At 61.6% G+C, this 57531-nt stretch carries 57 protein-coding genes; 10 read left to right on the forward strand and 47 right to left on the reverse strand.

The genetic code is table 11. The features are described 5' to 3' along the window. Positions 1-162: 162 nt before the first annotated feature. From ASH01S_RS11895 to fakB, 11 genes are all read right to left on the reverse strand, one after another. Positions 163-651 (reverse strand): GNAT family N-acetyltransferase, encoded by a 489-nt coding sequence (locus ASH01S_RS11895; protein WP_217996322.1) that lies wholly within the window; start codon positions 649-651, stop codon positions 163-165. Between the two features lie 114 nt (positions 652-765). Next, positions 766-1921 (reverse strand): peptide chain release factor 2 gene (prfB, locus tag ASH01S_RS11900; protein WP_157067119.1). Its coding sequence is split into 2 segments (ribosomal slippage): positions 766-1842 and positions 1844-1921, totalling 1155 coding nucleotides; the frame shifts between segments, so codons are not numbered across the junction. Positions 1922-2023: 102 nt separating this feature from the next. Next, a complete protein-coding gene (gene secA, locus ASH01S_RS11905; RefSeq protein ID WP_067928468.1) occupies positions 2024-4411 on the reverse strand; it encodes a preprotein translocase subunit SecA in 2388 nt (795 codons plus the stop codon). Positions 4412-4694: 283 nt separating this feature from the next. After that, the gene (hpf, locus tag ASH01S_RS11910) at positions 4695-5240 is read right to left on the reverse strand and encodes a ribosome hibernation-promoting factor, HPF/YfiA family (protein WP_067928471.1); all 546 of its coding nucleotides are present in this window, start codon (positions 5238-5240) and stop codon (positions 4695-4697) included. A gap of 60 nt (positions 5241-5300) precedes the next feature. After that, the gene (locus ASH01S_RS11915; protein WP_067928473.1) at positions 5301-5723 is read right to left on the reverse strand and encodes a flagellar protein FlaG; all 423 of its coding nucleotides are present in this window, start codon (positions 5721-5723) and stop codon (positions 5301-5303) included. Positions 5724-5839: 116 nt separating this feature from the next. Further along, positions 5840-6292 (reverse strand): hypothetical protein, encoded by a 453-nt coding sequence (locus tag ASH01S_RS11920; protein WP_067928476.1) that lies wholly within the window; start codon positions 6290-6292, stop codon positions 5840-5842. Positions 6293-6490: 198 nt separating this feature from the next. Next, positions 6491-6829 carry a flagellar biosynthesis anti-sigma factor FlgM gene (locus ASH01S_RS11925; RefSeq protein WP_067928478.1) on the reverse strand — a complete coding sequence of 113 codons (339 nt, stop codon included), beginning with the start codon at positions 6827-6829 and terminating at the stop codon, positions 6491-6493. A 65-nt stretch (positions 6830-6894) separates the two neighbouring features. Beyond that, entirely contained in the window at positions 6895-7719 is an 825-nt protein-coding gene (locus ASH01S_RS11930) for a sigma-70 family RNA polymerase sigma factor (protein WP_067928481.1), read from the reverse strand. Between the two features lie 26 nt (positions 7720-7745). Then, positions 7746-8147: a TIGR03826 family flagellar region protein gene (locus tag ASH01S_RS11935; RefSeq protein WP_067928484.1), complete on the reverse strand. Its 402-nt coding sequence runs from the start codon at positions 8145-8147 to the stop codon at positions 7746-7748. A 189-nt stretch (positions 8148-8336) separates the two neighbouring features. After that, positions 8337-9125, reverse strand: coding sequence for a ComF family protein (locus ASH01S_RS11940; RefSeq protein ID WP_067928488.1), 789 nt, complete (start codon positions 9123-9125; stop codon positions 8337-8339). Positions 9126-9199: 74 nt separating this feature from the next. After that, complete coding sequence (fakB, locus tag ASH01S_RS11945) at positions 9200-10066, reverse strand: DegV family protein (RefSeq protein WP_067928492.1); 867 nt, start codon at positions 10064-10066, stop codon at positions 9200-9202. Between the two features lie 269 nt (positions 10067-10335). Between fakB and ASH01S_RS11950 the strand changes: the two genes are divergently transcribed. Continuing rightward, positions 10336-11658: a helix-turn-helix domain-containing protein gene (locus ASH01S_RS11950; RefSeq protein ID WP_067928495.1), complete on the forward strand. Its 1323-nt coding sequence runs from the start codon at positions 10336-10338 to the stop codon at positions 11656-11658. Here the strand turns inward: ASH01S_RS11950 and ASH01S_RS11955 are convergent. The 7 genes from ASH01S_RS11955 to ASH01S_RS11985 all read right to left on the reverse strand — a co-directional run bounded on the left by ASH01S_RS11955 (position 11624) and on the right by ASH01S_RS11985 (position 18314). Further along, positions 11624-12055, reverse strand: coding sequence for a glycosyltransferase family protein (locus ASH01S_RS11955; RefSeq protein WP_067928499.1), 432 nt, complete (start codon positions 12053-12055; stop codon positions 11624-11626). The genes ASH01S_RS11950 and ASH01S_RS11955 overlap by 35 nt on opposite strands. A 74-nt stretch (positions 12056-12129) precedes the next feature. After that, a complete protein-coding gene (locus ASH01S_RS11960; RefSeq protein ID WP_067928501.1) occupies positions 12130-12786 on the reverse strand; it encodes a response regulator in 657 nt (218 codons plus the stop codon). Then, a complete protein-coding gene (locus ASH01S_RS11965) occupies positions 12746-13942 on the reverse strand; it encodes a sensor histidine kinase (protein WP_067928503.1) in 1197 nt (398 codons plus the stop codon). The genes ASH01S_RS11960 and ASH01S_RS11965 overlap by 41 nt, the downstream gene beginning before the upstream one ends. Before the next feature lie 264 nt (positions 13943-14206). Beyond that, positions 14207-15394, reverse strand: a complete 1188-nt coding sequence (metK, locus tag ASH01S_RS11970; RefSeq protein WP_067928506.1) for a methionine adenosyltransferase — start codon at positions 15392-15394, stop codon at positions 14207-14209. A 189-nt stretch (positions 15395-15583) separates the two neighbouring features. Continuing rightward, the gene (locus ASH01S_RS11975; protein WP_067928508.1) at positions 15584-15799 is read right to left on the reverse strand and encodes an alpha/beta-type small acid-soluble spore protein; all 216 of its coding nucleotides are present in this window, start codon (positions 15797-15799) and stop codon (positions 15584-15586) included. A 122-nt stretch (positions 15800-15921) separates the two neighbouring features. Further along, positions 15922-16680: a WecB/TagA/CpsF family glycosyltransferase gene (locus ASH01S_RS11980; RefSeq protein WP_245629048.1), complete on the reverse strand. Its 759-nt coding sequence runs from the start codon at positions 16678-16680 to the stop codon at positions 15922-15924. A gap of 80 nt (positions 16681-16760) precedes the next feature. Next, positions 16761-18314, reverse strand: coding sequence for a gluzincin family metallopeptidase (locus ASH01S_RS11985; protein ID WP_157067120.1), 1554 nt, complete (start codon positions 18312-18314; stop codon positions 16761-16763). A gap of 271 nt (positions 18315-18585) precedes the next feature. Between ASH01S_RS11985 and ASH01S_RS11990 the strand changes: the two genes are divergently transcribed. Continuing rightward, positions 18586-18783, forward strand: a complete 198-nt coding sequence (locus ASH01S_RS11990; RefSeq protein WP_026962745.1) for a cold shock domain-containing protein — start codon at positions 18586-18588, stop codon at positions 18781-18783. Between the two features lie 161 nt (positions 18784-18944). Here the strand turns inward: ASH01S_RS11990 and ASH01S_RS11995 are convergent, their stop codons facing one another. The 3 genes from ASH01S_RS11995 to ASH01S_RS19515 all read right to left on the reverse strand — a co-directional run bounded on the left by ASH01S_RS11995 (position 18945) and on the right by ASH01S_RS19515 (position 23106). Next, a complete protein-coding gene (locus tag ASH01S_RS11995; protein WP_245629049.1) occupies positions 18945-20861 on the reverse strand; it encodes a S53 family peptidase in 1917 nt (638 codons plus the stop codon). A gap of 176 nt (positions 20862-21037) precedes the next feature. Then, positions 21038-22777: a phospho-sugar mutase gene (locus ASH01S_RS12000; RefSeq protein WP_067928516.1), complete on the reverse strand. Its 1740-nt coding sequence runs from the start codon at positions 22775-22777 to the stop codon at positions 21038-21040. A gap of 203 nt (positions 22778-22980) precedes the next feature. Then, positions 22981-23106 (reverse strand): hypothetical protein, encoded by a 126-nt coding sequence (locus ASH01S_RS19515; protein WP_281178220.1) that lies wholly within the window; start codon positions 23104-23106, stop codon positions 22981-22983. 55 nt (positions 23107-23161) lie between these two features. Here ASH01S_RS19515 and ASH01S_RS12005 point away from each other — a divergent pair, with 55 nt between their 5' ends. Beyond that, entirely contained in the window at positions 23162-24520 is a 1359-nt protein-coding gene (locus ASH01S_RS12005; RefSeq protein WP_067928519.1) for a helix-turn-helix domain-containing protein, read from the forward strand. On the opposite strand, the gene ASH01S_RS12010 is transcribed toward ASH01S_RS12005, so the two are convergent. The 3 genes from ASH01S_RS12010 to ASH01S_RS12020 all read right to left on the reverse strand — a co-directional run bounded on the left by ASH01S_RS12010 (position 24494) and on the right by ASH01S_RS12020 (position 27720). Then, positions 24494-25315: a carbohydrate ABC transporter permease gene (locus tag ASH01S_RS12010; RefSeq protein ID WP_067928521.1), complete on the reverse strand. Its 822-nt coding sequence runs from the start codon at positions 25313-25315 to the stop codon at positions 24494-24496. The two genes, ASH01S_RS12005 and ASH01S_RS12010, sit on opposite strands and share 27 nt — an antisense overlap. Continuing rightward, entirely contained in the window at positions 25315-26277 is a 963-nt protein-coding gene (locus ASH01S_RS12015; protein WP_067928596.1) for a carbohydrate ABC transporter permease, read from the reverse strand. The genes ASH01S_RS12010 and ASH01S_RS12015 overlap by 1 nt, the downstream gene beginning before the upstream one ends. 132 nt (positions 26278-26409) lie before the next feature. Next, a complete protein-coding gene (locus ASH01S_RS12020; protein WP_067928599.1) occupies positions 26410-27720 on the reverse strand; it encodes an ABC transporter substrate-binding protein in 1311 nt (436 codons plus the stop codon). A gap of 201 nt (positions 27721-27921) precedes the next feature. Between ASH01S_RS12020 and ASH01S_RS12025 the strand changes: the two genes are divergently transcribed. Then, positions 27922-28413 (forward strand): MogA/MoaB family molybdenum cofactor biosynthesis protein, encoded by a 492-nt coding sequence (locus ASH01S_RS12025; protein WP_067928524.1) that lies wholly within the window; start codon positions 27922-27924, stop codon positions 28411-28413. Between the two features lie 134 nt (positions 28414-28547). Here ASH01S_RS12025 and ASH01S_RS12030 read toward each other — a convergent pair whose 3' ends face one another. The 5 genes from ASH01S_RS12030 to ASH01S_RS12050 all read right to left on the reverse strand — a co-directional run bounded on the left by ASH01S_RS12030 (position 28548) and on the right by ASH01S_RS12050 (position 32890). Beyond that, positions 28548-29027: an NUDIX hydrolase gene (locus ASH01S_RS12030; protein WP_067928527.1), complete on the reverse strand. Its 480-nt coding sequence runs from the start codon at positions 29025-29027 to the stop codon at positions 28548-28550. Between the two features lie 13 nt (positions 29028-29040). Beyond that, positions 29041-29796, reverse strand: coding sequence for an alpha/beta hydrolase (locus tag ASH01S_RS12035; protein ID WP_067928529.1), 756 nt, complete (start codon positions 29794-29796; stop codon positions 29041-29043). 311 nt (positions 29797-30107) lie between these two features. Further along, positions 30108-31718 (reverse strand): APC family permease, encoded by a 1611-nt coding sequence (locus tag ASH01S_RS12040; protein ID WP_067928533.1) that lies wholly within the window; start codon positions 31716-31718, stop codon positions 30108-30110. A 241-nt stretch (positions 31719-31959) separates the two neighbouring features. Then, positions 31960-32208, reverse strand: a complete 249-nt coding sequence (locus ASH01S_RS12045; protein ID WP_067928537.1) for a YkuS family protein — start codon at positions 32206-32208, stop codon at positions 31960-31962. Between the two features lie 55 nt (positions 32209-32263). Next, positions 32264-32890 carry a biotin transporter BioY gene (locus tag ASH01S_RS12050; RefSeq protein ID WP_067928540.1) on the reverse strand — a complete coding sequence of 209 codons (627 nt, stop codon included), beginning with the start codon at positions 32888-32890 and terminating at the stop codon, positions 32264-32266. Between the two features lie 91 nt (positions 32891-32981). Between ASH01S_RS12050 and ASH01S_RS12055 the strand changes: the two genes are divergently transcribed. After that, positions 32982-33968 carry an ATP-binding cassette domain-containing protein gene (locus ASH01S_RS12055; protein WP_067928543.1) on the forward strand — a complete coding sequence of 329 codons (987 nt, stop codon included), beginning with the start codon at positions 32982-32984 and terminating at the stop codon, positions 33966-33968. Continuing rightward, positions 33938-35737 (forward strand): ATP-binding cassette domain-containing protein, encoded by a 1800-nt coding sequence (locus ASH01S_RS12060; RefSeq protein WP_067928545.1) that lies wholly within the window; start codon positions 33938-33940, stop codon positions 35735-35737. Before ASH01S_RS12055 ends, ASH01S_RS12060 begins: the two co-directional genes overlap by 31 nt. Here ASH01S_RS12060 and ASH01S_RS12065 read toward each other — a convergent pair. The 14 genes from ASH01S_RS12065 to ASH01S_RS12130 all read right to left on the reverse strand — a co-directional run bounded on the left by ASH01S_RS12065 (position 35718) and on the right by ASH01S_RS12130 (position 49378). Further along, positions 35718-35843, reverse strand: a complete 126-nt coding sequence (locus ASH01S_RS12065) for a 4a-hydroxytetrahydrobiopterin dehydratase (RefSeq protein ID WP_083517100.1) — start codon at positions 35841-35843, stop codon at positions 35718-35720. The genes ASH01S_RS12060 and ASH01S_RS12065 overlap by 20 nt on opposite strands. Positions 35844-35918: 75 nt before the next feature. After that, on the reverse strand, positions 35919-36905 hold the full coding sequence (locus ASH01S_RS12070; protein WP_067928548.1) for an NAD(P)H-quinone oxidoreductase: 987 nt from the start codon (positions 36903-36905) through the stop codon (positions 35919-35921). Positions 36906-36983: 78 nt separating this feature from the next. After that, positions 36984-38672 carry a fatty acyl-CoA synthetase gene (locus ASH01S_RS12075; protein ID WP_083517101.1) on the reverse strand — a complete coding sequence of 563 codons (1689 nt, stop codon included), beginning with the start codon at positions 38670-38672 and terminating at the stop codon, positions 36984-36986. Between the two features lie 246 nt (positions 38673-38918). After that, positions 38919-39563, reverse strand: coding sequence for an NUDIX hydrolase (locus ASH01S_RS12080; RefSeq protein ID WP_067928552.1), 645 nt, complete (start codon positions 39561-39563; stop codon positions 38919-38921). Positions 39564-39628: 65 nt separating this feature from the next. Continuing rightward, positions 39629-40363: an OmpA family protein gene (locus tag ASH01S_RS12085; RefSeq protein WP_245629050.1), complete on the reverse strand. Its 735-nt coding sequence runs from the start codon at positions 40361-40363 to the stop codon at positions 39629-39631. 31 nt (positions 40364-40394) lie between these two features. After that, positions 40395-41201, reverse strand: a complete 807-nt coding sequence (locus tag ASH01S_RS12090; protein ID WP_067928555.1) for a flagellar motor protein — start codon at positions 41199-41201, stop codon at positions 40395-40397. 141 nt (positions 41202-41342) lie between these two features. Beyond that, on the reverse strand, positions 41343-42665 hold the full coding sequence (locus ASH01S_RS12095; protein WP_157067121.1) for a PDZ domain-containing protein: 1323 nt from the start codon (positions 42663-42665) through the stop codon (positions 41343-41345). Between the two features lie 86 nt (positions 42666-42751). Continuing rightward, on the reverse strand, positions 42752-43648 hold the full coding sequence (gene ftsX, locus ASH01S_RS12100) for a permease-like cell division protein FtsX (protein ID WP_217996324.1): 897 nt from the start codon (positions 43646-43648) through the stop codon (positions 42752-42754). Beyond that, positions 43638-44324: a cell division ATP-binding protein FtsE gene (ftsE, locus tag ASH01S_RS12105; protein ID WP_067928559.1), complete on the reverse strand. Its 687-nt coding sequence runs from the start codon at positions 44322-44324 to the stop codon at positions 43638-43640. The genes ftsX and ftsE overlap by 11 nt, the downstream gene beginning before the upstream one ends. 174 nt (positions 44325-44498) lie before the next feature. Continuing rightward, positions 44499-45242, reverse strand: a complete 744-nt coding sequence (locus tag ASH01S_RS12110; protein WP_067928562.1) for a response regulator transcription factor — start codon at positions 45240-45242, stop codon at positions 44499-44501. Between the two features lie 61 nt (positions 45243-45303). Further along, positions 45304-46275, reverse strand: coding sequence for a hypothetical protein (locus ASH01S_RS12115; protein ID WP_169794232.1), 972 nt, complete (start codon positions 46273-46275; stop codon positions 45304-45306). A gap of 466 nt (positions 46276-46741) precedes the next feature. Then, positions 46742-47389 carry a sensor histidine kinase gene (locus ASH01S_RS12120; RefSeq protein WP_067928567.1) on the reverse strand — a complete coding sequence of 216 codons (648 nt, stop codon included), beginning with the start codon at positions 47387-47389 and terminating at the stop codon, positions 46742-46744. A gap of 528 nt (positions 47390-47917) precedes the next feature. Next, a complete protein-coding gene (locus ASH01S_RS12125) occupies positions 47918-48865 on the reverse strand; it encodes an SPFH domain-containing protein (protein WP_067928570.1) in 948 nt (315 codons plus the stop codon). Positions 48866-48931: 66 nt separating this feature from the next. Continuing rightward, entirely contained in the window at positions 48932-49378 is a 447-nt protein-coding gene (locus ASH01S_RS12130; RefSeq protein WP_169794233.1) for an NfeD family protein, read from the reverse strand. A 248-nt stretch (positions 49379-49626) separates the two neighbouring features. On the opposite strand from ASH01S_RS12130, the gene ASH01S_RS12135 reads away from it, so the two are divergent. Continuing rightward, complete coding sequence (locus ASH01S_RS12135; protein WP_067928574.1) at positions 49627-50775, forward strand: glycosyltransferase family 4 protein; 1149 nt, start codon at positions 49627-49629, stop codon at positions 50773-50775. A 54-nt stretch (positions 50776-50829) separates the two neighbouring features. Further along, positions 50830-51750, forward strand: coding sequence for a diacylglycerol/lipid kinase family protein (locus ASH01S_RS12140; protein WP_067928577.1), 921 nt, complete (start codon positions 50830-50832; stop codon positions 51748-51750). Between the two features lie 23 nt (positions 51751-51773). On the opposite strand, the gene ASH01S_RS12145 is transcribed toward ASH01S_RS12140, so the two are convergent. Next, the gene (locus tag ASH01S_RS12145) at positions 51774-52481 is read right to left on the reverse strand and encodes a lysophospholipid acyltransferase family protein (RefSeq protein ID WP_067928579.1); all 708 of its coding nucleotides are present in this window, start codon (positions 52479-52481) and stop codon (positions 51774-51776) included. 145 nt (positions 52482-52626) lie between these two features. Between ASH01S_RS12145 and ASH01S_RS12150 the strand changes: the two genes are divergently transcribed. After that, a complete protein-coding gene (locus ASH01S_RS12150) occupies positions 52627-53475 on the forward strand; it encodes an SDR family NAD(P)-dependent oxidoreductase (RefSeq protein ID WP_067928582.1) in 849 nt (282 codons plus the stop codon). A gap of 43 nt (positions 53476-53518) precedes the next feature. On the opposite strand, the gene ASH01S_RS12155 is transcribed toward ASH01S_RS12150, so the two are convergent. The 3 genes from ASH01S_RS12155 to menC form a co-directional block, all read right to left on the reverse strand. Beyond that, positions 53519-54601, reverse strand: a complete 1083-nt coding sequence (locus tag ASH01S_RS12155; protein ID WP_067928585.1) for a class II aldolase/adducin family protein — start codon at positions 54599-54601, stop codon at positions 53519-53521. Positions 54602-54641: 40 nt separating this feature from the next. Beyond that, positions 54642-54815: a hypothetical protein gene (locus ASH01S_RS18550; protein ID WP_157067122.1), complete on the reverse strand. Its 174-nt coding sequence runs from the start codon at positions 54813-54815 to the stop codon at positions 54642-54644. Positions 54816-54914: 99 nt separating this feature from the next. Continuing rightward, on the reverse strand, positions 54915-56063 hold the full coding sequence (gene menC, locus ASH01S_RS12160) for an o-succinylbenzoate synthase (protein ID WP_067928587.1): 1149 nt from the start codon (positions 56061-56063) through the stop codon (positions 54915-54917). A gap of 377 nt (positions 56064-56440) precedes the next feature. Between menC and bioB the strand changes: the two genes are divergently transcribed. Beyond that, complete coding sequence (gene bioB, locus ASH01S_RS12165; RefSeq protein ID WP_067928590.1) at positions 56441-57457, forward strand: biotin synthase BioB; 1017 nt, start codon at positions 56441-56443, stop codon at positions 57455-57457. Positions 57458-57531: the final 74 nt, after the last annotated feature.

The raw sequence follows: 57531 nt of genomic DNA on the forward strand, positions 1-57531 counted from the left end.
ATCTGTATATCAGGGAGGTTGCCGTCCACGCTCGCCGAAAACATCGGCCGGCTTCAAGTGAACAGCGCTCCGTCAAGGTTTTTCCATCCGTAGGCCAGCTCACGCAGACGCTGCCCGCCGAGTTCAACCTCCGCTTCCCGCACAAGCTGTCCACCGAGGCGCTCATAGAAACGCCGCGACGGGTTGTCCGCCAAAACCCAAATCAGCATCCCGCGAAAAGTGATTTTCTGCGAGATGCAGGGTAACCTGTTGAAGCAATCGCCTGCCCAGGCCATGGCACCGATGACCTTCGAGAAGATAGATGGCGTACAGCTCACCGTCATACTCCGCGTCTCCGGATCGTTCCGGGCCGCCGTCGGCAAACCCGATAATTCGCCCCTGTGCATCTTCCGCCACGAACATCGCGTAGTGACGTTCGGGGTCACACCCCATCTGCAGCCGAGCGCGCAGATTCTCCTCCCGTGCCGCGTACGATAGGCTGTCCAGATATGCGTCCGACAGGATGCCGCGGTATGCGCTGCGCCAACTGTCGACATTCACCCCGGCCACCTCCGCCGCGTCCTGGACGACAGCACGGCGAATCGTGTACCCGCCACTGCCCATAGACACGCCCCCCACGCTCGCCTCCAACAGACCCACGCTCGCTTCCAACATGCCACTCTCCGGACATCCGCAAAGCCGCAAAGCCGACCTCGGTGCAACCCATGCTGCGCCGAGGCCGGCCGCTTTCTTGTCCGGAATCCGGGCCAGAAGGCTCCTCGCTCCTTACACGTCCAAATCGCCGCCGGCTGCGGCCACCGCCTTTCCCTGCTGAAGGGCGAGCTGCCAGCGCAGATAGGCGTCGATGAACGGATCCAGCAAACCATCGACCACCGCCTCGACGTTGCCGATCTCCTGACCGGTGCGATGGTCCTTGACCAGGGAATATGGGTGGAACACGTACGAGCGGATCTGGCTGCCCCAGGCAATCTCCTTCTGCTCGCCGCGCAGCTTCGCCATCTGCTCCTCCTGCTCCTGCCGCTTCTTTTCGGCCAGGCGGGCGCGCAGCAGGTTCATCGCCCGCTCGCGGTTCTGAATCTGCGAACGCTCGCTCTGGCAGGTGACGACGATCCCGGTGGGCAGGTGGGTGATGCGCACCGCCGAGTCGGTCGTGTTGACATGCTGCCCGCCGGCCCCACTCGATCGGTACACGTCGATGCGCAGTTCCTCCGGCTTGATTTCGACGGTGTCGTCCTCGTCGATCTCCGGGATGACATCCACAGACGCGAACGACGTGTGGCGCCGCCCGGAGGCGTCGAAGGGCGAGATGCGCACCAGGCGGTGCACGCCTTTCTCCGCCTTCAAATACCCGTACGCGTTGTATCCTTTGATGAGCAGAGTGACACTCTTGATGCCCGCCTCGTCGCCGGGCAGATAGTCGAGAGTCTCTACCTTGTATCCCTTGTCCTCCGCCCAGCGCGTGTACATGCGCAGCAGCATGGCGGCCCAATCCTGGGACTCGGTGCCCCCGGCTCCGGGGTGGAGTTCGACAATGGCGTTATTGGCGTCATGCGGGCCCGAGAGCATCAGCTGCAGCTCGAACTTCTCGATGTCCTTCTCCAACGCCGCCGCGGCCGCGTTGGCCTCGGCGAACAGGTCCATGTCGTTCTCCTCGGCCGCCAGCTCAATCATCACTTCGAGGTCGTCTTTAGCCGACTCCAGCTTCCGCAGCTGCTCCACATATCCACGCAGGCTGTTGGCCTCGTTGATGACCTTTTGCGCGGCCGCCTGGTCGTCCCAGAAACCGGGATCGGCCATCTGTTCCTCCAGTTCGGCAATCCGCTGCTCCTTGGCAGCGACGTCAAAGAGACCTCCCGATTTCCGCTAATCGCTTAGCCATAGTCTGCGCTTCGCCGCGCAGTTCCCCAAACGTCTCTGCCATGAAACTTCACCTCTGCTGAAAATTCGTCGCTGTGTGAGGCTGTGCCACCCACTTCGCCCGCGGGCCGCCGCCACCCGGCAAAACCCGCGGCCGCCTCTGGCATCAGCCACCCTGCACCGGCACGCTGTCGTGAATTGACACCGGCTGCGGAGTCATTGCGATGGTGGATTTGAACACGTAGAGGATGACCTCTTCCTCGATGCTGCGAATCATGGCCTCGAACATTTCGTAGCCCTCTTTTTGGTAGATCACGAGCGGATCGGCCTGGCCGTAGGAGCGCAAGTGCACCCCTTGGCGGAACTGGTCCATCGCGTCGATGTGATCCATCCACTTCGAATCGACCGTGCGCAACACCACCACGCGCTCCAAATCGCGCAGGAACGGGCCCAACTCTTCCTCGCGGGCGTCGTAGTTTTGGTGCAGGATGTCGTACAGCTTCTCACGCAGTTCATCCCGCTCCAAGCCGCGCAGGTCCTCCGCTTTGATCTGGCCCGGGTGGAGGAAGTGGCGTTCGCCAAAAGCCAGCAGCGCGTCCAGGTCCCAGTCCTCCGGTACCTGCTCGGTCGAACAGTAGACCTCCAGCATGTGGTCAATCAGGTCCTTGCCCATGCCTTCCACCACATCGCGCAGGTTTTCCTGCTCAAGGATCTGCCGGCGCTGGCGGTAGATCACCTCGCGCTGCTTGTTCATGACATCGTCGTAGCGCAGGACGTGCTTGCGGATGTCGTAGTTGTTGGCCTCCACCTTCTTCTGCGCCCGTTCCATAGCGCCGGTCAGCATCTTATGGTCAATCGGCTGGTCCTCGTCCAAGCCCATGCGGTCCATCATGCGTTTGATGTTGTCCGATCCGAACAGCCGCAGCAGGTCATCCTCCAACGACAAGAAGAACTGGGAGGAACCCGGATCTCCTTGACGGCCGGATCGGCCACGCAGCTGGTTGTCGATGCGACGGCTTTCATGCCGCTCGGTACCTATGATATGCAGACCGCCGAGATCCGGGACGCCCTCGCCCAGCAGGATGTCGGTGCCGCGTCCGGCCATGTTGGTGGCAATCGTCACCGCGCCTGCCTGTCCTGCCAAGGCGATGATCTCCGCCTCGCGCTCGTGCTGCTTGGCGTTGAGCACCTGGTGCAAGATGCCCCGACGTTTGAGCAGGCTGGAGAGCAACTCGGACTTCTCGATGGAGGTGGTGCCGACCAGCACGGGTTGTCCCTTCTCATGGCGGCGGACAATCTCCTCGACCACCGCGTTGAACTTGCCGTGCTGCGTCTTGTAGATGACGTCCGGCAGGTCCTGGCGAATCATCGGTCGGTTGGTCGGGATGACAACGACGTCCATGCCGTAGATCTCCTGGAACTCCTTCTCCTCTGTCTTCGCGGTGCCGGTCATGCCGGACAGCTTCTGGTACATGCGGAAGTAGTTCTGGAGGGTGATGGTCGCCAGGGTCTTCGTCTCGTTCTGGACCGGCACGCCTTCCTTCGCCTCAATCGCCTGATGCAACCCCTCACTGTAGCGGCGGCCCTGCATCAAGCGGCCGGTGAACTCATCGACGATGATGACCTCATCGCCGGCCACGACGTAGTCCTTGTCGCGCTTCATCAGCCCGTGCGCCTTGAGCGCCTGCGTGATGTGGTGCATGAGCGCGACGTTGTCCGGATCGAACAAATTCTGCACCCGGAAGAAACGCTCACCCTTCTTCACGCCCGAGTCGGTGAGATTGACCGTGCGCATCTTCTCGTCGACCTCGTAGTCATCCGGGGACAGGCTGCGCACGAACAAGTCGGCCCGGAAGTAGAGGTCGGCCGATTTTTCCGCCGGCCCCGAGATGATGAGCGGCGTCCGCGCTTCGTCAATCAGGATGGAGTCGACCTCGTCGACGATGGCGTAATGCAGCGGCCGCTGCACCATTTCGTCCAGCGACATCACCATGTTGTCACGCAGGTAATCAAACCCGAACTCGTTGTTGGTGCCGTAGGTGATGTCGGCCTGGTACGCTGCCCGTTTGGCCGCGGCGTCCATGCCGGCAATGTTCAACCCGACCGACAAACCTAAAAACTGGTGCACGCGCCCCATCATCTCGCTGTCGCGGCGGGCCAGGTAGTCGTTAACGGTGACCACGTGCACGCCCTTGCCCGTGAGCGCGTTCAGATACGACGGCAGCGTCGCGACCAGTGTCTTGCCTTCACCGGTCTTCATCTCGGCGACCTTGCCGTGGTGCAGCACAATGCCACCCATCAGCTGCACGTCGAAGTGACGCTGGCCGAGCACCCGCTTGGCCGCCTCGCGCACCACAGCGAACGACTCGACGAGCAAATCGTCCAATTTGGCGCCCTGTTCCAACCGGCTGCGGAACTCGCCCGTCTTGGCCCGCAGCTCTTCGTCACTCTGCGCCTCCATCTGCGGCTCCAAATCGTTGATCCGGGCGACGACTTTGCGCATCCGGGCGATTTCGCGTTCATTGCTGTCAAACAGCTGCTTCAGGACTCCCACCCGAAGGTCACGCCCCTCTCTGTGCGTGGGCCCCCGCAGTCGCCGAATCGCGGCGGGTGCCGGAGCCCAACATCTCCTAGCATAGAATTGTACAGGGAGACGACGGGAATCACAACTCGGAGGAGTCTTTTTCCAAACGAGGAGCAGAACATCAGGTCGCGCCTGATCATGCACGCCCGCCGTGTGGGCGGGCGTGGTGGACTTTTCATATTCACATGGCCGGCGGAGCGAAGGCGGCAGGAATTGAACGCCGCCAGTTGCCAGCGTCAATCCGACGGCAAGGTCACTGGGGTTCAATCAGACCGTAGTTGCCGTCGCGCCGACGGTATATCACATTCACCTCTTCGGTGTCCGCATTCGTGAAAACGAAGAAATCGTGGCTCAGGAGTTCCATTTGCAAAACCGCTTCCTCCACGTCCATCGGCTTGATAGGAAAGCGCTTGGTCTTGACCACGCGCAGCTCCGCATCATCCGACGCACGGCGGGCGGCTTCCTGTCGGGAGGATTTGATCCGAGTGCGCAGACCCTGCTCGCGAAACCGTTGGTTCAGCTTCGCCTTGTATCGGTTGAGCTGCTGCTCCAACTTATCGACCACCAGGTCAATAGAAGCGTACATGTCGTCCGATTCCTCTTCGGCGCGGAACAGCACACCGTGCAGCTGCAGGGTCACTTCGACGCGGTGTTGGTTGCCCACCACCGACATCGTCACGTGCGCCTCTTTCTCAGGTGGAGTGTCAAAGTACTTTTCCAGGCGACCGAGCTTCTTCGCGGCATACTCCTCAAGGGCACCGGTTACTTCCATGCGGTCACCACGTACCAGTACGTTCATGTTTGACTCCTCCCTTCCTGGCCCCATTATAGCACAGGCGCGGAGTCGACACCATAATTATCAGATAGTTTCGTCAGAAACAATGCCGCCTACATCGCCCTCCAAAATCCGCCGCACGCCATCCGGCGGGATCTCCAGCAACAGTTGGCCCGTTTTGGCATCCAGCAGGTTGACGAACACCCGGTTGGCCTTGTCGTCATATTGAAACTCAACCCGCATTTGACGCGGCGCAAGCTGCTGATTCACCGCGTCGATGGCCTTCTGCAGGGTTGGGCTGTCCACTCGTCCGGGGGCGCTGCTTGGGTAGCCCGCTCCCGTTCCGGGATGAGGCGCTGCCGCCGCCCCATTCGGCGTTATCGTTGCGACCGACAGCTCCGTTTCTTGGGCATCAGGCTGGCGCTGCACTGGATTGGTGCCCCCCACCGGAGCGGCGCGTAAAAAGTCGACGGACACAGCGTGATGATTCGGATAGCGTACGTCCATAGGCCCCCTCCTTTCCAACCTGCACCAAAAGAGCACCCACAACGCGAGGGTGCACCCTTGACCCCTGTAGATTTGTGCATAGCGGGCCTGGCCAGCCTCAGGTTCAACGGCTTGTCTCACCCTTGCTGATTGACACGCAGGCCTGGCGGTAACGGCAATCCCCCGCCTCGGTATGCGGCGGTGAACCGCAGCGACCGACTCACACGCGCCAGTCTGTCCTGCAATTCGCCCTGGACCGCGTGCAACCGCTCACCCAACTCCTGACTCTGCCGCGCCGTTTCCTCCAACCGACCCGCTACGGCAACAGCCGCCTTGCGCACCCGTCCGTCCGCGTGCTGCGCCAACTCCCATACTGTGTACCTGTCCGACAGCCGCAACTCTCGCAACAAACGAAACGACTCGTCGCGGCGGCTGAGTGCGTCCAGGATTTCATCGATCCGCTCGGCAAACCGCTCTCCGTCCGCATCGGTCTCCGGCAAATCGGCCAGTACAGCCTGCCCCAGCGTGAGCATCTCATCCAAACGCCGCTGCACCTGCTGCAACAAGAACAACAGCTGCTCCGCTTCCATTCCGGCCTCGCCCCTTGTCTCCGGCCTAAACTCCTGGTCCTGCCGCGCAGTTCTGCGCGCCTCCCGTCTGCCTCAGACGCCACCCATCAAACACCCGTATTTTTTTGCTTCTCTCAACCTTACCCCATGATGAATAGTCTGAGGCCCGACGTTCATCGACCTGCGCTCAGCCGTTCTGCAGCGAACCGTTCGATGGACTCACCAGGCATTGGAGGCATCGGAAGACAGGACACCGCTCTCCAGCAGTCTGTCTGCCAGCGCCTCCAGGTCCAGCGGCTGCCCGGATTGAAATGCCTGTTTGAGTGCCGCAACCTTATGGGATCGAGCGACCCCTTCCGCTTCTTGAGCCGACGTGGCGGAGCCGGATGCCGCAAGGTCAGCAGCCGCACTTCCGGCTGTCTCTTCCGCAGCCCGGACCGCCTGCTCCGTGCGGGAATCCACCACCTCTGTCTCTCTTTGCTGTCCAGCGCTGCTGGGCCGCAGTCGCTCGGCATTAGGACCTAAACCGACCGGCCAACCGGCCTCGCCAATGCGCATGTTCTCACCACCCGCTCCTCTTCTCACTCTGTATATCGGAAACGCGGCAAAAAACTTGCAGACAGTCAAGTGTCGGATTGGCGGTTCTTCTTGGCGCGCCGGCTCGCGGCTCCTGGATTGGCCGAATCCCCGACCTGCGCTTCCGTGCGAGCAGGGGCCCCTCTTTGCTGTCCCCCAAGCAAATCGCGCAGCTTGGCCAAAGCCCGGCTGTGAATGCGCGATATCTGTGACTCACTGACGCCCACCACATCCGCCGTTTCTTTCATCGTCAACTCCTCCACGTAGTAGGCGTAGAGGACCTGCTGCTCGCGCACGTTCAACTGTCGCAGGGCGCGTATCAGCTCAGCGCGGGTCTCCTGCCAGTCCATGGTCGCCTCTGGACTCGCCTCAGCGCGCTCCTCGACCACATCGAACTGGCCCGCCTGCTCCAATTCCTCCACCGACCAGACGGCCGTCCAAGCGCAGTCGGCCAACCAGGACTGATACTCCTTCTCTGACAGCCCAAGCTGCGCCCGCACCTCCTCATCGCTCGGTGTCCGCATGAGCCTCTGGCTCAGTTCGTCCACCGCACGGTGCAGACGCACTTGCTTGTCACGCAGGCTGCGCGGCAACTGGCGATGTCGCGCCACTTCATCCAATATGCGCCCTCTGATATGGCGGCCGGCAAACACCGCGAACGGCACGCCGCGCCCTGCATCATACCTGTCTATCGCGTCGTACAAGCCGAGGATGCCAGCGTTGACCAAGTCTCCATACTCCAAGCGACCGTCCTGTCCGACGGCGGCAAGCACCCTGCGAGCGATGCGGTAGACCAAGTCCAGGTTCTGTTCGACCGTCTCCTGGCGGCGTGTCTGCTGCCACTGACGATACGCGTTGTAAGGTGTCGCCACGCTCGCACCTCCGCTCCCGCTGCGTTCTAGCGCGAATAATAACCGTGTCTGCGGGAAAGGGGCTTGTCCGTTCGAGCCTTGGCACTGTCCTTGCCTTTCTCGGCAATCCCGAGCAGGTTCGACAGTTCTTGCGTGCAGCGAGCACAAAAGCGTCCCACCTGAATGGGCGCGCCACACCGCTCACAGGTATAAGCAAAGTTCGGAAAGTCGCGGACGATCAACCGTCCGCTCTTGACCATGTCGACAATCAGGTCCAGGTCGACGTCCGTCGCTTCGCTCGTTTCGGGTATGGTGGCATAGCGGTGTTCCTTGAGGTACGCGCGCACTTTCTCGAAGGCCTCGTCCTCCTCCGCGACGCAGGCTGGGCAGATGTCGCGCGACACGCGGTTGAAGATGCGCCCGCAGCGTTTGCAATTGGCAATGGTCATGAAACGTCCCACCCTAGACCGGGCCTGCCGCGACCTGGCAGCCGTTCAGCAGCCCGAAATCCATTCATGAAACATTTCCACTTGCCACCGTCATTTTCCTGCTCCATTCGACAAAATCCGCACAGTCAGAACCAGGGCCGCGTCTCCCGAGCGGATCTCCGCAAGCGGCGCCGCACAGGCCGAGCGGACTCACTGGACGCGGGCAATCGCCACCCCGGCCACTTGCACGGCGCCAGCGGAGAACAGTGCGTCGGCGCACGCAGCCAGGGTCGATCCGGTCGTCACCACGTCATCCACCAGCAGAAACCGTTGCGCCCGTACTCCTGCCCGGAAGAATGAGTGGACCAAGGCATCGGGACGAACGGCGTAGCGGCCGGCCGTTCCGGCGCTGCGCTGGGCCGCCGATTTAGCGGTCTGTGATTGCGTGGGACCGCTCCCCTCATCGGCGCGCCTCAGCAAACCCGGCCATACGGGCAGACCTGTTTGCGAGGAAATCCGCTCCGCCAGCAGGAGCACGTGGTCGTAGCCGCGCTGCTGCCACCGATCAAGCGATGTGGGAACAGGAACCAAAAGCCACGGCTGCGCGCCGAACACCCGCGCCAACCGCTGCCAGGCCGCCTCGACAAAGACGGCGAGCCAAGGGGTTAGGGCGAGCAAGCCGTCGTATTTCCAGGCGCGGATGAACGCCGGGATGTCCTTGTCGTAGGGAAGGCCGCAGGCCAGCGGCACACGCCCCAGCCGAGTCTGCAGGCAACCCTTCCAAACCCGCGGCTGCAGGGCGGCGAGGCGCTGGAGACAAAACAGGCAGAATCGGCTGTCATCCGAACGCACCGCATCCGTGATCGCCACGCCGGGCAACGGGCGATGGCAAAGAGGGCAGATGGGCGAAGCATCCGGATACAACCACGACGCTGCTGCCTGCATCAGGAGGCGTGCCCGAAAACGAGGCGTCAGGCGGGCCGGCGCACGCTGTCGCAACCTCCCTCCTCCTCTCGCCCAGCCACACAGAAGGTGGCTCGTTGGCCAGCGCGGGAACGAGGGTTTGCCGGCGCTCATTGTCCATCCCGCCGGGATGAGAGCCGCGGGTAATAGACCAAGGCGAGCACTCCCGGGCCGGTGTGCGTGCCGATGACTGGGCCCAGTTCACTGATATCCGCCTGGACGTTGGGGTAGCGGGCGAGCAGGTCCTGTCTGAGCCTCTCCGCATCCTCCAGGCGCCGCGAGTGCACCACCCCCACCTGAAGTGGGCGTCCGTCCCTAGCGTCCTCGTCAAAGCGTGCCAACATCCGCTCCATCGCTCGGCGGTGTGTGCGGACCTTTTCAAACAGGTCGATTCGCCCGTCGTTCATCGTCAAAATCGGCTTGATCTGCAGCAGCGCGCCGAACACCGCAGACGCTCCGCCAATGCGTCCGCCCTTATGCAGGTACTCCAGTGTGTCGATGACAAAGTAGGCGTGCATCTCTTCCAACTCACGCCGCCAAAGATTCAGCACATCCTCTTTGCTGCCTCCCTGCCGTGCCAGCGCCGCCCCGTCCAATAGCGGCCCGGCGATGCCGTAACTGGAAATACGAGAGTCCACGACGGTGACGTCGCCTCCCACCTGCTTGACCGCCATTTCAGCCGACTGCACCGTACCGCTCAGACCGCCGGAGAGCAAGAGACACAGCACGCTGTCATGGTCCTTCAGGAGCCGTTCAAACACCGCTGCAAACTCCCCCGGGGTCGGTTGGGACGTGGTCGGCAGCTTGTCTGCGTGCGCCAGCCGGGCGTAAAACTGCTCTGCGGTCAGGTCCACACCTTCGCGGAACGTCTCACTGCCGAACAAGACCGACAGCGGCACCACCTCAATCCCATACTCGTTCGCCTGCTCTGGTGTCAGATAGGCCGTGCTGTCGGTGACAAATGCGATATTTCCCATACATTGGACCTCCATATCTCCCCGAGACGGATGCGCCGGGCCTGAAGCCCCGCATCAGGGATGAATTTTCCCAGTGATGTATATATATTCTTTCCGATATAGGGCTAGGATTTCTCGTCAGTATCCTGTAAAATTCCATTAGTATTCTGTCTTGTATCTTGTATTCCTGAAGCTTCTATCGATCCGCCCCCACAGCTCGCCATAAACACAGAGAGGAATACACAGAAAGACCACACCAGACATCAGGCAAAGGGTTGGTGAACTTTTCCATGAGCTCCATCGGCGCAAAGGTGCGTGAAATCCGACAACAGCGGGGGATGACGCAGGCGGAGTTGGCGAACGGCATCGTCACCTCCAGCATGATCAGCCAGATTGAATCCGATAAGGCGCGTCCATCCTATTCCCTGTTATGTCAGTTGGCCAACCGCCTGGGGACCTCGGTCGAGTACTTTTTAGGAGAACTGGGCGATCCGTACACCCCGACGGCGATGCTGCGCACCGCCGAGTACTGGCTGTTGGCCGACCAGCCGAACAAAGCCCTGGAGACGCTGCACCAACTGCCCGTACCCACTCCGCCAGGATACGAGTACCTGGAATACCACCTGCTGCTCGTCCAGGCGAAGCGTATGCTGGGCGATTACAACGAGGTTATACCGCTCCTGGAGCAACTGCGCGAATACGCCCTGCAGACGCAGGAGCAGCGAGCCTTGCTGCGCATCTACAGAGAGTCCGGGCAGGTCGAGTATGCCATGAACAACCCGGACGGAGCAATTCATGAATGGGAAAATGCGGTCATCTTAGGAGAACGCTTGGTGAATAAATCAGAATACTCGCGTACACAAGTGGAGACGGACCTGACCGAGATCTACCTGTTACTCTACCAATTGTTGACGGAGCAGGGACGCGAGACGGAAGCAGCCGCGTGGGTGGAACGGGCGCTCCACCGATCACCCCGTCTTCACCGCCTGCACACGATAGCCGCATCGCTGGCGGAAGATGCAGACCGGGCCCTCGCCCGCAACGACCCAGGTGGAGCCCGCGCGCTCATGGACAAGGCGATTGCCTTTTTAGAAGCGGCGCGGCACCTGGAAGGCCAGATGATGTTGGAATCCATCGGGGGCCAGCAGGAGCCGTGGTCTTCCCCTTGGCTGCGCGTTGGCCTCACCATGGCCAAGAACGCCGAATCCCTTGTCAGGATAGAGGAGCTCTTGATTCGACACTGGCTGGATGAAGGGCGAATTCACGTAGCGCTGGAACGCACCGAGGAGTGTCTCGCGTCCATGGTCAGACGTATGCCAGAACAGTCGCAGGCAGAGCGAAGGCCAGACCTGACTGTCCGCCTGCGCCTGCTGCGCGCGCGGGCTTGGTATGAACTCGGGGACACAGACAAGGCGCTGCGCGAGGTCATGGAGGTTGTCCAGGCGGCCGAGGCGTGTGAGGACACCGAGTGCCTGCTTGAGGCCTATGAATACCTGCTGACCTGGTTGTCGAAAACCGAGGCCGATACAGAGACGGTATTCGCGTGGAGCGAGCGCGTGGACAAGCTGATTGACAAACTTAGTGACAACAGAATCGGATCATATCCTCTGTGACGTCCCGCGGCGCCCGAGCCGCCCGCAAATCGTAGATGCAGCCGACAAATGGCTCGGTGAGGCAAGTTCGCGTCAAGATGCGGCGAACCTCGTCTTCACTCTCCGCCCGCTGCCAATGGATGCAGTCGTGCTCGCCCGCCAGACGTTCGAGGATGAGCGGAGTATCATCCACGGACGCCAAATCAATCACAAGCACCCGCCGGAGTCGCGTGGACCACGCTGTCCGCAAGGTTAGGGAGCGTAGCACGCCCTCAATGTGCGCCTCGGCATCCTGCACAATGAAGACAAAGGTCAAGGGATTGGCGGCCAAGCGGCGCTTGAGCCGCTGGCTCACCTGCCAGACGAGCATCACGGCCCCATACAGGGCGAGCCCCCAAAATACCAGGGCTTCCACCATGCCCTCACCCCCTGCAGCAGTATATGCGGGGAGGGAAAAGGAGGAACCCCCACGAAGACCGGGAACTCGGAATCTTACGACGGAATCCAGCGGCGCTTCATGGCCACTACCACGGCTTGCGTGCGGTCGGTCACGCCCAGCTTGGCCAGGATATTGGAAATATGATCTTTGACCGTCTTTTCCGTGATGCCGAGGGCTTGGGCAATCTCTTCATTGGATTTGCCCTGCCCCAACTCGCGCAGAACATCCATCTCCCGATTGGTCAGCGTCTCTTTCCATTCGTCGCTGAGCAGGGCCAAGTCGTGAAACTGCGAAATGATGGTGTGCGTTACCTGCGGATGCACCATCCCGCGACCCGCCGCGACCTCACGAATCGCGCCCACCACGTCGGTGACGGACCCGTCCTTGACCAGATACCCGGCGGCGCCAGCCTTCAACGTCTCCAACACGTAGCCTTCATCGTCGTACATGCTGAGGATGATGATCTTGAGGTCCGGATGTGCGGCCTGTAGCCGGTGTGTCGCCTCGACTCCATTGAGCACAGGCATGTTGATGTCCAACAGCAGTACATCCGGCTGCACGTGCTCCAAGCCCTCCACCGCGTCGGCGCCGTTTTTCCACGTGGCGATGACCTGAAGGTCGGATTCGTAGCTGAGTACCTCGCGCAGTGTCTCGCGAAATTGGTCGTTGTCATCCGCGATGGCCACGCGAATGGGTTGCTGTGTTTCCAACCATTCCCCCTCCTTCTGCCTGTACACGCGTGAGATCGCCGCGCCGCAGGGGCAGGTGGATGATCACTTCAGTCCCTCCGCTTTCTCGCCGCCGCACTTCCAGGCCCCCTTGCAGCAGCTGCAGGCGTTGATTGACCATCGTCAGGCCGATGCGCCCCTCATGCAGCCAACCCTGCCAATCAACCACAGCCAGACCGACGCCGTCGTCGCGCACATGCACCAACAGCGTATCCAAGCCGTAGACGACGAAGATGTCCACTTTTCGCGCGTGGGCGTGCTGTTCCACATTGTGGAGCGCTTCCTGAACGGATCGAAACACCGCCATCTTTTCAGCCGCCCCCAGAGGCACCTCGATGCCGCTGAGATGAATCTTGGCTTGGACTTGCGTCCACTCGGTCCACTGTTGGACATACCGCTTGAGCGCCGGAATCAGTCCCAGGTCGTCGATCAGCGGCGGACGCAGATCAAACGCCACCCGGCGCAGATCACGAATCACCGCGCGCAGCTGCTCCTGCACCTCCTGTTTGACTTCGCCGTCCAGGTGACCATGAGCTTCAAGCCGCATGGCGGCGCTGGCCAGCAACTGCATCGGGCCGTCGTGCAGTACCTGCGCCAGGAAGCGCCGTTCCTCCTCCTGCATCTGCAACATCTGAAAGCCCAGCAGAGTCTGCAGTTGGGCCAATTCAAGCGTACTGGAGAGACCAGCGAGGCCGTTGGCGAGATAGTCGCGGACGTGGTCGAACTTCATCAGCAGCGACTCGGCATTGTGCAGGGTCACCTGCATCGTCTTCAGCTGACGGGCCAATTCGTCGCGCCGCCAGCGCAGGTTGGCCTCTCGTTCGCGCCAGAGCCTCAGGTCGGTCTGCGCGTTTTCGGCTGCCGTGTAAGCCTCGCGCATCTTTTCCTCCGCCCCTGGCCCTTCCAGCCGGCTGATCTCGGCCAAACGTGTGCGCGCCCGGCGCGCTTGCATCTCGGCCTGTGCCACCTCGGCAATGGCCTTCATGCAGGCCTCCTTCGCCTGCTCATACTCCGACTCCAGACGTTGCAGTTCCCGGGACGTGGATTCGACAATCTGCCCGACCTGCCCGCGCCCTTCGGAAACAGCTGCCAGTGTCTTGTCAATAGCCTCCTGCAGCGCAGCGAAATTGGGATTCAACTCGCACGTCGCCCTTCCGTTCAGCGTGGTCTATCCTTGCGGACCTGTTCCACATAGGAGAATCATAGGTACGAATCGCAGTGTATTATGAATAATTCTGGATACCCTTATGATTTTCCTGCTGAACTTTGGTGAACAAAAGCAAAAGATGGATAAAAAAGAAATGGCGTCAGCCGAGTTGCCAGCCGACGCCCAAAACATGGGGTAAGGGTGATGCTATATCCTTCGCGCTGGATCCTCCGTTTGTGGGGGTGGATTGTTGCTTCAAAGCGCCCGGCGCAACGCCTCCACCTTGTCCGTCCGCTCCCAGGGCAAGTCCAAATCCGGCCGCCCAAAGTGGCCGTACGCCGCTGTCTGGCGATAAATCGGCCGCCGCAGGTCCAGGTCACGAATGATGGCAGCGGGCCGCAGGTCGAAGTGCCCGCGGATGAGTTCGACGATCTTCTCCTCCGAGATCGCGCCCGTCCCGTAGGTGTCAACCGAAATGGACACCGGTCGGGCGACACCAATTGCGTACGCCACTTGGACCTCGCACTTGCGCGCCAGCCCCGCAGCCACCACGTTCTTTGCCACGTACCGGGCGGCATAGGCGGCACTGCGGTCAACCTTGGTCGGGTCCTTGCCGGAAAACGCCCCGCCTCCATGGCGCGCGTAGCCACCGTAGGTATCGACGATAATCTTACGCCCGGTGAGGCCCGCGTCTCCCTGCGGGCCGCCGATGACAAACCGCCCGGTCGGGTTGATGAAGTATTTCGTGTTGGCATCCAACCACTGCTCCGGCACCACATGAGCAATCACGTGCTCCTGGATGTCCCGCTCGATGGTCGCCAGGTCTACCTCCTCCCCATGCTGGGTGGAGACGACAATCGTATCGACGCGCACCGGCTTGTCCCCATCGTACTCAATCGTCACCTGGGTCTTGCCGTCCGGGCGCAAGTAGGTCAACGTCCCGTCCTTGCGCACCTCACTGAGCCGGCGCGCCAGCTTGTGGCTGAGCGAGATCGGCAATGGCATCAACTCGGGCGTTTCGTCACAGGCAAAACCGAACATCAGGCCCTGGTCGCCGGCGCCGATGGCATCCAGCTCGGCGTCGGTCATGTTCTTCTCGCGCGCTTCCAGCGCCCGATTGACGCCGGCCGCGATGTCGGGCGACTGTTCGTCAATCGACGTGATGACCGCGCAGGTTTCAGCGTCGAAGCCGAACTTCGCGCGTGTATAGCCAATCTCCGCGATGGTGCGGCGGACGATTTTCGGAATATCCACATAACAAGTGGTGCTGATTTCACCGGAGACCAGCACCAAGCCGGTGGTCACCGCCGTCTCGCAGGCGACGCGCGCGTTCGGATCATCCGCGAGGATGGCGTCCAGCACCGCATCGGAGACTTGGTCACAGATTTTGTCCGGGTGGCCTTCGGTCACCGACTCAGACGTAAACAACCGACGTGCCGCCATCATTGTTCCCCCCTTTGCGGATGGTGGATCACGCCAAACAATCCGAAAAGGCTTCGGACTCTCGGAAAAAAACCGATATGGATCGCAATCCGTATCCAAAACAACGTAATGGTATTATATTTGCCTGTGTCCGTCAATCAGGAACAGGCGAGACCCTGTGGGCCTCGCCTGCTTCAACAAGGTATGCAGTTAACTTGACCTGCCGCCGGACGCCAACACCTGCTCGGCGTAGGCGACCAACCGTGCCGTGATGCGGCCGCCGACCGCGCCCGTATCCCGGCTGGCAATCTCGCCCCAATAATCTTCGCTGCCCTGGTACACAGGGATGCCCAGTTCATGGGCAATCTCGTACTTCAGATCGTCGAGCGCTTTGTGGCAGCCCGGAACCACGTGCGTCTTGCTCATCCGCCAGCACCTCCCCAGAAGCGCCAGCCTCACCGGCTGACGTACTCCTAGGGTTTGCCACCACGGCGGGGCGCACACGCTGGGAATCTTTCCTCTCCCGTCAGGCACGGGGAGCCGATCCATCACGATGCCTGACGCCGGCTCCGCACCACGCGCCAGGCGAAGCGCGGCAAAGCCAACTGGCGGCGCCAGCGTGCAGGTTGGCGCAGCAGCCGGTACAACCATTCCAAATTCATCCGCCGCATCCAGGCCGGTGCTCGCCTGATGGTACCACCCCAGACGTCGATGCTGCCGCCGACCCCGATGCCGACACAGGCGGGCAGGTCGCGCAAGTGCTCAAAGATCAACTTCTCCTGCCGCGGTTGCCCAAGCCCCACCAACCACAGGTTGGGCCTGAACCGGGCCACCTCCTCCAGCACCTTGGGCAAATCCTCGGGCGCAAAGTAGCCGTGATGCCCGGCAAACTGACACCCTGGGTAACGGCGGGCAAACTCGGCCAGGCAGGCGTTCAGCGACGCAGGCGTCGCGCCGAGCACAAACACACGCAGCGGCTGATGCCGTTCGCAAGCGGCGGCGAGCACGTCTTCAACCAATTCTACGCCGCTCACCCGCTCCACGCCGCGCAGGCCCGTCCGCCGTGCCGCCCAGACAATCCCCACTCCATCCGGCGTGACCAGGTCGGCCACATGGAGGATGCGCTGTAGGTCCACATCCGCCGCCGCCTGCATGACCAGTTCCGGACCAGCCGTGACCACCATGTGGCGACTGCCTTCCGCCATCCAGCCGAGGATTTGCTCCACCACGTGGGAACGCGGCATCAAGTCAAACCGCACACCCAACACGTGGACGTGTTCTGCCGCTCCCGTCAATGTGCCCAGCAACGCGTCATCCCTCTCCCGGAATCAGCCTGTCCGTACGGTTTCACCCCACAGTATACACCAGATCCGGCAACGCTTTGCGCTCACCCGACGGCACTGGGTCCAGCGGCCAGCAGCGGCAGGAGAGGATTCGTCTGGGTGTGCTCCGTCGCCCTATCGACGCGAACCGAAAACAGGCTTGGCTGCTCCAGGTACGTCGTGTGCCCGTCCGCCGTCGTCACCCAGGCGTCGACAAATCCGTATAACCCGTCGTGGTAGTCAAAGGCGAAGCCGCAGTTCGTCACCGTCTTGCCATGCCAGGTGTACGGTTGGTCCGGGCTGATGTTGATATACAGGGTTCGACTGTCTGGCGGCGCCGAGTCGCGGGTCTTCGTGACCGACTGAGGGGTTCCGGTTAGACGCTGACCTGCCGTGACGGTGAGATGGAGGTCCCCAAGGGTCGCGCGGAAACTCTGCCACACCTGGCTGTCGCGCGGCAAAATCCGGATATAACCGCGAAAGCCATTCGGGATCGACAGCGTGAGGTCCAGACCCGGGTCCGACTGACGCGCCGCCTGGTTCACCAGACTGCGCAGGTGCGCGTCCAGTCCGCTGCGAGTGGTGTGAAAGGCGTCGGCAAAGGCGGTGTCCGGGGCGACGCCGGCTTGAAGCCGCTGGAAGTAGGCCGACAGGCCACCCGTTCCCTGGCGGGTGAACAGATCCGCCACCGCCAGCCAGTCTTGTAATTCTAGGTCGTAGGGAGCCTGTCCACTCAACAGCGCAGATTCACTGTTGGCCAACGGCACCCATTTCCCCTGCGCGCTGGCTGCCACCACGGACTCGGCCAGCTGACGGGCGTATCCGGCGTAGGCCACCGACGACTCCAGGCGACGCTGGACAGCCATCCCGGTATACACGGCGAGACCCTCGTTCATCCAGCTGGGCACCGACCCCACATCCTGATTGAGCACGGTATGCACCAGCTCATGCCCGAGCGTGTCGCCCAGATCCGGCGTCGTCTCGTTTTGGTAGAGCGGAATGATGATGGTCGAGTCCTGAGCAAAGCCGCCCGTATCCTGACTGAGCAAGCGCGCCTGTTGCTGCGACATGCCCTCGTTCGCCAGCGCCTGCGTATAGGCGGCCTTGCTGCTGGCAAGCAGGATGTTGACGGGGGTGCGCAGGTGCAGCCCGAGCACGCCGGTCACATCGTCGAGAATGCCGCCTTTGTCTAGAAGTCGACGCACTAGGGCCACTTGGCTGGACGCGACTCCCTTATCCGCGGCCTTGACCTGAACCAACGCGGTGTCGCTGGCGCCGGTGCCGCTCCCGGCCCCCTGCGCCGGCGACGCTCCTCCCCCCGACACGGTCGAATTCGCCCCCTGGGCGGGAGTCGGTGCCGCGCTGCCCGGCCCTCCGCCGACCGTGCCTTGACCTCTTGGGGACGATCCGCCCGGCGGGGTGACGCCGCCCCCTTTGTCCGAAGCCGAGCTGCCCCCGGATCCAAACTGCGGCAGCCCGCCAGTCAGAAGCGGCCGGACGACGCGCAGGACTGTGTCCGGATGGTATTGATACCAGAGAGCGGCGCCCGATGCCGCCGCCAACAGCAAGGCAAACACCGAGACCGTCAGGTTAAACCCTCGTCCCGTCGCTTTGGCCATGACCACACCCCGCTCGCGCGCCAAAAAAATCCGCGTGTTTCTGGTCTTAGTCTGGCCGCCAGCGACAAGGGACAAACCTGATTCGCCCACGCCGCATGCAACTTTGCGGGCACGATGTGATATACTCTTATCAGAGGGTGCGTTTGACACACCTGCGTGTCGATGTTATATTTAGATCGGCACCAAATATCTTTTAGTACGATGGTACGGCGCAGGAGTACGGAGAAGTACTTGGCTCTGGTACGATGGTACTGAGTGGGAGGCATTACGTGTGCAAGGAACTGTAAAGTGGTTCAATGCGGAGAAGGGTTATGGTTTCATCCAGATGGAGGGCGGCAACGACGTGTTCGTGCACTACACCGCCATCTTGGGTGAAGGTTTCCGTACTCTTGAGGAAGGCCAGGCTGTCGAATTCGACGTCGTCGAGGGTCAGCGTGGTCCGCAGGCTGCCAACGTCCAGAAACTGTAAACTTCTCTGAGTTGTACTCACATGGAAATCGAATCGCCCCGCAGATGCGGGGCGTTTTTTGCGTTGCGGATGACGACTCTTGTCGAATCCGGGCCGATTGCCCGTAAGCCGTGGGTCCGGTCGCCCTGTACAGGCGTCCGGGCTTCATGTCGCGGCAGTCGTCAACGGCCGTGGTGGGATTCAGACACGAGACCGGTTAAGACCTTGTCCAGATTCGCGACGTTGGGCGTCCCGATGCCCGTAGCCTGATCATACCCCTGTGTGCCTTGCCAGTACCAGTTATCGCCCGCCGTGATATCGTTGAACGGACGCTGGGGCCCGTAAGCGGAACCGGAGCGGGCGATGGTGTAGAGCAGCGGGTTCCACAGACCGACTCGCCCATGCACGCTCTGGTCCAACAGCGCCGCGATGCCGTTGAATTGGGGCGCCACGAAACTGGTCCCGCCATATCCGGCTATCCAGCCTCCATCCGGGGTCGAATAGACGAGGTAGCCTGTCTCTGGGTCCGCGTTCATCGAGAGGTCCGGCAGATTGCGCCCGGCAAAGTGAGCCGGCAGGTCATAGTAATCCTGCGGCGGCGAGGTGCCGTTATCCACGACGCTCTGTCCAGCCGGCGTCCTGGCGATGCCCGCAAGACCACGCTGGTACCAGGGCAAGGACCAGTACGTGCTGACGCCGCCGCCGTCACCCACCGGGAACAAGATGGACTCGTCATACCCGAGCGGCAGCAGATAGTCCCAAGCCCAGGCGCGCTCCTGCTCAATCGTGACCGTGCCCTTGGACAGCGTCAGGGTGGCCGGCACCGTCGTGCCGCCGGCCGCGGTCACATACGGATCGGCCGCCGGGGAATCGACCGACACCACCTTCGAGAAGGCAGGGTACGGCAACACACCGTTGACATCGTACGCACCCGCATCGCCGCTGGACGCGAACAACGACTGCCCCTGGACGGCCGCTTCCATAAACACTTGGTGGAATGCCTGTAACTCGCTCGTGTAGTCGACGCCACCATTCAGTTCAGCATTGTAGAGTACTTCCGGCAGTCCCCAGCTGACGGACAGGCTGTCCGCCAGGTTGGCGGAGATGGCCTTGTAGAACGCGTCGATGAACCCGGCATCCGTGTTCGGTGCGTCGTAGACGAGGATGTCGGCGTCTGGAGCGAGTCCCCCGGCCTGCTCCACATCCAGGGTTGTCTCGCCGGATCCATCCTCGGCGCTGAGGGGCCCTCCGCCGTCCACGTGCACCTGGGTAATCCGGTTGGGTTTGTACTTGAGACCGATGGTGTCCCAATACGTGTACGCGTCGCTCGGTTCGAAATCGGCCAAAGTGACGATGCCGACCGTCTGGCCCTTGCCGGTGATGCCGTGCTGGTAGAGCGGGTTCACGTCATACAGGTTGGCGACGTCACCTACCGTATAGTCCTGTGGGACGCCGGTGGCCGTGCTGCCGCCTTTGGGCAGAACCACGCGCGCCGGCTGGCCGTCCACCTGCGCGGTCCGGGCGCTCATCGGCCGCGCTAGCGCCTGGGTGTCGAGACCGACAATGGCCAAGACGCTGTCGCTCAGCGCCTTCGGCATGCGCGGGAGGCGCGTGGGTGCGTAGAAATGGTGGCCGCGCTGTACATAATTGTGGAGTGTGGTGTCAAACACCGTGTTGAACTGCTCTGCCGTCCCTTCTACCTTCAGCAGCAGGTTGTCCGGGTACACCTCGCGCACGCGCAAACCGTTGGTCTCCAGGTAGCGAGTGATGGCTGCAATCTCCGAATCGGACGGGGCATACCGGCGTTTGAACTGCGCAACCGACAGGAAGCAGCGGTACTGCGGGCTGCCCGGGGTCGACACGTCCTGGATGTAAGCGGCCAAGGCATTCTGATTGCGCACCTTGAGTACCAGGCTTGCGGTGATCACCTGCCCTTCATCAGTCGGCCCCAAGTCCTGGGCTCCGGCCGCAGCCACGGAGGCTTCAGTGCCTGCCTTCCCAGTCGCCGCCAGCGCCGTCATCCGGTTCCCGTACGGCATCAACGCGGTGGCGATGGTCATGGCCGCCGGTGCCACCAAAAGAGCAAACCCCTTCTTCATCACCAGGGCACCCCCATCCATAAGGTAAGATCCCAACTGTATGGATTTGTAAGATAGACTCACAAACTTTATTATATCTACGGGGAAAGTCGAAAAGTAGGGAAACTTAGCGAGGAAAAAATGCCAGCCATGGGGGGCAACAGCGTGGGGGGCCCGGATGGCCCCCGCCCACTAGCTCAATCAGCCAGCGCGGTGATCTTCTCAGACAGCTGGTTGAGCCTCTGGATTTGCGTCGCACACCCTTCCTCGTTCGGGGCCTGGGCGCCCAGGTACAGCTTCAGCTTGGGCTCCGTACCGGAGGGTCGAATGGCCAACCACGATCCGCCCGCAAACGAGTACCGCAACACGTCGGAGCGGGGCAGCGTCAACGCCTCCACCCCTCCGCCGCCGTCGGCGCGGCGGCGCTCCCCGGCCTGATAGTCTTCCACCGTCTCCAACACCAACCCATCCACCTCCGGCAGCCCTTGCTCGCGCAGGCGCCGCATCACCGTCTGAATGCGCGCCAGCCCGTCAGCTCCAGGCAGGGTGACGCTGACTAGCCGTTCCTTGAAGTGGCCGACACGTCCGTACAGCGCCGCCAACGCGTCCAGCAGCGTACGCCCGTGCATCTGGTGAAACGCCGCCATCTCGGCAATCAGGAGGCAGGCCTGAACCGCGTCCTTGTCGCGGACAATCGGCGAAGCGAGGTAGCCGTAGCTTTCCTCGTAGCCGAACAAGAACGTCTTCTCGCCCGTCGCCTCATAGTGGCGGATGCGATCCCCTATATACTTGAATCCGGTCAGCGTGTCTTCTGATCTGACGCCGTACCTTCTCGCCGCGGCCGCTCCCAACCCGGAGGTGACGATGGTCTTGAACACCACGCCGTTATCGGGCAGTTGCCCACGCGCCTGTCGCTGCGACAAGACGAAATCCACCAGCAAGCCGCCCACTTGGTTGCCCGTCAAGAGATGGTAGTCGCCGTCCTGCCCGCGCACGGCGATGCCCACACGGTCAGCGTCCGGATCGGTCCCCATCACCAGGTCAGCCTGTTGGCGGCGCGCCTCGTCGATGGCTAGCTCCAGCGCCTCCGGCTCCTCCGGATTGGGTGAGCGGACGGTGGAAAACTCTCCGTCCGGCGCCTCTTGCTGGGCGACCACGAACACGTTCTTGTAGCCAGACTGGCTCAGCACCTGGCGCACCGGCAGGTTGCCCGTGCCATGCAGCGGGGTGTAGACGATGCGCAGTTGCTCGCGCGCCTGTGCAGCCACCGCCGGTTCCCGTACCGCGTCGACCACGGCCTTCGTGTACGCGTTGTCCATTTCCTCGCCAATCCAGGTCAGGAGCCCAGCCGCCTGCGCCTCGTCGGCGTCCATACGCGGAATCGAAAACAGGTCTGTGACGGCCTCAATTTCCTCCATGACCAACTTCGCCTCATCGGGCAGCAGTTGGCCGCCGTCCTCGTTGTACACCTTGTAGCCATTGTATTCCGGCGGATTGTGACTGGCGGTAATCATCACGCCGGCGGCCGTCTGCAGACGGCGCACCGCAAACGACAGCTCGGGCGTCGGGCACAGGTGCTCAAACAGGTGCGCCCGCACCCCCGAAGCCGCCAAGACACAGGCCGCCTCCAGGGCGAACTCGCGCGACATGCGGCGGCAGTCATAGCCGATGGCCACCCCGCGGGCTTTCGCGTCCTCACCTCGATTGGCCACGTACCGTGCCAGGCCCACCGTCGTCCTGCGCACCGTGTAGACGTTCATCCGGTTGGTGCCCGGCCCCAGCACCCCCCGCTGGCCACCCGTGCCAAACTCCAGATCGCGATAAAACGCGTCGTAGAGCGCGTCAGGCTGCTCAGCCAGAGCTTCCAACTGCGCCCGGAAATCCGGCGAATGGCCTTTGTAGCTGAGCCACTGTTGATATCGCGTCGTCACGTCCACGTCGCCATCCCACCTCGTTTAGGATGCGTTCATGTTATTCGCTGCGTCCACCTCAAGATCATGCCGGATTGCTGCGCCTAAGGCAACCACCGGTGGGACAAAAGTCCGATGTCCTCCATTGGCGATTGTGTTTATATGAAAGCAAGGAGAGCACACAAAAAAAGAACCACAAGCGAGACTGCTTGCGGTCCTCTGCCAGAACCTCACAGGTTGGCCGAGTGCGAGAAGGGAGTCGGCGGAACACACCCGTCGTTAGGCAGAATCACGAGCGCCGCCGCAAAGGCCGCGACCGTTGACAGAGCGGCAGCCAGACAGGCCAGTTTTTTCATTCCACTCACCCCTTTATCACCATGATTTCGGCACACCGAGAGGGGGTCTCGCGCTGTGACAGACACCCATCGCGAACTGCTCGCCTTCGTCATCGGCCATCGCATCCGCAGCCTGCGCCAGCGCCGGAGGCTTTCCCAAGCGGACCTGGCGCACGGCATCTCCAGCCAATCGCTCATCAGCCTGTGTGAAAGCGGTCGACAACTGCCCTTGCCCGACATGCTGCAATTGATTGCCGAGCGCCTTGAGGACAAGACGCTGGCCGAATACGCATCCGCGCTGGCCGCGGGCGATCTGTCGTTCAGCCGCACCATCACCGGCAACCGAGAACTGTTGCTGGAGGCCTTGACCTCGCTGCGCGGACACTGGCAGGACGTGCATGAACAAGTCGCGACGGAACTCTGTCAACACTACTATACGACTAGAGATTTCGATATAGTACACCAGATCGGCCGCATGATCTTGGATCACGCCCGGGACCCCCGCACACAGGCGGCGGCCTGCTTCTATTCTGGCAGCAGTTGCCTGTTCACGCACGATTACGAAGAGGCGGAGCGCTGGCTGGTGATGGCCGAGCAGTGCTTGGCCGACGCCGACAGTCCACTGCGGCCGAAACTCCTCTACAACCTCGGGTACACGTACACGCAGCTGGACAACCCCGTGATGGCCCTGTGGTACGCCCATCAAGCGGCGGAATCCTTTCAGGCCCAGCAGGACCTGCCCAGTTATGCCAAGGCGCTGGGGCTGTTGGGGGTGATTCAGGTGCGGGCCAAGCGTCCGGAGTACGGGGTGAAATCCCTGCGCCTGGCATACGACGTGCTGATGCGCTGGGAGAGCGAGCGGGCGGACCGAGCGCGCATCGCCTGCAGCCTGGCCGCCGCCTACCTGGAACAAGGACAGCTGCAGGAGGCGAAGACGTGGGCCGAGGAGGCGCTGGCCGGGGCGGAGGCGGCCGACGACGGCCTCTGCGCCTGCCTCGCGCTGCGCAATCTGGCGCTATGGTGCCATCGCCAAGGCGACTTCGCACAAGGGCTGGAGTTCCTCCACCGCGCCCTTTCCATCGCTCACGCACACAGCCTGCACAAGACGACAGCGGAACTGTTGCTGCTTCGCTCGGAGACGAAGTGCGACGAGGCCGAGAAGTTGGCCGACGCGCGCCAGGCGTTTGAGGCCGCTCTAGCCGCGCACGACCATGTACTGATTGCGCTGGCCGCCGAGGCGGTGGCGAATCTGTTAGAAGGCACAGGAGGCCCGGCCTCCGATGAGACGGCGTGTGAGATCCAGCAGTACCGCAAGCTGGCTCTCAGCCACTACCGCGCCTACGTGCGCGCCGTCTCCTATGATTACCCGGGGATAGACCGGGTGGCGCCGGTGCGGCCCGACCTCCCCTCAGCCTTTGACCGATCCGGCCAGTAACCCGCGCACGAAGTACTTGCCGAGGAAGATGTAGACGATGAGTGTCGGCAGGGCGGCCATGATGGCGCCCGCCATCTGTACGTTCCACTGAACAATCTGGCTGCCGGAAAGGTTTTGCAGCGCCACCATGACCGGTTGGTGCGGCGGTGTGGTCAATGTGGCCGCGAACAGGAATTCGTTCCACACCTGCGTGAACTCCCAGATGCCGATGACGACGAACGCGGGCACCGACAGAGGCAGGATGATGGAGCGGAAGAGTCCCCAGTAGCCGGTGCCGTCGATACGCCCCGCCTCCAACAAGTCATCCGGGATGCCGACATAGAAATTGCGAAAGATGAGCGTGGCTATCGGGAGCCCGTAGATCACGTGCACCAGGACCAATCCCGGCACCGAGTTGTATAGGCCAATGCTGTCCATCACCTTGAGCAGCGGGATCAACACACTCTGGTAAGGGATGAACATCCCAAACAGCAGCCACTGAAACAGGGTACGGCTGCCGGGAAACCGCCACTTGGACAGGGCATAGCCGTTGCAGGCGCCGACAATGGCGACAATGATAGTGGCAGGGATGGCCAACTCCAGGCTGGTGGCCAGCCCCGGCGACAACCTCTCAAACGCCTGCCCCCAACTGGACAAGTCGATACGGGTGGGAAGCTGCCACATGCGGGCGAGATCGACCTCGCTGTTGGGCTTCAGGCTGGTGATGAGGGCGACGTACACCGGCATCAGATAACCAGCAGCGAAGATGCACAGGACCAGGTAGAGAACCGCCCGGTTTACACGGCGCAGACTCATCAGGGCTTCTCCCCCCTCAGGCTGTAGGTCAGGTACGGGACGATGAAAATGGCCAACAGCAGCAGCATGATGATGGAGATCGCCGCGCCCTGGGCATAGTGGTTGCCCTGAAAGGTGGTCTGGAACATGTCCATGCTCGGCATGTCGGTCACAAACGCGGCGCCGGGGCCCGTCATCGCGTAGATGAGATCAAACGTCTTCATGGAAATGTGGATGAGCATGATGACCACGGTCACCGTGACCGCGTTCAGCTGGGGCAGGATGACGCGCCAGAAGGTTGTCCAGGCATTGGCGCCGTCCACCGCGGCGGCTTCCTTCAAGTCATCCGGGATGGACCGCAGCCCGGACAGGTACAACGCCATGGCAAATCCGGACATCTGCCAGACGGCGGCGATGATGACCGCGAGCAGAGCCAGCGGCAGGCCGAACTTGATGTGTCCCCAGGGAATGGAGGGGACGATGGTGATATCCACATACCATTTCGGCAGGTGCGTCAGCCCCAGCGCCTTGAGAATGAGATTAACACCGGTGGAGGGGTTGAGCAGCCACTGCCAGACGACGCCGGTGACGATGAAGGCTATCGCCATCGGGAAGATGAACAGGCTGCGAAACAGCCCTTCCAAACGGATTTTTTGATCCACCAGCACGGCGAGGAACAGCCCGATGATCATAGAGACAAGGACAAACAGGACGGTGAAGAACAACAGGTTGCGCAGGTCCGACTGGAAGCGAAAGTCTTGAAAGATGGCCCGGTAGTTGGCAAACCCGTTCCACGAGAGGTCGGGCACCAATGTGTTCCACTTGGTAAAGGATACGACGCCGGTCCAAACGATGAACCCATACACAAACACGGCGATGGCGATGATGGACGGCAGCAGGGTCAAGATGGGATAGACGCGCTCCCACGTCCACGGCTTGCGCGCCCGTCGTGGCTGCGTAATGGTCATCTCCGCGGGCTGCATGGCCACTGGTAGCTCCCCCTTCCTGGCAGAAAGCGGGCCAGGCAAACGAAAAGTCCGCCTGGCCGCCGAGCTTTTTGGATTCCAGCCGCCATCGGTCGGAGACCGTGGCAGTCCTCACGTCCGGTTGATGAGTTACACGGGCGGGTTTTGCTGAAATGCGGACTGCAGCTGCTGGATGCAAGTATCGATGTCGCCTGTGTTGACGAACTGGTTGATGGCCTTGTTGGCCGCGTCCAGGAACCCTGGCGAGGCGGCGGCACCGTGGGCGAGGCTAGGCGTCAACTGGTCTTTCTTAAAGTCGGTCATGGCCTGCTGGCTGTACACGTCGTACTTGCTCTTGTCCGCGTCGATGCGGGCTGGAATGGAGCCCTTCAGCGGGTTGAACACGTCCTGGCCCGGGACAGACCCGAGCACCTTCAGCCAATCCTTGGTGCCCTCAGGGTGTTTGACCCCCTTGGGCAGGCCGAAGCAGTCGACGATGACCATAAAGTCGTGTTCGGTACCGGGCGTGGTGGTCCAACCAAAGTCAACATTGGGCTTGAGGTGCAGGTCGCTGGTGAAGTAGCCTTTGGCCCAGTCGCCCATCACATTCATGGCCGCCGTGCCTTTGGCCACCATCTGAGAAGCGTCCTGCCAGACCTTGGCCGCGTGGTCGGAGTTCACATCGGACATCAGGGCCTTCAGCGTCTGGAGCGACTGTTTGACGCGCGGATCGTCAAACGAGATCTGACCCTGCCACAATTTGTCGTAATCCTGCGCCCCGAGTTGCCCGAGTAGAATGTCCTCCCAGAGCATCGTCGTTTCCCACTGGTCCTTGTCACCCAGGGCCAGCGGGGTGATGTTGTGCTGTTTCAGCACCTTGGCGTCCTGAATCACGTCGTTCCACGTCTTGGGCGGGGTCAGGTGATACTTGTCAAAAATTTTCTTGTTGTACCACAACACGTTGCCGCGGTGCACATCGACCGGCACGGCGTACTTGTGCCCATCGTGGCTGACCATGTCAATCAGCTGTTTGGGGAACTTGCTGTTCCAGCCTTCTTGCTGGTACAGGCTGTCGAGCGGCTCCATCTTGCCGGCGTCCACCCAAGACAGCAGCTCCTGCCCGACGTGCACCTGGAAGGTATCGGGTGGGTTGTTGTTCTGCATGCGGTTGGCCAGGACCGCCTTCGCGTTCGATCCGGCGCCGCCCGCGACGGCTGAGTTGATCACGGTGTAGCCGGGATAGTCCTTCTTGAACAGTTTGATGAGCGCTTTCAAGCCGTCCGACTCGCCAGCCCCTGTCCACCAGCTGAAGATCTCCACTTGTTTGGCACCGCCGTTGCTCACCCGGTTCGCCGTGTTGCCGGATGCGTTGCTGCTCGTGTTGTTGCTGGACGCACTGCCGCAGGCGGTGACCGCCAGCGCCACCGCGACAACAGATGAGGCGGCCAAAACGCGACGCATCTTCACGACATTACCCCCTCGTCATGGCGCTTGGTATCTGGACTGCTCGTGTTATGGATACGTGCGCTTACATTCGGAACATGAACATGGGTATTCTCTATGGTTTGTCGTTGTAATACACTATGCCTGAGCAAGCCCAGATAGAATGAGGCCGCGCGGTTCAAGCGGGCGCCCAAAGGAGAGCGGAAGGATGGGGAATACATGGACAGGTATACGGCAGCGGTGCTGACCGCCAGCGATGGGGTCGCAGCCGGGACACGCCAGGACAAAAGCGGAGACACGCTGCAGAGACTGTTGGAAGAGGCGGGGTTTACCGTCGTGGAACGGACGGCGGTTGCCGACGACCAGGCCCGTTTGGCGGCGGTTCTTGGGCGCTGGGCGGGCGATGCGCGGATTCACCTGGTGCTGACCACCGGGGGTACAGGTGCCGGGCCGCGTGACGTGACACCTGAAGCGACGCGTCAGGTCATCGACAAAGAACTGCCCGGCGTCGCCGAGGCGATGCGCAGCGAGAGCCTGCGGCACACACCGTTTGCCATGACCTCGCGCCAGGCGGCGGGGATTGCCGGAGACACGGTCATCATCAACCTGCCGGGGAGCGAGAAGGCGGTCCGGGAGTGCTTCGCCGTGATTCGGCCGGTTCTGCGCCACCTGGTGGATTTGGTCTGCGGCCATACGGCGCACGGCGCCTGAGCGGCCGCCGCAGAGCCTCGGCGGTTGTTACCCGCCACCTGGGGGCCGCCTCGCTGCCTCCCTCCCGAGGGGCATTAGGCCCGGACATTCGCTGTGAAGTCGCCCGGACAATACCAAGGCTCCACCGCTGGGGGCTATCCGTTCAGGTGCTGCCGCAGCCAGCGCGCCCGTTCCACATAGGCTCGCTGGTCTTCGTTGACCTGGCAGAACTCATCCGGGTGCATCCAACGCCGCTCGGCGATTTCGGCACTGGCGGCGAAGGGAGACTGCTTAACGAGTGACGCCAGGAGCACCACGTCGAAGGTATACACCGCAGGTTCCGCTTCGACAATCCACTCGGGCCGAATGTCGCAACACGCCTCCTCGCGCACCTCGCGGGCGGCGGTTTCGTAGACCGACTCACCCCGTTCCATCAGACCGCCAGGCAGGCGCCAGGACGGCTGACCGTATGTGTGGCGAAGCGTCAAAAGCCGATCCGCCCCATCAAACACCACGGCGGCCACGCCGATGGGATACTGCCCCTTGACCAGCCGGACCACCGGATTGGTCATCCACCGCGGCGCGTGGGCGTAGGTCTGCACCACAGCCCGCTGCCAAAACCCTGGACGAGCCATGCTCGGCCCCCTTTTATGCAAGAAACCCACGGATTGCGGCGAGCACTTCGTTCTCCCACGCGTGCCCGTCAAAGGTGTGGTTGGCGTCCGGTACGATGTGGATGGAGGCGCAATCACCGTACGCAAGATCGCGGTATTGCTCCGAAACCTGATACGGCACCGTTTCGTCCTTCTCGCCGTGAATCAGCAGCACCGGTCCTCGGTAGCGCGCGGCCCGCGGGAACACCTCCAATCCCCTCAGATCATCGGCAAACGCGCGACCGACCAAGTTGCCAGCGTGATCGAACACCTCGGCATCCGGCTGGACCGCTTGGCTCGACTCGATGGAACGGACGATGCCGGGCATGTTGCCGGCTGGCGCCATGAGAATCAGGCGCCACACGTCGTCCGGCCGGTCCCCGGCCACCAGACTGGCCACGAGGCCGCCCATGCTCAATCCGAGCAGCACCACGCGCCTGGCATCCACCTTCGGATGCTGTTTGACCCAATCGACCATCCTGTGCGCGTCCGCCATCTCGGTGGAAAGGGTCATGTCCTCGAAGTTGCCGTCGCTCTCGCCGCTGCCCATAAAGTCAAAGCGGAAACTGGCGTAGCCGATGTCCTCCAGCATGCGGGAAATCTTCAGGAACATGCGGTGCGGTTCCAACCGGTTTCCGGTAAACCCATGAAACAACAGGACCGCCGGGTATGTCTCCGCCGCTTGGTCGGGGATGTGCTCCATCCCGCGCAGGGTCGCGCCGTGACTGACCAGTTCGACAGCTCGCTGCATCGGTTCGTCTCCTTCACCTGAGTCGTGAGTCGGCCTTCACAGGCCGCGGTTGATTCGCCCTCTCTCATCATTATGCCGAAATCGGGAATGCATGCAAAAGGTGTCATGTCTCGCTTCGAACATGACACGGCGGCTCGGGGTCCTCGCACTGGCTTGGTGCCGATACACCAACGCGCGCCCGCCCCGGGGGCTTTCCATGGGGCCATATCCATGTTTTGCAGCGAGAGCGCCCGGACATCCAGGCGCTCTGCACAATCAGTCCCCTTTTTTCAGTCAAACTGCCTGGCGGCGATTTCACCGCCGTAGAGGCATTACGCCTCAGCTCTCTCCGAGACCGCTTCGGCGTCTTCAAAGCCAGCACGGTTGAGCGTCTCCGCATCTTGCAGGTATTCGTTCGCCCAGCCGCTCTTAACGCCCCAGAAGTAGAAAATGAGCGACGACGCCGCGACCACCAGCATGTCCCACCCGTACGGGATGACGTTGTGGCCACCGAATTTCGTGCTGCCGAGCGAGGACAAGAGTGCCATCCATCCCAGGTACACGAGCAGCCAGATGCCGGCCTTCAGGTGCCGGGTGAAGCCGCGGAAGCCGCCCTTTGCCTGGTAGTAGAAGTAGATGGGCAGGCCCATCAGCATGATGATGATCACCTTGCCGGTCAGCGGCCAGCGCGCCCAGTAGAGAATCAGCGACGCGAGCATGAACGCCAGCGGCGCAATCACCTGCAGCCCCTGGATGCGCGACGGACGGTGCAGGTTAGGCGCCGTGCGGCGCAGCACCATGACCGTAATCGGTCCGGTCACGTACGAGATGATTGTGGCCACCGAGATCACGTCGGCCATTGACCCCCAGCCCCGGAACAGCACCAGAAACACGTACGCCACCAGCAGATTCAGCCACATCGCCGGCCGCGGCACGCCAAAGCGCGGATGGATACGGCCGAGCACCTTCGGGAAGTAGCCGTTCTTCTCCATGCCGTAGACCATGCGCGCAGTCGAAGCGGTGTAGGTGATGCCGGTTCCAGACGGCGATACGAACGCGTCCGCAAACAGGATGATAGCCAACCAGTTCAGGTTGATGGCCAGCGCCAGATCCGCAAACGGCGAGTTCAGCACCACGTTGTTCCATCCGTGCAGCAGGCTGTGCCCCGGTACAGCGCCGATGTAGGCTATCTCAAGACCGACGTAAATCAGGCCCGCAATCAGGATAGATCCAATCACCGCGAGCGGCACGGCCCGCGCCGGGTTTTTCGCCTCACCGGCCAGGTTGATGGGGCTCTGGAAGCCGTTGAACGCAAACACCACACCCGACGTGGCGACCGCAGTCAGCACCGCCGACCAACCGAACGGGGCAAACCCGCCATGCTGGTGGAAGTTCCCGGCATGGAAACCGGCGACAATCAAGCCAATGAAGGTCAGCGTCGGCACAATGAACTTAAACACCGTAATGAACGTATTGGCGCGAGCAAACAGTTTGACCGTCCAATAGTTCAACAGGAAGTAAATGAAGACCAGCACCGCGGCAAAGAACAACCCCAAGGGCTGCAGTGTATGTCCGTTGTACAAGGACTGCGCCCACGCCCATGGCCAGGAACTCATGTACTGAACCGAGGCCTCGGCCTCAATCGGGATCACCGAGACAATCGCAATCCAGTTTGCCCATCCGGCAATGTATCCGACCAGTGAGCCATGCGAATACTGGGCATAGCGGACCATTCCACCGGCCTCTGGAAACATGGAGCCCAATTCCACGAACGTCAGACCAATGAACATAATGACGATGGCTCCGATAATCCACGCGAACACAGACGCCGGGCCGGCCACATTGGCCGCCTTCCAGGCGCCGAACAGCCAGCCGGATCCGATAATCGATCCAAGCCCCGTCATCATCAGGGCAAATGCGCCTACATTGCGTTTGTATCCCATAGACTCTTTCACCCCTTTACTGTGCATGAAACGCTTTCAACGCCATGAATCAGAGCAGAAAGGTCGCATATCCTACTATACACAATACCTCAAGCAAATTAAAAGCTTATATGACAAGAAATTATTGGATGGTATAATTTTGGAAAATAACTGATTGGACTGAGAATGCAGTCTGGGTCTGCATACGAAAAGGCGGCCGAGCGGCCGCCCTAAAAACCCTGATGTACTTGGTTGCGCACAGTCACTGCAAGTAGCCCTTGACCCGCTGGTACACCTGTTCAGGGGACAGTCCTTCTGCAGAGACAATCGGCACGTCCGCCACGATGTCCTGCATCCCCATCAGGTTGTTGTCTCCGCCAGTCACCACCATGACCGAAGCCCCGGCCGGTGTGCTCTCGGCGGCGTTCTCCAGGTCCACCACCGGGCAGCCTTGCGCCTCAAGGTACCGCTTCACGTTACCGAGGCCCTGTTCCACGGCCACCGCCTTCATATTCGTCCCCCCTCGCCAATAGCTACAGGCTCAAGGTATCCGAACCGCCGCTCGGTTATGCATCCCCCGCCTCGAGCGAGACCACCTGCGATGCCGCGCCGATGGTCAGCCGCTGCGGCGGATACACCGTGTAGACAGCCCGCGCGATGACCGCCGTGGCCGCCGCTTTCAGGGCATCGCCCGGCAGGTATGGGTAGCAGCCCGCCACCATCGCCTTGCCGAAGGTCAAGTGCAGCGTGTGCATCAGCCAAGGAATCGCGAGCACATAATCCAGCCACGATCCGCACACCTCGACGACGACAAACAGCCCGACGAGCGACACGACGCCGCGCCACGCCCCGCTGCCGCGGCCTCCGCTCTGTGCCTGTGCGAGGGCGCCAATCACGAACGCGCAGACCGGCCACATCCAGATGTATCCACCCGTCGGCCCCAGGATGACCCCCATGCCGCCTGAGTTGTGCAGCATAGGCAACCCCAGCGCTGTCAACACCAGCACCAGCAGCATGCTGAAAAACCCGTACCAGGGGCCGAGAATCGCCCCAGCCAACATGACCGCCATGTTTTCCAGCGTTATCGGCACCGGAGATCCCGGAATGTGAATGCTCGCGTAGCTCATGACGACCAACAGCGCCGCAAACAGGGCGGAAAAGACCACTCCCCGCACCGTCAGGCGAAACTGCATGCCCATCCCTCCAACCTGCTTGGTTTGTAAACTCCATGATGATATCATGTTTACAATTGGATTCTAGCACAACCATGGGAGGATGCAATGAGTGGACGCATTGGGGGCTGTCATCCAACTCGAGCAGGTGGACGTCCTGTTTCACACCGATGCGGGTCCCAAGCCGGTACTCCGCCAGATCCATTTGGCCGTCTCTCGCGGGCAATGGCTCTCGGTCGTCGGCCCAAACGGCAGCGGCAAGAGCACGCTGGCCCGCGTATTGGCTGGCCGCCTGCCGGTATCGAGGGGGCGTGCCGAATTGCTGATCGACGGGCAGCGGGTCCCGCTCAGCCGACGGGCGGAGGCGGATGCGCGGACAGAACGACGGGCGGATCGACACGCGGATACACAGCGCAGCCGCCCGCCCGCGCCGGCACCCAGCACATCCTTGGCCGCGGCCGTTCCCGGCGCTGTGGTGCAGCTGGTTGGACAGAACCCGGACGCGCAGTTGGTGGGGGAAACGGTGGCCGAGGACGTCGCCTTTGGACTGGAGAATCTCGCCCTGCCGCCGCAGGAAGTCGCCCGCCGCGCGCGCGCCGCCATTTGCCAGGTGGGGCTCTCCGGTCTCGAAGACCGGCCAATTGCCACCCTGTCGGGCGGGCAAAAGCAACTGGTGGCCGTCGCCGGCGTACTGGCTGTACAGCCGCGGGTGGTGGTGTTTGACGAAGCCACCTCCATGCTCGATCCGTCCTCCCGCCGCAACCTTCTCGCGGTCGCGCGGCGGCTGCGGCAAACGGGGATCGCCGTTGTCTGGGTTACGCAGTGGCTGGATGAGCTGGCCTACAGTGACGCGGTGCTCGCCTTGCGGGACGGTCAGGTGGTGTACCACGGCAGCCCGCAAGGATTCTTCTACAGTGATGACGCACGTGGTGGCGCATCCGCGTCGTGCTGCCGGCGCCTCGGCTTGACACCGCCCCCAGCCGTCGCGGTAGCTCTGCGGCTGCGGGCGGCCGGATGGCCCATCGGTCAGCCGCTGTGCGCGGAGGCGTTGATGCAGGAGGTGGTTGGGTGCCCATCGTCGTCCGCCAACTGGATGTGACGACACCGTCGACAAACCGGCCGCTCATCAAAGGCGTTGACCTACACATTCCAGACGGACGTGTGACGCTCCTGGTGGGCCGCAGCGGCGCCGGCAAGTCGACGCTGCTTGGCGCGCTGGCCGGGCTGACGCCCCCAACCCGCGGGGAGATCATCTGCGATGGGGAGCCGCTCTGGCGCGCTGGCCGCATCCACGCGGCGGTGCAACGGCGGCTGAGCCTCGTCCTGCAGTCTCCGGAGGAATACCTGTTTGCGCCCAGTGTGCTCGGTGAGTTTCGCTATTCCCTGAAGCCACTGCAGCTCCCGCGCGAACAGGAGCAGCGGCGGATAACGGAGGCGATGGCCCAGGTGGGGCTGGACGCGGCGCTGCTTTCTGCCTCCCCGCTCACCCTGTCCGGTGGGCAAAAGCGGCGCGTGGCGCTGGCCACCGCGATGGCCGTTCAGCCGGACTGGCTCCTGCTCGATGAGCCGACGGCCGGACTCGATCCAGCCGCCACCGCCGCCTTCTGCCGCTGGCTGCGCGATTGGGGGAAAGGGAGGACGTCGGGCGGCGTGATTGTGGCCACACACGACCTGGACGCCCTGCTGCCGCTGGCGGATGGGGTGATTGTGCTGTGTGACGGGAAGGTGCGCTTTTCCGGCGGCGCGGCGTCGCTGCTGGACCGGCCGCAGATTCTGGCGGAAGCCGGGATGGAAGGTTGCGAGCTGGTGCGGATTGCCCGCTTTGTCAAACAAGTGGCAGGAGACCTGCCGACGCCCTCGACAGCGGACAACCTGGCCGCCTCCCTGCTGCAGTGGCGAAGCAGGGCTCCGGTGGCAAGCGCGGACAGTCCCGGCCCGCAGCTTATGCCACAGGCCCTGGACTCACCCTCGGCGCGGGTGGCCCCGACAGCGCCCGCCGGTGCGCCGCCGAATGGTTCTGAGCCAAGTGAGGCGACAGCCGATGCGGCGCCGCCGGTCAATCCCGCCGCTCCGCGGGCGGCATGGCGCGGCGCCGCCCACCGCTTGGATGTGCGGGCCAAATGGGCGTGCTGCCTGATGCTCTCGGCCGCGCTGCTGATGCAGAGCCATGCCGCCGGTTACGCTTTGGCCACCCTGCTGACGGCGGGGGTGCTGCTCGTCTCCGACGTCCCGCGCCAGCAGCTGTGGCGCCTCCTGAAGCCATTGGTCGTCCTCCTGCTGGTCTCCGGGCTGCTTTCCGGCCTGCGCTGGGACAGCGTCACGGGCGACGCCTGGCCGGCCGGGGTGGCGCACTGGGGATGGCTAGGGTTTGCGCCGCAGCAGGCGCTGGCTACACTGGCGCAAACGTACCGTTTCCTGTTGCTGGCGGCGGTGGGTGTTGTACTGCCCGTCACCACGCCCGCGCTGCAGATGCGACGCGGCATCGAACGGATGCTGCGGCCACTCGCGCGCATAGGGTTCCCGAGTCAAGCGGTGTCCCTGGCCGCTTCGCTCATCCTGCGCTTCATCCCGGTCCTGTTGGACGAGTTGAACCGCTTCGCGCGGATTGCCCGCGCCCGCGGGCGCGCCCATCCCCGCCGCGGCGGCCTGCGGCTGCGCGACCTGCCGGCGGTCATCATCCCGCTGCTCCTGTCCGTCCTGCGCCTGGCCGACGAGTTCTCAGAAGCCCTGGAGATGCGCGGGTATCGCCTCGGCGAGCGGCGGACCGAAACGTCCCCCCTCGTCTGGCGCCCGACGGACACCGCCAGCGTGGTGGTGGTCGGCGCGTGCAGCCTAGTATTGATAGGCCTCAGCCTTTGGACGCCGTGAGCGCCCCGTAAATCCCGTCGACCTTCGCCGCCTCATCGAAATCGGCTGCGGTCAGACCGCCCGCGTGCCAGGAGGTGAGGCGCAAGGTGACCTTCTTATAATCCATGGCAATGAACGGATTTCCTCCTCACTCAGCAGATGGACAGCGTTTCTCCCCTTCGTAGCCAGGCCTTGTCGCCCGCTATGAATCGACCCTGAGCACAATCTTGCCCGTGTTGCGGTTTTCCTCCATATATCGGTGGGCCGCCACGACGTCTGTCCAAGGAAAAACCGTATCCACCACCGGCCGTAAACGGGCACTCGCGAAGCGTTCCTCCGCAAAGAACCAAAACGCTTGCGTTAGGCGCATTTTTTCGGCGACCGGGCGAGATCGCAAGGCGGTGCCGATGATTTGCAGCCGGCGGCCGAGCAGGTAGCCCAGGTCCACCTCATCCACCTTGACGCCGCCCATGGTGCCAATGACCACCAGACGTCCGTCCATCGCCAGAGAACGCAGATTGTCGTGGAAATACGGCGCCCCGACGAAGTCCAGGACGATGTCGACGCCCTGGCCGGCCGTCTGCTCGGCCACAAACGGCGCAAACGATCCGTCATGGTAGTTCCATCCGGCCTCCGCCCCTAGCTCCAGGCAGCGTGCAATTTTCTCCGTCGATCCGGCCGTCACCCAGGATCGGCCGCCCGCTTCGCGCACCAGCTGGATGGCGGCGGTCCCGACGCCGCTGGCGCCGGCGTGGATGAGCACCCGGTCATGCGCGGCAAACCGGGCCAGCCAGAACAGGTTGAGGTAGGCGGTCAGGAACACCTCCGGGATGGCCGCGGCCTGCTCAAAGCTCAGATTGGGCGGAATGCGCATCGCCATGCCCGCCGGAATGACGGCGTACTGTGCGTATCCGCCCCCTGGCAACAGGGCGCATACGCGGTCGCCAATCCTCCAGCCGCTTGTCCCGGCGCCCACCTCGGCCACCTCCCCAGCGATCTCGAGCCCGAGGATGTCCGAGGCTCCCGGTGGAGGCGGGTAATGACCCCGCCGTTGCAACAGATCGGCGCGGTTGAGCGCCGTCGCCCGCACTCGCACCAACAGCTCACCCGGGCCCAGCCGCGGGGCGGGCGCCTCGCCGATGAATAAGACGTCCGGATCGCCAAAGCCGGACATGAGCACCGCTTTCACGCGTATACCCTTCCTTTCTCACGCATCATCCAAGTCTATGATACCACCACGACTCGCATGCCGAACGTGGCAACGCAGTCAGACGGTGTCGGCCGGCGGTGCAGCCGTCCCCGGCTCGGACGCGGCGGACGCCGCCGTGTCGACGCCCGCCTGCAGGGCCAGGTCCCGATAGCGAACCCGCAGCTCTCGCTTCAGGATTTTCCCGCTCGGATTTTTCGGGAGCGTATCGGTGAACACCACGTATTTCGGCACTTTGAAGGGAGCCAGCCGACGGCGGCAGAACGACAACACCTCGTCCGCGTCGGCCGCAGCCCCCGAGCGCGGAACGAGCACCGCCGTGACCGCTTCCCCCCAATACGGATGCGGCACCCCTATCACCGCCGCTTCCTGGACATCGGAGTGCTGGTACAACACCTCCTCCACCTCCAGACTGCTGACGTTCTCGCCGCCGGTCTTCACCATGTCCTTCTTCCGGTCGACAACCGTGAGGAAGCCGTCCGCATCAAAGAAGCCGAGATCCCCGGTGTGGAACCAACCGTACGCGAAGGCGGCCTCCGTCCGCGGCTCATCTGCGTAGTAGCCGAGCATCACGTGTGGAGAACGGTGAACGATTTCGCCGAGTTCTCCCGGCGACAACAGGTGCCCCTCCTCATCCATGATGGCGGTCTCCATGTTGAGGCACGGGCGGCCCACGCTGCCCGGTTTGATCCGCTGTTCCTCCGGGCGCAGGACGGTCGCGAACGGAGCTACCTCGGTCTGCCCGTACGTGTTCCAGATGCGCACTTGGGGCAACTCACGGGCAGCGGACTCCATCACCTCCATCGGTGTGGCAGCCGCGCCGAAGTAGCACTTGCGCAGGGCGGTCAGGTCGGTGTGCGAGTAATCGGGATGGTTGGTCATGGCTATCCATACCGTCGGCGGGCAAAAAAACTGCGTGACCCGCGCCTCTTGGAGGGTGCGCAACAGGCGCCCCGGTTCCGGACTGTCGAGGATAACCCCGGTGGAACCGATGTAGATGGACGGACCAAGAAAAGCATGCAACTGGGCGCTGTGGAAGAACGGCATCGCGTGCACCAACACGTCATCCGGCTGAAACTCGAAGTCGACGATACAACTGACGTACTCCCAGATCAGGTTCTGGTGCGTCAACATGACGCCCTTGGGGCGGGATTCGGTGCCGCTGGTGTAGAGAATGTGCGCCACGTCCGTGTCGGCAAGCTCCACGTCCAGTTCCTCGCGCGGCTGTCCGACGGAAAGCTGAGCCAGCGTCGTCCACCCCGGTACCGTTTCGTCACTGTCGATGACAATCCGCAGGAAAGACGCTTGGGCGGCTTTCCCTGCAGAGGCATGGCGTACGCCGTCTGCCGTCGATGCTGGCGGCCACGCGGCCAGCACGTCCTCCGCCACCCGGAGACGATTGGGTGTGACGAACAGGGCCTTGGGTCGGCAATGATTGAGGATGTACAGAATGTCGGACTGTTCGAACATGAAGTTGATGGGAACGAGGATGGCGCCGGTGCGAGCCACCGCGAAGTGGACGATGACGAAGTCGAGGCAATTGGTGGCCAGAATGGCCACCCTGTCCCCTTTGCGCACCCCATGGGTCAGCAGGGCATGGGCGAGTTGGTTGGCCCGCTCGTCCAGCTCACCGTACGAGATGCATTCATTCCGCCACATGAGGGCCCGCTTGTGCGGGTGACGCATGCGGCTGCGACGCAGCGTGTCGCCCAGGGTTTGGCGGCGCCAGGGTGCACTGGCTTGGGTCATCACAGATCCCCCCTTTTCCAGACAAGCGAAATCCTACATTTTCATTTGGGAATTCTGAACTTGTTGAGCAAGCGTTGAGCAAACGCATACATGAGCCATGGACATGCCTGTTGGAGCTTCGACATTTCCTGAGAAATACCGTGCCCGCGTGTCGTCGGCTGTCTGTCGCAAGCTGTCGGCCACCCCTCGGACAAGACGCGGCCGGTCTCGTCGCGCGAGCCGCAACGAGCGGCCGGTCCAGGGACCTCACACCTCCAACAGTTGCAGGACATGCTGCAGGATCCGGGCGGTCATGCCCCAAATGACACGTCCGTCCACCTCATAAAACATCTGCGTGGCCACCATCCTGCGCCACCGATGGTCGCGGCCGCCGGAGATGAGGTGAAAAGGGAAGTCGTCAGCCGGCGCGGGCTGCAAAAACAGCTCGTAGACGCGTGGCTGCACCGCCCATAGGCGAGCGAGGGGCACGATGAATAGCTCAGCCACCTCGGAAGGGTTGGGAGCTACTCGGCTCATGTCCAGGATGCGACCCAGAAACGGATGCACCTGCAGGCCAGACCAAGTGATGAGCACATCGAGATCGGCCAAGACCTGCAGGTTATCCTGTGACGTCTGCAGTTCTTCGCACGTTTCGCGCAGCGCAGTGGCGCGCAAATCAGCGTCCGTCGGCTCGAAGTGTCCGCCCGGGAACGCGACCTCCCCCGAATGACGGCGCAGGGATGTCGATCGTTGTTCAAACAACAATCCCCACTCGCCGCCCTCCAGCTGCACGAGCGGCACCAGGACGGCCGACACCTGTGCGGCAGCGCCCTGGGTCATGATGCCAGCCCGGCGCGGCGCCAGTATGGAACGAATATGTTGAAGCCAGGAGTCACCACGTGGAATGTTCATGACTCTACGCTACGTCAGCGCGACGCCTTCGTCAATCCACGGCGATGAAAAGATCACTGTCCAGGTCAATCGTCCTCGTTCTTCAGAATGACGATGTTGACGCGCCGATTCTTCTGCCGGTTGGCGTCTGAGTTGTTGGGAGCGACTGGGTGGTAGGGCCCATACCCGGTACCGGCCAGCCGCTGCGGCTGGATGCCGTTGTCGGCGAAAAAGTGCACGACGCCGATGGCCCGCGCGGCCGACAGCTCCCAGTTGCTCGGAAACTGCGAATTATGGATGGGCCGGTTGTCGGTGTACCCTTCGACCACGATATTGTTGTCCACCTGTTTCAGAAACGGAACCAACGCCTTCAACGTACGCTTTGCGTGCGGCGTCAGTGTAGCCTTGCCGGTCGGAAACAGAACGGCGTCGGGAAAGGTCACCTGCACCCCGCGCACGGTGTTCAAAACCAGCACCATGTTTTGTAGGTGATGCGATTGAATGTAGTCGCGAATCTGCTCGTACAGCTGATTGAGGGCTTGGTCTTGCTGACTGCCCACAGACCCGTGCGAGGTTGTGGTCGCCTTGGCCGGTGCTACCAGGTGATGACCCGTGTCGGTTGGATTCGCCGACTGAATGAGCGAGCTTTTGCCCGATCCGGTCAGCATATCGTGGCTCTGGTGCAAGGCCTGCGCCAAGGATTGCTCCAATGTGTAGAACTTGACCTGGTTCACCTTCGACATGGCGTACATGATGACGAAAAAGATCATCAACAGGGTGATGAGGTCCGAGTACGTGATCAACCACCGCTCGTTGGACACGTGGCCTCCGTGCCGATGGGACGACCTTCTGCTACGCCTCGACGGTCTCGCCATCGACCTCACCCACCTTGTCCGCTCTCTTGTCTGACCTCTGGTGCGGAGACAGGAACGCTTTCAGTTTTTGCCGCAGGATATTGGGATTCTCACCCGCTTGGATGGAGAGAATGCCTTCCAGTGTCATCTCGCGCAAAAGCGCCTCTTCCGCGCTCCGCCGTCTCAGTTTGCTGGCTATCGGAAGCCAGAGGATGTTGGCACTGGCGACACCGTAGAGTGTGGCCGTAAACGCGGTGGCAATTTCCGGTCCCAGCTTGTTGACATTCTGCAAGCTGCTTAGGACGTGAACCAACCCCATCACGGTGCCGATGATGCCCATGGTTGGGGCGTACCCGCCTGCGGTTTCGAACAGACCTGCGGCAGCCGCGTGCCGTTCTTCCACATAGTCAAGCTCGGTCTCCAGCATGGACTTTACGAGCTCTGGATCCACCCCGTCGACCACCAGCTGCAGCCCACGCCGCAGGAAGTCATCATCGAAGTCTTCCAACCGCTCGTCCAACGCCAGAATCCCCTCGCGCCTGGCGATGGTGGCCAGCTCTGCCAACTCCTCAATCAACTGCAGGGGATTGGAACGGCGTTGAAAGAAGGCAATCTTCAGTTGTTTGCCCACACCCATGAATTGCCGCAGGGATACGGAGGTTAAGGTGGCCCCGATGGTGCCGCCGAAGACAATCAGGGCGGCGGGCGCCTGCGCCAATGCGGAAAGAGTGCCCCCGTCCGCGACAAACGACAAAATCAGGCTGCCAATGGCAAGAACGAGACCAAACAGCGTTGCAATATCCATCACCGATACCCCCATGTGCGCTGCAGCCCGACCTTGCCAAGCGTCCGGAAAAACATCCGCTCCTCTCTTTCTCTGTTCCAGAGCCCAAATCACGAACGCCTGTTACGGCTGCACGGACCCAACGATGCCCGTCTCGCACGTTTACGTTTGGTGAGGCGGCGCCGAGTCGACGTCCACAAATACGTTCTCGTACGAATTTCCGGACATCCGGGCTTTCAGATACAGCGTTTGAAACAGCCCGACACGGCGCCGCCGGTAACTGGGCACCCCCGGGACATCGGGGGCCAGTATCAACCCCAGTTTGGCCCTCTCCCCACTGAACACCGGTTTCCCGACCAGCCGCATCTCGCCACGCGCGTCATAGACCTGCAGCTTCGCGTAGGCCGGGTTTTGGTCGAGCGCGAAGTGCAGGTCGTAGCTGGTCTGAACCGGAACCTGATTGATGTGCGTGATGATCTCGCCCGGCTTCAGCCCCATGGTGTCGGCCAAGGAACCGGGTACCACAGCCAGCAACTTGACACCGTCCGGAACCGGGGCGTAGAGCGGATCGGCCAGAAGCTCTCGCCAGTGCACATGCCAAGTGGCAGCCTCCTGACCCAACAGAGCAATCACCACGCCAGCCCACGCCCAGGTCGGACCCAGGTGGACGACAGCCCACGCGTCAGCAGCCAACAACACGCCGCAAACCGCGTCATAGGCGGCTCGGATGCTCGCTGCCCTCTGCGGTGTGAGTGCCGCATACAGGCCGCTTTGCCCGAGCACGAGAGGTATACCGGCCAGCGTCGCCCCCGCTGCGCCCAGCCCGCCGAGTAACGGCCAAGGCCACGGTGTATGTATGAGCGGATGGCCGCCCGGAGCCACCCAGAGCACGGGTACGACGAAGGCCAGTTGGCTCGTCCACGCGCCAATCGCCCGCCCCCTTTTGCTCTGGACGAAGGCAGGCGCGACGGAGCGGTAGCGCCCGGAAAGCAACAGGCCCGCCTCCAGGAGCAAACACAGCGCAGCCGCTGCCAGCCACGAGCCAACCGGTTGGTGCGCCAAATGCAGCCACGTCCGACGCAACCACAACGGCCCGGACGGACCGGGCAGCACGAGCAACACGCGACTCAGGGCGACGAGGATGGCAATGGCGTACGCGCTGGCGCACAGGCGCAGACGGATGCAGGCGAGCAGGATGCTCAGCACCACCACCGCGCCAACGCCCCAGACGTCTAAGGTTAAGCCTAACGCGACGCTGACGGCGCTGGCAATCAGCCCGGCGATGAACGCGGATGCCCAGCGCAACCCGACAGAGCGCCAGGCACGCGTCAGGCGGAAGCCGAAAAACCCACGCTCCTGGCGACTGGTGCAATACGTCTCTGCAAACATGAGAGCCGTGCCCAGGTAGAGGAGCGGGTTTTCCAGCAACATGCGCGCCCCGTCCCACAAAGCGTTTACGATTTGCCATCCATCATAGGCACCCACAACGAAGACTCCCTTTTCCATCCGGCAAGCTGGCTTCCACGGACCCTACACATGTGATTCGATGCAACTGCCCACGCTCCTGCTTGTCATACGCGCAAGAACTTGCGGATGGACATGATGCCGCCCCAGAGGCCAATCAGGAGTCCTATGCCAAACATAATGACCGCCAGTTTTCCCAATAACGCACCCGGCTGCAGCAGGGGGAACGTCAGCGCGATGAAGCTGCCGTTCAGATGGGAGAAGATCTGACGGTAGACCACCCAGATGGCGGCAAACGGGACCACGGCCCCAATGGCGCCAATCAGCATCCCTTCCACCAGGAACGGCCAACGAATAAACCAGTTTGTAGCGCCCACCAGTTTCATGATTTCAATCTCACGGCGGCGGTTGAAGATGGCAATCTTGATGGTGTTGGAAATGAGGAACATCGCCATCAGGATGAGGGCCACCACGAACACCAGCCCGATGTTGCGCACCGTATCCATGAAACGGTAGAACTTGTCCACATACGATTTGCCGTCGAGCACCGTCTCGACGTTGCGCATGCCTTGAATCTTGTTGCTGATGGCCACCGTTTGCCGCGGGTCTTGCGCCTTGACCACCAACTTGACGGGTATGGTCTGGTTTTTCGGCAATCCATCGAGCACGTTCTTATACTGGCTGCCCAACGAGTCCTGCAGCTGCTTGAAGCCTTCCTCGTGGGTCACCAGGTGGACCGATTCCACCCCGTGAATCTGTTTGACAGCTGCGGCCGTCTGCGCCCCCTCACTGTCCGAAACCTGCGGCTTGAGAAAGACCGAAATCTCCAACTGCCCGGAGACATAGTTCGACATCTGCTGCGCGTTCATGGCCAGCACCAACGTGGATCCCAGAATCAGCAGGGTCACGGCCACAGCGCTGATGGATGCGAACGACATCCAGCCGTTGCGGATGAGACTCTTGCTGCCTTCGCGGAGGTGCCGCCCAATGCTGCTAATCCTCATATTCGTACAGTCCCTTTTGCTCGTCTCGGGCGATCCGCCCTTCTTCAATGGCAATGACACGCTTGCGCATCGTGTTGACAATGTCCCGGTTGTGCGTCGCCATCACGACGGTGGTACCTCGGTCATTAATGCGCTGAAACAGCTTCATAATGCCCCAGGAAGTGTCGGGGTCTAGATTGCCGGTCGGCTCGTCGGCGATGATGACGCTGGGGTTATTGACGAGCGCCCGCGCCACGGCCACCCGCTGCTGCTCCCCGCCAGAAAGCTGGGTGGGCAACACATCCGCCTTGTCCTCCAGCCCGACCCACGCGAGGGCTTCCGGGACGCGCCTGCGGATGTGCCGCTGCGGGGCCCCAATCACCTCCAAGGCAAACGCCACGTTCTCGTACGCGGTCAGCTTCGGCAACAACTTGAAGTCCTGAAACACCACACCAATGTGCCGCCTCAATAGAGGGATCTTCCGATGGCGCAGCCGTTCGATGTTAAACCCGTTCACAAAGATCTGCCCCTTGGTCGGCCGCTCCTCACGGTACATCAGCTTGATGAAGGTCGATTTCCCAGCGCCGCTGGGCCCGACCACATAGACAAATTCACCTTTCTTGATATTTATCGTGATGCCGCTGAGCGCCATCGTCCCATTCGGGTATTGCTTCCAGACGTCCTGCATCTCAATCACTCAGGCATCGCTCCTCGCAGAAGGGTCAGATCACTCGACGAGAATCGTGGATGATTGACAACCGGGTGCAATCCGGCTCCATTCATCGCGCGAGACCACGAGCGTTTACCCGCCGCGCCTTACCAGTTCGACACCGTGCGCCAAAAATCCTGTCGGGAATTGCTGTAAAGAAATTCAATGGAGGCGTGTGAAGCCGGAGCGGATGGACCAGAGCACCGCCTGCGTGCGGTCGTTCACACCAAGCTTGCGGATCAACGTGGACCACATGCCACGCACCGTCTTTTCCGTCACACCAAACACTTCGGCAATCGCCCGGTTGTTCAGTCCGTCGGTGGCCAGCTGCAGGAGCATCTGCTCCCGCTCATTCAAAGGTACGTCAATTTCTGCTGTGAACACGGCCTGATCCGGCCGTCGAATCTCAGCCAAGACCAACGGGGTCAGGTGAGTCTGGATGTACGCCTTCCCTTCCAGCACCGTGTTCACCGCCTGCTCCAGCACTTCGACCGGCGCCGTTTGAAACAGGTATGCGTCGGCGCCCCAGCGAAACGCCTGCACAATCACCGCCGCGTCGTCGGTCTCCGGAATCAGGTGGACGACCGCCAACTGCTGCCGCAATTGTCGAAGTTCGGCCATCAACCGCGGCGTCGTACGCGCGTTTGGCGTGATATCGGTGATGAGGATATCCATCAACTCGTCTTCCGGGCCTCGCAGCCCATGCAGGAGGTCTTCCAGGCCGTGAAACGAGTTCCCGGATTCAAAGTTCGGTCGCTGGGAAAACAGGGACCTCACGGCGACATCAAACAGCGGATGGGTCATCAAAGTGTGAACGCGCACGCGGACCTTCGAAAAAACCGGCGCAGAGGCTGTAGACCCTTGACGGGTGTGTGGGAGGGGTGGATGTCGCAGCAGGTAGTTCATGTCATCCTCCTTCAGGTTCCATCTCGCCAGTTGATTGTGAGAAAGGATGCGATACCAGCACTTATACCATCATCTGAGCGCGGAAAGATTCTACCACGCGCGGATCGTAGAGATGGTAGCGACTGGCTTCCAATTCTTGCATGGCCTCGTCATGGGATAGTCCATACAGTTCCATGAGCTCCACGTAATCCAGCGACAAGCCGAGACACTCCGCCATCAACCGGTCTTCGTCGGTCAAGCCCGAGACGTCCGCGCCTTTACGGCAGGCCGGAATCAGATAGCGATAGTTTTCGCTGTGCGGATACGCCTCAAGCAGGCGCACACCAAGCTGCCCAATCTCAGGAATGGAAGAGCGGTCGCTGAGAATCGAGACAGCTTCCTCGTCGTTCGATGTCATGACGGTCAGCCCTAGGTACACGAGCCGTCCCGCCACCTGCAACCGCCGTATATCATCCCACGCTGCGTCCGGCACGATCCGCTCGTACAACTGTGCCGCCAGGTTGGCCTCATACCGCGGCACATAGGACAGCCTCGGGAACATGGTCTCGAAGCTATCGATGAGGCTCAACTCATCCAGAAACTGGTGCCAGAGCGGCCAATCAAAGGTGTCTTCGGGAATGACGATGTCACGCTGGCTGACCCAAGAATCGAAATCGCGGACCTTGAGCCACTCATTCCAGTAACAAGCCTGGCCCAAGTAAATTTCAGCCTTCTCAACACATCTTTTGCTCAAATCGGTTTGTCCAGCATAATGTGCAAATAATCCTATGAGATACAAGCTATCGGCCAACTTGACGTTCTCATTCGCCATCGAGTTGCCCCAAACATTGCGATAAAGTTCAGACGTATAGCGAATCGCCTCCATGGGACGTTCCAGAAACAGGTGCATACGTGCGATGCCTTGATAGGGCTCCGGCAGCGGCTCTACATCAGCCGCCTTGAGATAATAGTTCAGGGACGTCGCATAATCCTCCAATGCTTCGGACGCGCACCCGGCATTGTAATATAGGAGACCCTCAACTACCTTTCTCAATCCAAGATCAGGAACCCTCGAAGCGAGGTCCAGTGCCCTGGGTATTTCAATCAGGACCTTCTCATATAACTCTGCCCTGATCAACGAGTAAATGTAAGAATTAAGTAACACTGACGACTCATACGGGATCTTTTCCGATACAAGCTGCAGAACCGAGTGACAAACCCGTAGGGCGACATCCTCGTGTCCTTCATATCCCAACGCATGAGCAAGGTTCGCCGTACTTTTTAACTTGATCCCGATGTATCCTTCGTCATCAGCGAATTGGTCGAGAAGGGAGATGGCTTCTTCATAATAGGGCCTGGCTGCATGCAGACTCTTCAGTCTTGATACAGCGGCTCCTGTAGAGTTTAGAAACGTGGCACGTGCAACAGAATTTTTCGCGTGAACAGCTTGTGTTTGGCAAATGTCTATGGCCGCGTAATAATTTCCAATGGCGAAATGCCGGTACGCAATCTCCCACCAGCTACTCATTACGATCGGCCACCTCGCAGATGACCTGCGTTCCGTGGCCGGGCTCGGACTGCACCGTCACGCGGCCACCCACTAACTCCATCCTCTCTTTCATGCCCTGCAAACCGTACGAAGTCGTTGACGTTTTGTCTGTCACGAATCCCACGCCGTCGTCTGTGACCAACGCTCTGTACAGGCCGTTTTCACGTTTCAATTCAATTTTGACTTTAGAGGCTTTAGCGTGCTTATGGATATTATTTAGAGCCTCCTGCACGACCCGAAACATTGCCACAGCCACACTCCGGGACAGTTTTGGATTTTCCCATGAACACTGCACATCGATTGACAAGCCGGACATTTGGGAAAACCTCTCCGCGTAGAGTTGAATGGCATCCGAAACGCCCCGCTCTAAAAACGTTGGCCTTAGATCAAAGATGAGTCTTCTCACATCATTCATTGCCGTTCGCAGCATCATCTGGAGTCGCTCAATCTCACGCACTGACTCCTCCACGCGTCCGCTTTCAAGCATCCGCTTGGTAACTTCGAGTCGCATGGTGACATTTGTCAGACTTTGGGCCGGCCCGTCGTGGATATCTCGGGCTACGCGCTTCCGCTCTTCTTCCAATAACTCTATCGTCCGTTCCGAGCTAAAAGTCTCCACAGCCACACCCCTGACGCGATATCAATTACACCTTCTCGCATCAAACCATCACATCCCTATCATAACCGAAAAACAATCTTGAAGAAATCTCACACCAACATTGACAATTATCCAGACTGATAGCTAAAATCATCCACAAGGAAGTTCGACACATTTCTCGATTCATGTGAGGCCCGGGGGGCAAAAGAGGTGACAGTTCTATGAAAAAACTATTGGCGTTGGTTTCCGTAGTAGTGACGCTATCGGCTATCGCCCCGATCACAATTACGGCTCTTTCTACTACATTGTCCGTTGATTCGACTCACTCAGTTAATCCTAATTCCAATCCTGGCGGAATATCGTACTTCTAAGACGCCCTACGGGATCTTACGTTGCCGCAGCTCTAATCAACACTAGGCCGTTCACCCCGGGAGCACACCCAGGCGGCAAGCGGTTTCGCCTGGGTGTTTTTGTCGTCTGCCGTCGAAAGTTCGCGATGCGTGACGCCGTCCTGACAGCCCACGCGCGCTTACCGATTGCCGCCGTGTCTCACTCGGCGTCTTTTCCTGCGTCTCCTTTGTTTGCCGCGGTTTTCAAGGCACCCAGCGCCCCCAGGACGCCGACAGCCTCCGATGGGATGAACAGCGTCGTGGCCGATCCGTTCGCCATCCCCTGCAGTGCCTCAAACGACTGATACGTCAGCACATTGGCGTCCAATTGCGCCTGGCGAATCATCTCGATACGGTTGCGCTCCGCCTCCGCGACCAAGCGAATGGCCTGAGCGCGCCCTTCCGCCTCCAGGCGCTGCGCTTCACGCACGCCCTCTGCCTCGCGAATTCGCGACTCCCGCAGCCCTTCCGCGCGCAGGATGGCGCTCTGCTTTTCACCCTCGGCCTTGAGAATCGCCGCCTGGCGCTCACCTTCCGCCTGCAGGATGTTCGCCCGCTTTTCGCGTTCCGCCTTCATCTGTTTCTCCATGGCATCCTGGATCTCCGCCGGCGGTTTGATGTCGACCACTTCAACGCGGTCGATGCGGACGCCCCACGACTCGGTCACCTCGTCGAGGGCGGTGCGCAGTGCCATGCTGATCTTGTCACGGCCAGCCAGCGTCTCGTCTAGCTCCATATGACCGACCACCTGGCGAATGTTGGCGGCGGTGATGTTCTGAATGGCTTGCACCACATTGGCGATGTTGTAAGTCGCCGTGCGCGCGTCGATAATGGTATAGAAAAACACCGTGTCAATCTGAATCTGCACATTGTCCTTCGTGATCACCATCTGCGGCGGCACGACGACCTGCTGCGTACGCAGGTCAACCATGCGCACCACGCGGTCGATAAACGGGATAATCAGGTTCACGCCCGGCTGCAAGGTCGCGTGATACTTGCCCAGGCGCTCCACAATCGCCAGGCGCTGCTGCGGGATGATGCGGATGCCGCGCACGATGAGCAGCACCACCAGCACAACCAAGATCAGGACGACTATCGTACCGACCATACCATTCCCTGCCCCTTTCCGGACTCAAACCCCCAGAAATTTTCACTTCTTGTCGCCGGCAAGCGTTTACTTGGCGCCCGCAGGCGGTTCCTGCACGGCCGGCTGGACGAACAGCACGCTCGATTCCGCCCGTACGACGACCACCTGACTGCCCGGTTCCAGCACCGCGTCACTCTGGGCGCTCCATAGCTCGCCCCTGACGCGGACGGTGGCCATGCGGCCAGGCGCGGCCCCTTTGACGACCACCGCCCGTTCCCCGACCATCCCCTCCAAGCGCGTCGTCGGGTAGCGCCGGTTTTTCCGCCACTTCTGCGCCACCGGCCGCGTGGCCAGGTACAGGCCCACGCTGACCACCGCAAAGATGAGCAGCTGAATCCACACGTCGGGCACGACCAGGCTGACCACGGACGTCACAAACGCGGCGATGGCCATCCACAGGAGAACGAAGGTCACCGTGGCCAACTCGATGACGCCAATCCCGAACGCGATGACCAACCAGATCCACCAGGCCAAAACGTTCACCCACTTTCGTGGTTCATCTTACGCTCATCTATACCAGACCTTCACCCTCTTCGCACTATGTTTTTTCCAGCGGCTCCAGGGACTGTCCCATTCCAGGAGCGCCAGGAGCGACGGATGGGCGGCACGGTTTGCCCGGCGACCCACTTGCGACGAGGAGCGACGGGTTGAGGTTCGGTATAGGCCGATTCCCATGCGGAGAGAATGATCATTTGAACGGCGACGTCTTGGAGGAATTCTGAATGCGGATTGCAGTGTTTTCGGAGACCTTTCTGCCGGGGACCGATGGGGTGGTCACGCGATTGTGCGCGACACTGGACCAGTTGGCCCATCAGGATCATGAGATTTTGCTCTTCGCGCCCGAAGGCGCGCCGCCCCAGTACGCGTCGGCACGGGTCATCGGTGTGCCTTCCTTTCGCTTTTACCTCTATCCGGAGAAGCGATTTGCATGGCCCTTTCCGCGCGTCGGGCGTATCCTGCGCGAATTTCAGCCCGATTTAATCCACTCGGTCAACCCCGGATTTCTCAGTTTCGCCGCCATTTACTACTCACGGCGGTTGCGCGTGCCGTTGATTGCCTCCTACCACACCCACATCCCCGCCTATGCCCGCTATTACCGGCTGCATTGGTTGGAACCGATGCTGTGGTGGTGTTTTCGCACCATCCACAATCGGGCGGCCATCAACCTCTGCCCCTCCGAAGCGACCATGGCGGAGCTGCGGGCCCGGGGATTTCGCAACCTCGCCCTCTGGGACAGAGGCGTCGACCTGCGCCGCTTTTCACCGGATCACCGGTCCCTTGAGATGCGTCGACGGCTGCTGGGCCGGCCGGGGGCCGACGCGAAAAGCGTGCGCGACACCCGCATTCTGTTGTATGTAGGACGCTTGGCCGCGGAAAAGGGGATTGAACGGTTGCGCCCCTGCTTAGACAAGATGTCGAACATCCACCTGGCCATCGTCGGGGACGGCCCGCACCGTGCGGCGCTCGAGCAGACTTTCGCGGGAACCAACACCACCTTCACCGGCTACCTGTTCGGCGACGAACTGGCGCAAGCCTACGCGTCGGCGGACGGATTCGTCTTCCCCTCCACCACCGAGACGCTCGGCCTGGTGCTGTACGAGGCGATGGCAAGCGGATTGCCCATCATGGCCGCGGAGAGTCCCGCGACGCTCGAGGTCCTTGAGCACGGGCGGGCCGGTTGGTTGTTCAATCCGCTGAGCCCAGATTCCATCCTCGCCACCCTGACGGATTTGTTCACCAACCAGCGCCGCCGACAGGCGGTTCGGAAACGCGCACAGGAGTTGGTCTCGCAGCTGGACTGGAGCGGTCCGACGCAGCAGCTGATTGATTACTATTACCGACTGTTTCACATGCAGGATCCGGCCGGCTAAAGCGCGAATGTACAACCTGCTCAACAGGCACAAGTCGGACGAGAGGATGTGGCCATGAACACCCTGTTCCTGGTGAATCCAGCGGCTGGTCGGGGCCGCGGCTTCCGGCGCTGGCGGGTGATGGCCCGCGCGCTGCGCGAAGGGGCGAAATTTCCGTTTGATGTCGTCTTCACTGAGGCCCCCGGACAGCCGGAGGCCCGCGCGCGCGAGGCCGCCAACAGCTATGAGCGCATCGTCGTGGTCGGCGGCGATGGTACCGTGAACGAAGTGGTCAACGGCGTCTTCGGCCGCAATGTCCGCATCGGTATCATCCCGTGCGGGACGGGCAACGACCTGGCGCGCGCCCTGGGTTTGCCCAAATCCACCCGGCGTCTGCTGAACATGCTCAATCACCCGAGCGAAGTGGAAGTCGATGTGGCGACACTTAACCATCGCCACTTCATCATCGCCGCCGGCATGGGCTTCGATGCGATTGTCGCCGATTACATCAACCGTCACAGCGCCGTCAAGCACCTCGGCCCCTTGGGCTACGCGTACAGCGCGCTGCGCATTCTGACCACCTTCGCGCCGACTGAAGTCCAGCTGCGCATTGATGGTGAAAGCCTACGAATTACGGATGTATGGATGCTGGTTGTCGGCAATTGCCCCTACTACGCGGGCGGCATGAAGCTGTTCCCGAACGCCCGCTTCAACGACGGCGTACTGAACATCTGTGTGGTCTCCAAGCTGGACAAGGTGAAGTTCCTGCGCCTGTTTCCGCTGGTGTACAGCGGCCAGCATATCCGCCGCACCGACGTCGTCACCGCCCTGCGCGGCCAAACGATTGATGTGGAGTTTCCGGCCGACACCTACGCGCACGTCGATGGCGAACCCCTGGCCATCCAGACCCTGCGCATCCGTCTCGCGGACAAGCCGATGCGCTTCATCAAGCCATCAGCCCCGGAGCTGTCACACCCCCTCCTGAAGCGAACGTAAACCTCCGTCGATCCGGATGCCAATCAACCGCTCCCATCTGGTGCTCCCGTCTCGTACTGGCCGTCCGACTCCTCCTGCAGGGGTGCCGACAACGTGGGCGCAGGTCGGGCGTGAATCCCCCTGCCCCATGCTCTGTCAGGTGTTGGCACGCGGGCCAGCAGGTCGTCCACGGCCGCCATGACCTGCCGAGACAGAGCCCGGGAATCCGCCCATGCATTGGGTTCCACCACAATCGGCCGACCGATGAGGATATAGTTGCGCCGGAAGACCCGGCGCGGGCGCAGGGTGATGGCCACAGGCAGGATGACGCTGCCCGTGCGCACCGCCAGAAATCCAACACCCGGCTTGGCGGGCAGGAGACCTTGTGCGCGGTTACGCGTCCCTTCCGGAAAGATGCCGACCACACCTTGCTGCTCCAAAATCCGCAATCCGGTACGGATGGCGCCGATACCGACGCCTCGTCGATTGACCGGAAACGCGCCCATGCGCCGGATGAGCCACGAGACTCCCGGTACGCGGAACAGCTCCTCCTTCGCCATGAAGCGAATCGAGGGGCTGAGGAAGGCCGAGAGCAGAACCGGATCGTTCATGGAGACATGATTGCCGGCCACCAGCAGCGGGCCTTGCTTCAGCCGCCAGAGCCGGTGCCGGCCGACAATATGGACGCGATAGAACACCCGGTAGTACAGTCGAACGAGGCAAGCGGCGATGCGAATCAGCCCGTGCTTCATGCTGCGCGTGTCTCCCTCTCGCGGTGGGCTCAGGATTGACGATACCTAGCGTATCCCAGGCCCTGCCCGCGCATGCGGCCGCTGGGGTTCATCCGTTTCGCCTACGGATATACTGGTAGCAATTCCGTAATCAGGAGGACGGTCTATGCGAGCGCAGACAGAGTCACCCATCGTCGTCATCATCGGTGGATCCGGCGGCATCGGCCGAGCGGTGACGGCGCAACTGGCAGAACAAGGCGCCCATGTGGTGCTGGTGGCCCGCGGCAAACCGGCGCTGGAGGAGGCGGCGGTCGAGATTGAGCGCCGCACAGGTAGAAAAACGGGGGTCTATGCCGCCGATTGCACCGAGGCCCCAGAGGTCACCGGGCTTGCGCGGTGGCTGGCGCAAACATACGGGAGGGTGGACATCCTCGTCTACGCGGCCGCCGTGTTTTCCCTCGCTCCCGCAGAGTCGCTCGACGTGGAAGAGGCGAAACAGGCCATGGAGATCAACTATTGGGGCGCGGTGAGAACGACCCAGGCCCTCCTGCCACTCATCCGGCGCAGCCAGGTGCGCTGCATCTACTACGTCTCATCGCTCTCGGTGCAGTGTACGCCCGCGTTTTTCACCGCCTACGCGGCCAGTAAACACGCCCTGCGCGGATTCGCGTTGGCCCTGCGGCAGGAGCTGCGGCCCCAGGGCATTCATGTCGGCATCCTTTCGCCCGGGCCCGTCCTGACACCGCTGATTGAAGGGCACATTCACAGCGGGATGTACCGCGTCCCTCCCGGTGTGCCAGTGCTACGCCCAGAGGCCGCTGCGCGCCAAATCGTGCGCGCCATCCAGAAAAGGCGCACGGACGTCACCATCCCGCGTCGTTTCGCCCCAGCGGCGCGGATTTCCCACATGTTTCCGCGACTGATGGAGGCTTACTACCGACTCACCATTCGCGACTGGGACAAGCTCGTCTTGGAACAAACGGATCGGCAACGCGATTCCACACCCCATCGCTGACAGCGGGTGTGGGTCTGCGCCGCATACGCAACCGCGCCGCATCCTACGCCATGGGCACCTGCGGGATCACCTTGCCGTCGATCCGCTCGAAGATGTCGTCCAAGTCGGGCCCGGTGATGGTCATGCCGTGGTTCTTGAGTCCGATGATGGCGCGCGTGGGGTCCTTTGCGCGACGCACCTCGTCGGCCACTGCGCGCGCCAATTCCACCGTGCCGCACGGGTAGTTGATCTGCGTCGACGGGATGCCCTCTATCCAGGCGTGGATGTGCACGATGGCGCCGACGTTCGGGTGCTCGGTGTAGATCATCCAATGCTCTATGGCATCCACCGACACCCGTCTCGGTGTCACGTGCGGCGGTACGCTCAACTGCATCGCCTTGCGCCGCTCGTCAAACTGCTTGACGAGCAGGATGTCCTTCCCTACCGTCCGCAGGTTGGCCTTGTTGACCCCGCTGGCGCTCATCCAAAAGCGCCGCCTGTCCTTTCTGGCGCTCAGGTTGCCGTAGCTGAGCCCGCCGATGCCGTACAGGTGCCTAACATGGCGCAAGTCCTCGGGCGGCAAAATCTCTTGAATCGGAAACGGGGCCGGCCACAGGTCCATCGCCTCAATCTGCTTCGCCGCACGGCTGACCTGCCGGGTGATGTCGTCGCCTTCCCAGAGTTCTTCGGGTAAATCGGTGTGGAAGTCGTTGTTGATGATGAGGTTGGAAGTGGCCAGCGGCTCCAGGCGCTGATACACGCGCGCGAAGTAGTCTTCGTCGTGTCCCTTGTGGGGCACGCGATAAAATCCTTGCTCCAAGGTCACAAAGTAGGTGTCAAAGTCGTCTGGTGCGTTGACCAGCAAAATCAGCAGATTGGACAGGGACCGCACCAGAATAGGATAGCCCGCGCGCAGGATGCTCTCCGGACGCTCGTCCAGCTGCGCCACGGTGACCACGTAGGTGGCCTGCGCCTTGCGCCGGTAAGGACGCGGGTGGTCCGAATCGGCAAAGTTGAGCACCAGCCGCAGGTCCTCGTCCCCCGGCTCCACCCGGGTGTGGCCTCTCTGCTGAAGCGTTCTGTCCAGCCCGTCGGCCAGCCAGCGCTGGCGCGGACTGAGGCGCTCTCCGACGATAGCGAAACGCATCGATGTACACCTCCGACGGCCGGTGGCCATGCGCACGAGGTCAGATATCCCGCTCGTCCCACGCCCTGTTGTGTCTATGGCGCGGGGACACGGACACTCGCCGCCGCTGCGCTGGGCGCCGGGGGACGGCCTCGAAGTACATCGAAGATCGTCCCGTGTCGATCTCTTCACCAATGAAAAACGCCAACAAGGCATCCACGATGTCCAGCTTCACGCCCATTCCCCCATTCTACGCGCCACCGGTTCACTCCTCAGCAGTGTTCCCCCAACAGGCGGAAATTATGTCTGGGGGTGCCACCGCGCCCCCGGCCCATCATTCCGCGCGGCCCTGCCTCGTCAGGTGCGCCTCCTCCACTGTCCACTTTTCCAGCCGATCCGTCCGCACGCGCGCGCCCACTCCGGCCAGCCGCTCCACCGCCAAAAAACCCGGACGGGCAAAGGTGACGGGCGGATCGACAATGTCCTCGGCAAAGTACCGGGCACTTGGGGCGGTATCCCCCGGCAGCGTGAAGCCGGGTAGGGCGGTGACGGCGATGTTGTGCAGGCGTCCGATGCCGGTCTCCAACATGCCGCCGCACCAGAGCGGGATGCCATGCGCTTGGCACAATTGGTGAATCGCCAGCGCCTCGCCAAACCCGCCGACGCGCCCGAGCTTCAGGTTGATGATACGGCAGGCGCCAAGTTCAATCGCCTTGCGCGCGTCCTCCGCGTGGTGGATGCTCTCGTCCAGACAAATGGGGGTCGCCAACTGTCGCTGCAGCGCGGCGTGGTCAACCAGGTCGTCGTGGGCCAGCGGCTGCTCTATCATCGTCAGGCCAAGACTGTCCAGGCGCTGGAACGTGTCCACAGCCGCCAGGGTGTAGGCGCTGTTGGCGTCGGCCATCAGCGGGATGTCGCCGAACTCGCGGCGCAGGGCGGACAGCGGATGGTAATCGTACCCAGGCTTGATCTTCACCTTGATACGTTGGAAGCCCTGCTCAAGGTATCCTTCCACCTTCTTCAGCAGCGCATCTATGCTCGGCTGAATGCCGACGCTAATCCCGACCGGGATGGCCCCTTTGTCGCCCCCGAGCAGGTCGGTCAGAGGCCTACCAGTGTCGGCAGCGAACGCGTCCCACAGGGCCATCTCCAGCGCGGCCTTGGCCATCTGGTTGCCTTTGAAGTGGGCAAAGTGGCGGCGGATCTGGTGCAGGTCCTCCACGCTGGAGAAATCCATCAGTTGAGGCACCCGGAACAGATACGGGATGAAAAACTCGGTCAATACGTGCCAGGCCGTGCCGGTGGTCTCGTCGGAATAAAGAGGCGCGGCCATGGCCACACATTCCGCGTAGCCGACGGCCCCGCTATCGGTTTCGAGCTGGACGATGATGACATCCTTGTCCGTTTCGACGCCGAACGACGTCTCGAACGGCTCCTGCATGGGTAAGCGCAGGCGGCGCAGGTGAACGGCTGCGACTCTCATGTTGCCCCCCCTTGCTCTCGATGATTCCATCCAGACACATGGACACATTGTTGCTCACAACGCTCCTGACCCTCGGCAATCGTCGTGTTCCCCCGCTGCGATGGGCACCTTCGTCACGGGCTCCATGCATCTGGCCTCCGGACTCGCATGCTAGCCCGATCTTAACAGAGCCCCGAGATGGCGGAAAGAGCGGGGCGCGCAGGGGACGTTTGCGATTTGTATAAATTCCGTTTCCGTGACAATTCCCTCGGGCTTATTGTAAACTTTAATTATGATTTTGGTTTACAACATGCGTCATACAGAGGAGTGAGTCGTACAGTGAGGCAGACAATCACCGTGGGGCGGGTCTGGACGATACTTTCACAGGAGGCGGAAGGATGACAACTATCACGAGCAACACCATTTGGCATGAGCTCGCCGAAAAGGTGATTGCGGGATACGACGTCACGCGCGAGGAAGCACTGGCGATGCTCACAGTGAAAGACCATGAGATCCTCACATTGCTCGATGCGGCCTATCGAATTCGGTATCACTACTATGGGAATCGGGTCAAGTTGAACATGATTGTCAACGCCAAGTCGGGGCTTTGCCCGGAAGACTGCGCCTACTGTTCCCAGTCCATCGTCTCGCAGGCGCCTGTCGCGAAGTACCCGCTGCTCTCGCGAGAGACGCTGGTAGCCAGGGCCGCCGAGGCGAAGTCCCGCAAGGCAGGGACCTATTGCATTGTGATGTCCGGCCGTCGACCGTCAAATCGCGAGATCGAAGAAGTTGCAGCTGCGGTAGAGGAGATTCGACGCACGACCGATCTCAAAATCTGCTGTTGCCTCGGCTTGCTCACACCGGAACAAGCAGAGCGGCTCGTGAAGGCAGGGGTACACCGTTATAACCACAATCTAAACACGAGTCGCCACCACTATGGAAACATCTGCACGACGCACACGTATGACGACCGAGTCGCCACTGTTGAGTTGAGTAAACAGTCCGGCATGTCCCCATGTTCCGGTGCCATCTTCGGCATGGGCGAAAGTGATGAAGAGCGAGTAGAGATTGCGTTTGCCCTCAAAGCGCTCGATGCCGATTCCATCCCCTGTAACTTCCTCAATCCTATCGAAGGGACTCCACTTGGCGGCACCGCCGTGCTAACGCCCCGCGAGTGTTTGAAGATCCTGGCCATGATGAGGTTTGTCAATCCCGCTAAAGAGATTCGCATCGCCGGCGGTCGCGAAGTCAATCTGCGGTCGCTGCAACCACTTGGCCTGTACGCGGCCAATTCGATATTCGTCGGCGATTATTTGACGACCGAGGGCCAAACCCCAGAAGCGGACTGGAAGATGATTGCAGATCTTGGCTTTAAAATCGAGTCGTCAGCACTCGGCCCGATGCCTGCGCGGTGAGTTCCACCATCCACGTTAAGTTTCATGCCGCAAATCTGAATTCCGTAGACTGGAGATACAAAAAGCACCTGGAA

Origin of the sequence: Alicyclobacillus shizuokensis NBRC 103103, from assembly GCF_001552255.1 — a bacterium.
Classification (GTDB): Bacteria; Bacillota; Bacilli; order Alicyclobacillales; family Alicyclobacillaceae; genus Alicyclobacillus_G; species Alicyclobacillus_G shizuokensis.

Excerpts from the sequence above, each read along its gene's own strand:
- ASH01S_RS12155 (WP_067928585.1), bottom strand. The coding sequence starts at position 54,601 with ATGCGTTTCGCTATCGTCGGAGAGCGCCTCAGTCCGCGCCAGCGCTGG.
- ftsX (WP_217996324.1), bottom strand. The coding sequence starts at position 43,648 with ATGAGGATTAGCAGCATTGGGCGGCACCTCCGCGAAGGCAGCAAGAGT.
- ASH01S_RS12045 (WP_067928537.1), bottom strand. The coding sequence starts at position 32,208 with ATGAAGGCGGTGGCCGTGGAACAGGGCCTCGGTAACGTGAAGCGGTAC.
- ASH01S_RS11950 (WP_067928495.1), top strand. The coding sequence starts at position 10,336 with ATGAGCTCCATCGGCGCAAAGGTGCGTGAAATCCGACAACAGCGGGGG.
- ASH01S_RS12150 (WP_067928582.1), top strand. The coding sequence starts at position 52,627 with ATGCGAGCGCAGACAGAGTCACCCATCGTCGTCATCATCGGTGGATCC.
- ASH01S_RS11915 (WP_067928473.1), bottom strand. The coding sequence starts at position 5,723 with ATGGACGTACGCTATCCGAATCATCACGCTGTGTCCGTCGACTTTTTA.
- fakB (WP_067928492.1), bottom strand. The coding sequence starts at position 10,066 with ATGGGAAATATCGCATTTGTCACCGACAGCACGGCCTATCTGACACCA.
- ASH01S_RS11985 (WP_157067120.1), bottom strand. The coding sequence starts at position 18,314 with ATGGCCAAAGCGACGGGACGAGGGTTTAACCTGACGGTCTCGGTGTTT.
- ASH01S_RS11920 (WP_067928476.1), bottom strand. The coding sequence starts at position 6,292 with ATGGAAGCGGAGCAGCTGTTGTTCTTGTTGCAGCAGGTGCAGCGGCGT.
- ASH01S_RS12035 (WP_067928529.1), bottom strand. The coding sequence starts at position 29,796 with ATGCAGCGAGCTGTCGAACTGGTCAGTCACGGCGCGACCCTGCGCGGG.
- ASH01S_RS11975 (WP_067928508.1), bottom strand. The coding sequence starts at position 15,799 with ATGAGCAAGACGCACGTGGTTCCGGGCTGCCACAAAGCGCTCGACGAT.
- ASH01S_RS12145 (WP_067928579.1), bottom strand. The coding sequence starts at position 52,481 with ATGAAGCACGGGCTGATTCGCATCGCCGCTTGCCTCGTTCGACTGTAC.
- ASH01S_RS12140 (WP_067928577.1), top strand. The coding sequence starts at position 50,830 with ATGAACACCCTGTTCCTGGTGAATCCAGCGGCTGGTCGGGGCCGCGGC.
- ASH01S_RS19515 (WP_281178220.1), bottom strand. The coding sequence starts at position 23,106 with ATGAAAAAACTGGCCTGTCTGGCTGCCGCTCTGTCAACGGTCGCGGCC.
- ASH01S_RS11935 (WP_067928484.1), bottom strand. The coding sequence starts at position 8,147 with ATGACCATTGCCAATTGCAAACGCTGCGGGCGCATCTTCAACCGCGTG.
- ASH01S_RS12015 (WP_067928596.1), bottom strand. The coding sequence starts at position 26,277 with ATGCAGCCCGCGGAGATGACCATTACGCAGCCACGACGGGCGCGCAAG.
- ASH01S_RS12125 (WP_067928570.1), bottom strand. The coding sequence starts at position 48,865 with ATGGTCGGTACGATAGTCGTCCTGATCTTGGTTGTGCTGGTGGTGCTG.
- ASH01S_RS12075 (WP_083517101.1), bottom strand. The coding sequence starts at position 38,672 with ATGACCCAAGCCAGTGCACCCTGGCGCCGCCAAACCCTGGGCGACACG.
- ASH01S_RS11995 (WP_245629049.1), bottom strand. The coding sequence starts at position 20,861 with ATGAAGAAGGGGTTTGCTCTTTTGGTGGCACCGGCGGCCATGACCATC.
- ASH01S_RS12135 (WP_067928574.1), top strand. The coding sequence starts at position 49,627 with ATGCGGATTGCAGTGTTTTCGGAGACCTTTCTGCCGGGGACCGATGGG.
- ASH01S_RS12025 (WP_067928524.1), top strand. The coding sequence starts at position 27,922 with ATGGACAGGTATACGGCAGCGGTGCTGACCGCCAGCGATGGGGTCGCA.
- ASH01S_RS11955 (WP_067928499.1), bottom strand. The coding sequence starts at position 12,055 with ATGGTGGAAGCCCTGGTATTTTGGGGGCTCGCCCTGTATGGGGCCGTG.
- ASH01S_RS12010 (WP_067928521.1), bottom strand. The coding sequence starts at position 25,315 with ATGAGTCTGCGCCGTGTAAACCGGGCGGTTCTCTACCTGGTCCTGTGC.
- ASH01S_RS12030 (WP_067928527.1), bottom strand. The coding sequence starts at position 29,027 with ATGGCTCGTCCAGGGTTTTGGCAGCGGGCTGTGGTGCAGACCTACGCC.
- ASH01S_RS12020 (WP_067928599.1), bottom strand. The coding sequence starts at position 27,720 with ATGCGTCGCGTTTTGGCCGCCTCATCTGTTGTCGCGGTGGCGCTGGCG.
- ASH01S_RS12040 (WP_067928533.1), bottom strand. The coding sequence starts at position 31,718 with ATGGGATACAAACGCAATGTAGGCGCATTTGCCCTGATGATGACGGGG.
- bioB (WP_067928590.1), top strand. The coding sequence starts at position 56,441 with ATGACAACTATCACGAGCAACACCATTTGGCATGAGCTCGCCGAAAAG.
- ASH01S_RS12080 (WP_067928552.1), bottom strand. The coding sequence starts at position 39,563 with ATGAACATTCCACGTGGTGACTCCTGGCTTCAACATATTCGTTCCATA.
- ASH01S_RS12050 (WP_067928540.1), bottom strand. The coding sequence starts at position 32,890 with ATGCAGTTTCGCCTGACGGTGCGGGGAGTGGTCTTTTCCGCCCTGTTT.
- ASH01S_RS12090 (WP_067928555.1), bottom strand. The coding sequence starts at position 41,201 with ATGGATATTGCAACGCTGTTTGGTCTCGTTCTTGCCATTGGCAGCCTG.
- hpf (WP_067928471.1), bottom strand. The coding sequence starts at position 5,240 with ATGAACGTACTGGTACGTGGTGACCGCATGGAAGTAACCGGTGCCCTT.
- ASH01S_RS11925 (WP_067928478.1), bottom strand. The coding sequence starts at position 6,829 with ATGCGCATTGGCGAGGCCGGTTGGCCGGTCGGTTTAGGTCCTAATGCC.
- metK (WP_067928506.1), bottom strand. The coding sequence starts at position 15,394 with ATGGCGGCACGTCGGTTGTTTACGTCTGAGTCGGTGACCGAAGGCCAC.
- ASH01S_RS12110 (WP_067928562.1), bottom strand. The coding sequence starts at position 45,242 with ATGAACTACCTGCTGCGACATCCACCCCTCCCACACACCCGTCAAGGG.
- menC (WP_067928587.1), bottom strand. The coding sequence starts at position 56,063 with ATGAGAGTCGCAGCCGTTCACCTGCGCCGCCTGCGCTTACCCATGCAG.
- ASH01S_RS12065 (WP_083517100.1), bottom strand. The coding sequence starts at position 35,843 with ATGGATTATAAGAAGGTCACCTTGCGCCTCACCTCCTGGCACGCGGGC.